Annotated in this window: 46 protein-coding genes and 1 riboswitch (1 of these 47 running past the window's edge); of the genes, 42 read left to right on the top strand and 4 right to left on the bottom strand. The window is 55.3% G+C overall.

All coding sequences use genetic code 11. The features are described 5' to 3' along the window. The 4 genes from BBD41_RS10455 to BBD41_RS10440 form a co-directional block, all read left to right on the top strand. On the top strand, nucleotides 1-1622 hold the 3' portion of the coding sequence (locus BBD41_RS10455) for a cache domain-containing sensor histidine kinase (protein ID WP_099477548.1). The gene continues 100 nt to the left of window position 1, outside the view; the window shows 1622 of its 1722 coding nt (coding positions 101-1722); its start codon lies off the left edge, out of view; it ends in the stop codon at nucleotides 1620-1622. A 14-nt stretch (nucleotides 1623-1636) separates the two neighbouring features. Beyond that, the gene (locus BBD41_RS10450; RefSeq protein WP_077569769.1) at nucleotides 1637-2980 is read left to right on the top strand and encodes an extracellular solute-binding protein; all 1344 of its coding nucleotides are present in this window, start codon (nucleotides 1637-1639) and stop codon (nucleotides 2978-2980) included. A gap of 22 nt (nucleotides 2981-3002) precedes the next feature. Then, nucleotides 3003-4601: a response regulator gene (locus BBD41_RS10445; RefSeq protein ID WP_099477547.1), complete on the top strand. Its 1599-nt coding sequence runs from the start codon at nucleotides 3003-3005 to the stop codon at nucleotides 4599-4601. Between the two features lie 425 nt (nucleotides 4602-5026). Continuing rightward, on the top strand, nucleotides 5027-5998 hold the full coding sequence (locus BBD41_RS10440) for a ring-cleaving dioxygenase (RefSeq protein WP_099477546.1): 972 nt from the start codon (nucleotides 5027-5029) through the stop codon (nucleotides 5996-5998). A 102-nt stretch (nucleotides 5999-6100) separates the two neighbouring features. Here the strand turns inward: BBD41_RS10440 and BBD41_RS10435 are convergent, their stop codons facing one another. Beyond that, complete coding sequence (locus BBD41_RS10435; protein ID WP_099477545.1) at nucleotides 6101-7051, bottom strand: helix-turn-helix transcriptional regulator; 951 nt, start codon at nucleotides 7049-7051, stop codon at nucleotides 6101-6103. A gap of 140 nt (nucleotides 7052-7191) precedes the next feature. Here BBD41_RS10435 and BBD41_RS10430 point away from each other — a divergent pair, with 140 nt between their 5' ends. Further along, complete coding sequence (locus tag BBD41_RS10430; protein WP_099477544.1) at nucleotides 7192-8085, top strand: SDR family oxidoreductase; 894 nt, start codon at nucleotides 7192-7194, stop codon at nucleotides 8083-8085. Between the two features lie 189 nt (nucleotides 8086-8274). Here BBD41_RS10430 and BBD41_RS10425 read toward each other — a convergent pair whose 3' ends face one another. Further along, on the bottom strand, nucleotides 8275-8532 hold the full coding sequence (locus tag BBD41_RS10425; RefSeq protein ID WP_077569764.1) for a GlsB/YeaQ/YmgE family stress response membrane protein: 258 nt from the start codon (nucleotides 8530-8532) through the stop codon (nucleotides 8275-8277). A 214-nt stretch (nucleotides 8533-8746) separates the two neighbouring features. On the opposite strand from BBD41_RS10425, the gene BBD41_RS10420 reads away from it, so the two are divergent. From BBD41_RS10420 to BBD41_RS10305, 25 genes are all read left to right on the top strand, one after another. Beyond that, nucleotides 8747-9484 (top strand): acyl-[acyl-carrier-protein] thioesterase, encoded by a 738-nt coding sequence (locus tag BBD41_RS10420; protein ID WP_099477543.1) that lies wholly within the window; start codon nucleotides 8747-8749, stop codon nucleotides 9482-9484. Nucleotides 9485-9544: 60 nt separating this feature from the next. Continuing rightward, the gene (locus BBD41_RS10415; protein WP_077569762.1) at nucleotides 9545-10243 is read left to right on the top strand and encodes a response regulator transcription factor; all 699 of its coding nucleotides are present in this window, start codon (nucleotides 9545-9547) and stop codon (nucleotides 10241-10243) included. Further along, nucleotides 10240-11226 (top strand): sensor histidine kinase, encoded by a 987-nt coding sequence (locus BBD41_RS10410; RefSeq protein WP_099477542.1) that lies wholly within the window; start codon nucleotides 10240-10242, stop codon nucleotides 11224-11226. The genes BBD41_RS10415 and BBD41_RS10410 overlap by 4 nt, the downstream gene beginning before the upstream one ends. Nucleotides 11227-11495: 269 nt before the next feature. Further along, nucleotides 11496-12266 (top strand): ABC transporter ATP-binding protein, encoded by a 771-nt coding sequence (locus BBD41_RS10405; RefSeq protein WP_077569760.1) that lies wholly within the window; start codon nucleotides 11496-11498, stop codon nucleotides 12264-12266. Beyond that, nucleotides 12241-14172, top strand: coding sequence for an ABC transporter permease (locus BBD41_RS10400; RefSeq protein WP_099477541.1), 1932 nt, complete (start codon nucleotides 12241-12243; stop codon nucleotides 14170-14172). Before BBD41_RS10405 ends, BBD41_RS10400 begins: the two co-directional genes overlap by 26 nt. An 85-nt stretch (nucleotides 14173-14257) precedes the next feature. Further along, a complete protein-coding gene (locus BBD41_RS10395) occupies nucleotides 14258-15082 on the top strand; it encodes an MBL fold metallo-hydrolase (RefSeq protein ID WP_099477540.1) in 825 nt (274 codons plus the stop codon). Nucleotides 15083-15343: 261 nt separating this feature from the next. After that, nucleotides 15344-17482: a DNA topoisomerase III gene (locus BBD41_RS10390; protein ID WP_099477539.1), complete on the top strand. Its 2139-nt coding sequence runs from the start codon at nucleotides 15344-15346 to the stop codon at nucleotides 17480-17482. 104 nt (nucleotides 17483-17586) lie between these two features. Beyond that, on the top strand, nucleotides 17587-17724 hold the full coding sequence (locus tag BBD41_RS29985) for a hypothetical protein (RefSeq protein ID WP_007132738.1): 138 nt from the start codon (nucleotides 17587-17589) through the stop codon (nucleotides 17722-17724). A 342-nt stretch (nucleotides 17725-18066) separates the two neighbouring features. Further along, entirely contained in the window at nucleotides 18067-18330 is a 264-nt protein-coding gene (locus BBD41_RS10385) for a DUF1294 domain-containing protein (protein WP_028406383.1), read from the top strand. A 139-nt stretch (nucleotides 18331-18469) separates the two neighbouring features. Then, nucleotides 18470-18904 carry a universal stress protein gene (locus BBD41_RS10380; RefSeq protein WP_077569755.1) on the top strand — a complete coding sequence of 145 codons (435 nt, stop codon included), beginning with the start codon at nucleotides 18470-18472 and terminating at the stop codon, nucleotides 18902-18904. 403 nt (nucleotides 18905-19307) lie between these two features. After that, nucleotides 19308-19409, top strand: a riboswitch (purine riboswitch). 292 nt (nucleotides 19410-19701) lie between these two features. Further along, a complete protein-coding gene (gene purE / locus BBD41_RS10375) occupies nucleotides 19702-20187 on the top strand; it encodes a 5-(carboxyamino)imidazole ribonucleotide mutase (RefSeq protein ID WP_077570667.1) in 486 nt (161 codons plus the stop codon). Further along, entirely contained in the window at nucleotides 20184-21371 is a 1188-nt protein-coding gene (purK, locus tag BBD41_RS10370; protein ID WP_099477538.1) for a 5-(carboxyamino)imidazole ribonucleotide synthase, read from the top strand. Before purE ends, purK begins: the two co-directional genes overlap by 4 nt. A 3-nt stretch (nucleotides 21372-21374) precedes the next feature. After that, entirely contained in the window at nucleotides 21375-22670 is a 1296-nt protein-coding gene (purB, locus tag BBD41_RS10365; protein WP_077569753.1) for an adenylosuccinate lyase, read from the top strand. Between the two features lie 423 nt (nucleotides 22671-23093). Then, the gene (locus BBD41_RS10360) at nucleotides 23094-23984 is read left to right on the top strand and encodes a phosphoribosylaminoimidazolesuccinocarboxamide synthase (protein ID WP_099477537.1); all 891 of its coding nucleotides are present in this window, start codon (nucleotides 23094-23096) and stop codon (nucleotides 23982-23984) included. Nucleotides 23985-24035: 51 nt separating this feature from the next. Beyond that, nucleotides 24036-24281: a phosphoribosylformylglycinamidine synthase subunit PurS gene (purS, locus tag BBD41_RS10355; RefSeq protein ID WP_007132730.1), complete on the top strand. Its 246-nt coding sequence runs from the start codon at nucleotides 24036-24038 to the stop codon at nucleotides 24279-24281. Between the two features lie 4 nt (nucleotides 24282-24285). Continuing rightward, on the top strand, nucleotides 24286-24975 hold the full coding sequence (gene purQ / locus BBD41_RS10350) for a phosphoribosylformylglycinamidine synthase subunit PurQ (RefSeq protein WP_099477536.1): 690 nt from the start codon (nucleotides 24286-24288) through the stop codon (nucleotides 24973-24975). Next, a complete protein-coding gene (purL, locus tag BBD41_RS10345; RefSeq protein ID WP_099477535.1) occupies nucleotides 24953-27196 on the top strand; it encodes a phosphoribosylformylglycinamidine synthase subunit PurL in 2244 nt (747 codons plus the stop codon). Before purQ ends, purL begins: the two co-directional genes overlap by 23 nt. Further along, the gene (purF, locus tag BBD41_RS10340; RefSeq protein WP_099477534.1) at nucleotides 27181-28659 is read left to right on the top strand and encodes an amidophosphoribosyltransferase; all 1479 of its coding nucleotides are present in this window, start codon (nucleotides 27181-27183) and stop codon (nucleotides 28657-28659) included. Before purL ends, purF begins: the two co-directional genes overlap by 16 nt. Before the next feature lie 220 nt (nucleotides 28660-28879). Next, nucleotides 28880-29920 carry a phosphoribosylformylglycinamidine cyclo-ligase gene (purM, locus tag BBD41_RS10335; RefSeq protein ID WP_099477533.1) on the top strand — a complete coding sequence of 347 codons (1041 nt, stop codon included), beginning with the start codon at nucleotides 28880-28882 and terminating at the stop codon, nucleotides 29918-29920. Beyond that, nucleotides 29920-30552, top strand: coding sequence for a phosphoribosylglycinamide formyltransferase (gene purN / locus BBD41_RS10330; protein ID WP_099477532.1), 633 nt, complete (start codon nucleotides 29920-29922; stop codon nucleotides 30550-30552). The genes purM and purN overlap by 1 nt, the downstream gene beginning before the upstream one ends. 727 nt (nucleotides 30553-31279) lie before the next feature. Beyond that, a complete protein-coding gene (gene purH / locus BBD41_RS10325; protein WP_099477531.1) occupies nucleotides 31280-32827 on the top strand; it encodes a bifunctional phosphoribosylaminoimidazolecarboxamide formyltransferase/IMP cyclohydrolase in 1548 nt (515 codons plus the stop codon). Nucleotides 32828-33026: 199 nt separating this feature from the next. Next, nucleotides 33027-34295: a phosphoribosylamine--glycine ligase gene (purD, locus tag BBD41_RS10320; RefSeq protein ID WP_077569744.1), complete on the top strand. Its 1269-nt coding sequence runs from the start codon at nucleotides 33027-33029 to the stop codon at nucleotides 34293-34295. A gap of 670 nt (nucleotides 34296-34965) precedes the next feature. After that, nucleotides 34966-36276, top strand: a complete 1311-nt coding sequence (locus BBD41_RS10315; RefSeq protein ID WP_099477530.1) for a sugar ABC transporter substrate-binding protein — start codon at nucleotides 34966-34968, stop codon at nucleotides 36274-36276. Nucleotides 36277-36376: 100 nt separating this feature from the next. Next, a complete protein-coding gene (locus BBD41_RS10310) occupies nucleotides 36377-37690 on the top strand; it encodes a sugar ABC transporter permease (RefSeq protein WP_077569742.1) in 1314 nt (437 codons plus the stop codon). Beyond that, nucleotides 37690-38532 (top strand): sugar ABC transporter permease, encoded by an 843-nt coding sequence (locus BBD41_RS10305; RefSeq protein WP_099477529.1) that lies wholly within the window; start codon nucleotides 37690-37692, stop codon nucleotides 38530-38532. The genes BBD41_RS10310 and BBD41_RS10305 overlap by 1 nt, the downstream gene beginning before the upstream one ends. A gap of 527 nt (nucleotides 38533-39059) precedes the next feature. On the opposite strand, the gene BBD41_RS10295 is transcribed toward BBD41_RS10305, so the two are convergent. Continuing rightward, nucleotides 39060-41204, bottom strand: a complete 2145-nt coding sequence (locus BBD41_RS10295) for an alpha-amylase family glycosyl hydrolase (RefSeq protein ID WP_099477528.1) — start codon at nucleotides 41202-41204, stop codon at nucleotides 39060-39062. Nucleotides 41205-41644: 440 nt separating this feature from the next. Here BBD41_RS10295 and BBD41_RS10290 point away from each other — a divergent pair, with 440 nt between their 5' ends. The 3 genes from BBD41_RS10290 to BBD41_RS10280 all read left to right on the top strand — a co-directional run bounded on the left by BBD41_RS10290 (nucleotide 41645) and on the right by BBD41_RS10280 (nucleotide 44809). Further along, a complete protein-coding gene (locus BBD41_RS10290; protein WP_099477527.1) occupies nucleotides 41645-42949 on the top strand; it encodes a serine hydrolase domain-containing protein in 1305 nt (434 codons plus the stop codon). A 159-nt stretch (nucleotides 42950-43108) separates the two neighbouring features. Continuing rightward, nucleotides 43109-44068: a GNAT family N-acetyltransferase gene (locus tag BBD41_RS10285; RefSeq protein WP_099477526.1), complete on the top strand. Its 960-nt coding sequence runs from the start codon at nucleotides 43109-43111 to the stop codon at nucleotides 44066-44068. A gap of 30 nt (nucleotides 44069-44098) precedes the next feature. Continuing rightward, entirely contained in the window at nucleotides 44099-44809 is a 711-nt protein-coding gene (locus BBD41_RS10280) for a PIG-L deacetylase family protein (protein ID WP_223260645.1), read from the top strand. 385 nt (nucleotides 44810-45194) lie between these two features. Here BBD41_RS10280 and BBD41_RS10275 read toward each other — a convergent pair whose 3' ends face one another. Next, on the bottom strand, nucleotides 45195-46109 hold the full coding sequence (locus tag BBD41_RS10275; protein WP_077569737.1) for an arginase family protein: 915 nt from the start codon (nucleotides 46107-46109) through the stop codon (nucleotides 45195-45197). Nucleotides 46110-46214: 105 nt separating this feature from the next. Between BBD41_RS10275 and BBD41_RS10270 the strand changes: the two genes are divergently transcribed. The 9 genes from BBD41_RS10270 to BBD41_RS10230 all read left to right on the top strand — a co-directional run bounded on the left by BBD41_RS10270 (nucleotide 46215) and on the right by BBD41_RS10230 (nucleotide 57472). Beyond that, nucleotides 46215-46556 carry a winged helix-turn-helix transcriptional regulator gene (locus tag BBD41_RS10270; RefSeq protein WP_007132708.1) on the top strand — a complete coding sequence of 114 codons (342 nt, stop codon included), beginning with the start codon at nucleotides 46215-46217 and terminating at the stop codon, nucleotides 46554-46556. A gap of 159 nt (nucleotides 46557-46715) precedes the next feature. Then, the gene (locus BBD41_RS10265) at nucleotides 46716-47330 is read left to right on the top strand and encodes an alpha/beta hydrolase (RefSeq protein WP_099477525.1); all 615 of its coding nucleotides are present in this window, start codon (nucleotides 46716-46718) and stop codon (nucleotides 47328-47330) included. A 106-nt stretch (nucleotides 47331-47436) separates the two neighbouring features. Next, entirely contained in the window at nucleotides 47437-48393 is a 957-nt protein-coding gene (locus BBD41_RS10260) for a carbohydrate ABC transporter permease (RefSeq protein ID WP_099477524.1), read from the top strand. Between the two features lie 16 nt (nucleotides 48394-48409). Continuing rightward, on the top strand, nucleotides 48410-49249 hold the full coding sequence (locus BBD41_RS10255; protein ID WP_099477523.1) for a carbohydrate ABC transporter permease: 840 nt from the start codon (nucleotides 48410-48412) through the stop codon (nucleotides 49247-49249). 85 nt (nucleotides 49250-49334) lie between these two features. Beyond that, nucleotides 49335-50705: an ABC transporter substrate-binding protein gene (locus BBD41_RS10250; RefSeq protein ID WP_099477522.1), complete on the top strand. Its 1371-nt coding sequence runs from the start codon at nucleotides 49335-49337 to the stop codon at nucleotides 50703-50705. A 90-nt stretch (nucleotides 50706-50795) separates the two neighbouring features. Further along, nucleotides 50796-52796, top strand: a complete 2001-nt coding sequence (locus tag BBD41_RS10245) for a cache domain-containing sensor histidine kinase (protein ID WP_237087096.1) — start codon at nucleotides 50796-50798, stop codon at nucleotides 52794-52796. Then, nucleotides 52789-54423, top strand: a complete 1635-nt coding sequence (locus BBD41_RS10240; RefSeq protein WP_099477520.1) for a response regulator transcription factor — start codon at nucleotides 52789-52791, stop codon at nucleotides 54421-54423. The genes BBD41_RS10245 and BBD41_RS10240 overlap by 8 nt, the downstream gene beginning before the upstream one ends. 62 nt (nucleotides 54424-54485) lie before the next feature. Next, a complete protein-coding gene (locus BBD41_RS10235) occupies nucleotides 54486-56309 on the top strand; it encodes a heparinase II/III domain-containing protein (RefSeq protein WP_099477519.1) in 1824 nt (607 codons plus the stop codon). 26 nt (nucleotides 56310-56335) lie between these two features. After that, entirely contained in the window at nucleotides 56336-57472 is a 1137-nt protein-coding gene (locus BBD41_RS10230; protein ID WP_099477518.1) for a glycoside hydrolase family 88 protein, read from the top strand. Nucleotides 57473-57671 lie beyond the last annotated feature (199 nt).

Raw genomic sequence — 57671 nt, 5'->3', positions numbered from 1 at the left:
TGGAGAAGAAGTCGAACGATTTCTATTCGATATCGCTCTTGGAAACGGACAGCAAGCTGAAATTCGCATTAAGCGAGATTACGACGATTTCCAATTCGGCGATAACCCAGCAGACCGTTCAGCAGATGCTGAAGCAGCCGGATTATCCGATCACATACGAGCGGCGGCAGGAGATCAATAACCTCGTCAATCATCCGATGATTGCGTCGTTTGCGCTGTATTCGAACGAACAGCTTGTCTATCATACAAGCGGAGGCATGCCGCTTGCCGAGCTGAGAGGGGAGGATTGGTATAAGGCGGTCGGGGAGGCGGAAGGGCGCCCGCTGTGGGTCGGGCCCGGCGAGAACGGCTCGGCCGAATCGGGTGCCCCGGTCTTGATCCAGGCCAGGATGGTCAAAGACTATTACTCGCTGGAGGATATCGGAGCCTTCGTGATTTACGTGAAGCCGGATCTGCTGGATCAGGTGTTCTGGGAAGCGGCAACGCTGAAGCAGGGGGACATCCTGCTGGTTAACAAGCAGGGCCGGATCGTGTTTAACAAGTCCGGGGAGCATATCGGGGAACGGGCGGAGTTTCCTTTTCTGGCCGAAGAGGGCGTGAACGGCAAAGGGCATTACGTCGACCGCTACTTAGGGGAGAAGTCGCTGATCACGTATATGCCTTCCCACAATAAGGACTGGTTTCTGGTCGCGATTACGCCGAGCAAGCTGATCGCCGCCGAATCGGTGTCCATCCGCAACCTTGCGCTGATCCTGGGACTGATTTCATTGGTATCGGCTTTTTTATTCGACCGTTTTTTTGTCCGGCGCATGGTCCGAAGCATCATCAGCGCGGTGAACGGCATGAAGCGGGTGAAGCAGGGGATTTTCGTCCCGATTCCGCCGCATCATGGTGCGCAAGACGAGACGGGGCTCTTGATTGACGGCTTCAACCGGATGAGCACGCAGATTCAGGAGCTGCTGGCTCAAGTGGAGACCGAGCAGGCACGGAAGAAGGAAGCGGAGCTGCAGGCGCTGGTGGCGCAGATCAATCCGCATTTTATATACAACTCGCTGGAGTCGATTAACTCGATGGCCGTTCTGCAAGGAAACAAGGATATCAGCAAAATGGTGATCTCGCTCGGCAAGCTGCTGCGCATCAGCATCAGCGAGCATCATGAGCTCATTCCGCTCAGCATGGAGCTGGAGCATGTCCGGCATTATATGCGGATCCAGAAGTTCCGGTTTGAGGAGAAATTCGATTACGAGATCGAGCTTCCGGATTCGCTCAGGCACTTTGTCACCCAGAAGCTGATCGTGCAGCCGATTGTCGAGAACGCGCTGTATCACGGCATTGAGCCGATGGAGGAAAGCGGCTATATCAGCATCAAGGTATCCGAGCAGCGGGACGATATCGTCATTGATGTCACGGATAACGGACCGGGCTTCGACCCGGAAACGCTGATCGAGCTGTGGAACAAAGACCAGGGGCAGCTGAAAAAATACCGCGAGAACGGCGTCGGGCTCAAGAATGTCCACGAACGGCTCCGCATTCGGTTCGGAAGCCGATACGGCCTCATGATCTGCTCTTCGGCCGGTTACGGATCGATGATTCGTATTCGGATTCCGAAAATACTCACATGAAGGGGGAGCTCCACTTGAGATGGTTTTGGAATTGGGGCTGGATTGTTGTATACGCCTCTCTTTTGGCGCTCTCCGTCGTGTGGATTACGTTGCGGCAGCATGAGCCGGCACAGGAAGCCGCACCCGAGAAAATAACGCTGACGTTCCGCCACTTCTGGAACAAGGAGCATGACAAGCCGGTTCTGGATATTTTCGAATCCATCGTGCGCACGTATGAGAAAGCGCATCCAAACGTGAAAATAAACTTCGAGAGCATCGATCAGACGATCCACCGCGAGCAGAAGCTGAAGAGCGAGATGGTGACGGGAACGCCGCCGGATATGTTCGTGCTGTTCGGAGGCGCGGAGATCATCCCTTACGCGAGATCGAACCGGCTGATGGATTTGACGGACTTTTTGAAGGAGAACGGCCTCGCGAATCAATTTAAGGATCTTCATCACTGGACGCTGGACGGCAGGGTGTACGGTCTGCCGTTTGAAGGCCATGCGGAGCCGATTTATTACAACAGGACGTTGTTTCGGAAGCTGGAGCTTGAGCCTCCGGAAACGATGAGCGATTTGAGCGAGGCGATCCGGGTGCTGAGGGAGAACGGCCTGATTCCGTTTGCGCTAGGGAACGAGGACCGCTGGCCGGCCGGGATATTCGCGCAATATTTCATGGATCGCCATGCGGGTCCCGGGCTGATCGGCAGGCTGGTCGAGGGACAAGATGGGGTGAGCTTTCATAACGAGCCCTATCTTCAGGCGTTCCATGACCTTGAATCGTGGATCGGGCAAGGCGCTTTCAGCGAAGGAGCCAATGATCTTTCCACGGAAGAGGCGATCGCTTTGTTTACCGAAGGAAAGGCGGCGATGTATTTGAACGGCAGCTGGGACATCACGCTGTTTCAGAATGAGGACCGCCCTGAATTTCAGCAGGAGGTCGGCGTCATTCCGTTTCCGTCCCTCCGCCCGGGCGAAGCCCGCTCCTTGGCCGGCGGATATACGATCGGAATCGGTCTGTCCTCTAATCTGGATGAGCTGAAGAAGCAGGCAGCGCTGGAGCTGCTGCAGATGTTCTATACGCCGGAGGTCCAGACCCGCCTAGTTTATGAGGGACTGCGCGTTCCTTCGATGAAAATTACGTTTGATGCCAACGAGACGGGGCCGGTCTTCGCCCAGGTGATCGAGCTGATGGAGCAGTCGCCCAGCACCTTCATACCTTACGACAATCAGCTGTCGCCGGAGGTTACGCGAACCTTTCTTAAAGTGGTCGAGGAGATGATCGGCGGACGGATGGATGCTGCGGCAGCGCTGGAGGAAATTCAGGCGTCCTCGGTGCGGTATTGGCAGCTGCGAAGAAATGCGGTAATCGAATAATAGAGGGAAAGGGGGGACGGCTGTGGGAGGGTCGGACGGAAAATTCAGAGTGATGCTGGTCGACGATGAACCGATGATACTGCGCAGCCTGAAGGCGGCGATTCCTTGGGATGAGCTCGACCTCGAGGTCGTTGGGGAAGCGAAGAGCGGTGACAGTGCGCTGAAGCTCGCGCGCGACCTTTCGCCGCATTTGGTCATCAGCGATATCCGCATGCCGGGCATGGACGGGATTACGCTGATGAAAGAGCTGAAGGCCGACCAATCCAGGCGCCTCATTATCTTCATCAGCGGTTACGGCGAGTTCGAATATGCAAGGGAAGCGCTCCGTGAGGGCGCCTTCGATTACTTGCTGAAGCCGATCGATCATGAGGAGCTGACCGAGACGATTGCCAGGGCCGCCAAGACGCTGGAGCGGCAAATGGCCGACGACCGGATGCTGCATTCGGTTAAGGTTCTGTCCTTGCTTGCCCGCGAGCGGATGCTGACGGAATTCATCGAGGGCAGCCGAAGCCCGCTCCAGCATATGCAGTGGCTCGAAGACAGCGAGCTCGAGGACGGGTATACGATGGCCGTGATTCAGCTGGATCACTATCCGCGACTGAACCAGCAGTGGTCCATGGACGAGAAGCGGCTGTGGCTGTTCGCCGTACGCAATGTGCTGGAGGATTGGTCGCTGATGAATGGAGGGCTTACGGTATTTCCGTTCCGCAGCGGGGAGTGGGTGCTGCTGCTCCCAAGCTTGACCCGCGACCGGCAGGAAGCAATCGGGCGCGATCTGGTCGGGCTGATCAAGCGATATACGAAGCTGTCCTGCTCCGTCGGCTTCAGCGGCGGCATGACCGGTATCGACCGGCTCGGCGTGGCGTACGAAACGGCGGTGAGGGCTTTGTACCGGCGTTTTTATACGGGAGCGGAGGGCGTGTTCCCGGGAGGAGGGGAATCCGCAGCGGAGCAGTCTGGCGGATTGAAATATCCCAAGCAGCTGGAGTCGCTCATGGTGGAAAGCATCCGTACGCTCAACAAGGAGCGTCTGCTTGAGCTCTTGGACGAAACCAAGGCGTATATCGGCGAGCATGCTATCAGCCGGAAAATGGCGGAGCGTCTGCTGTTTGAGCTGAGTGTCGTGCTGTATCGGCAATTCGAGCATATGAAGGTGACGTTCGAATGGTCTCTGGAGGAACTGCTGCAGCAGTTCCAATCATCCGAGACGCTGCAGGAGCTGATGGATGTCATGAAATCGCGTTTCGGCCAATGGATGACCGACAGCCGAACCGGCCACTCCCGGGACAACATCCAGGCCGTCATCGGCAAAGCCAAGGCGTACATTGCCGAGCATTACCAGAAGGATCTCAGCATCGAGGAAGTATCCGAGCTGTCCGATTTGAGCATCGGCCATTTTTGTACGCTGTTCAAGCAGACGACGGGATATACCTTCCTGGAGTATTTGACGGAGTGCCGGATCGAGAAGGCCAAGAGCATTCTGCGCAATACCCAAGTCAAGGTGTACCAGGTTGCGCCGCTTGTCGGTTATCAGGATCCGCGGTATTTTACGCAGGTGTTCAAGAAAATAACGGGTAAGACGCCTTCCGAATACCGGGAGGAGGCAGCAACGCCCATGTAGGGCGGGGCTTCAAGCAGCAGTAACGAAGTATGATATCAAGAAGTATGAAGAAGTGCGGTATGAAATAGAATGCGAGAGTGCATAACAGGTGTGTTTTTCCTAACGATAAGGGAGGGACACCTGTTTTGATGGTTATGTTGTTACTATGGATGCCTGTCTCCGAATATATCTTTATTCAATAAATCTTAAAATTGAGACTTGACGATCGTTCCGTTTGGGTCTAAACTGATTCCACAAGCACCCCGAATAAGAGCAAGGCGCTGTTTCGACGGAGCCGGGCGTCAATTATACAACGGCATCGTTACGAGTCAAGGAGTCGTTCCGTCCCGCCGAACGGCAAAGCTGAACGAACAGGAGAGCCGCTGCACCTGTCCCGGAGTCACGGCAATCAAGATCAAGCCAGATCACCCAAGGAGGTAATCATCATGGAGTTTAAAGGCATTCACCATGTTTCCGCACTGACCGCATCGGCTTCCAATAATTTTGATTTTTATACTGAAGTTATGGGAATGAGGCTCGTCAAGAAGACGGTCAATCAGGACGACGTGTCGGTATACCATTTATTTTACGGCGATGAGAAGGGGAATCCCGGAACAGAGCTTACCTTCTTCGAAATTCCGATGGCGGGGCGGACGCGTGAGGGAAACAACAGCATATCCGCCACTTCGCTGCGGGTGCCGAGCGATCATGCGCTGACCTACTGGGCGGAGCGTCTGGACCGGCACGGCGTTGAGCGCGAGGACGTGAAGGAACGCGCCGGGAGGCTTACCTTGGCGTTCAGGGACTTTGAGGGACAGCGGATCAACCTCGTGTCCGATGAGAATAACGAAGGCGTAGCCGGGGGCCGTCCGTGGGCAAATGGGCCGGTGCCGCCGGAATACGCGATTATCGGCCTGGGTCCCGTTCAGCTGACCGTGCCGAACGCGCAGCCAACGGTGCAGGTGCTCACGGAGCTGATGGGCTTCCGGCGCAAAGGCCAGTACGCTTCGCCGGTGGAGGGTCAGCCGGACATTGCCGTATTCGAGACCGGAGAAGGGGGGACCGGTGCCGAGGTTCATGTGGAAGAGCGGACCGACCTCCCTCGGGAGCGCCTCGGACGCGGGGGCGTTCACCACGTAGCCTTCCGGGTAGAGAATGAGGAGGAGCTGAAGGCATGGATTCAGCAGATCGGCGCCGTCGGATTCCCGAATTCGGGATTTGTCGACCGGTACTACTTCCGTTCCCTGTATTTCAGGGAGCCGAACGGCATATTGTTTGAGGTGGCCACCGACGGCCCGGGATTCGATACCGATGAGCATATCGACCACCTGGGGGAAACTCTCGCGCTGCCGCCGTTCCTCGAAGGGAAGCGTGAAGCCATCGAAGCGAATTTAAAGCCATTAAACACCAAACGGTAAATTCATATTCTGAAATATATACTCCATTAAAAAATTCCCATAATGCGCCGGCCGCTCTCGTTCTATCCGAGAGTTGGCCGGCGTTGTTGCCGTGCCCGTATGCTACTCATACAGCCGGCAGATCGCTTTTGCGGCCGAGCCTACATGGTCACGGAGCTCCTGAGGGGCAAGCACTTTAATCTCCGCTCCGCAGCTTAACAGGAAAGCCGAAGCGGATTCCAGCGTTTCAAGCTCCAGATCGGCTTCGATCCAGCCTTCCTTGGCGCTGGGCTCCTGGCTGAGAATTTTGACATACCGTTCCCTTTCGAAGCGCTTGATCAGGGACTGCGTCATCTCGACCCGTGCGATGTAGCTGGGTAAATTTCGCTTAAAGCTCGCGATCGACTCTTCCCAGTAACGACCGAGATCGAAGCCCTCCGGACGTATGAAGGTATCCTCGAGCACCAAGGCATCGGCAATTCTTGAGACGCGGTATGTCCGGAGTCCCTCTGGCGTCTCGGCCGCAAGATACCAGGTGTTTCGTTTGGCGACAAGGCCGAGCGGATGCACGATGCGCTCCACTGGTTCGTCTCCCTTCATATAATGAATCCGCAGCTTGCGGTTCTCCCACAGCGCCTCTTGAATGACCGTCAAGTACGGATGCGATTGCTTGAAGGCATGCCAGCCAACGCCATCGATATGGATTTTCTCCCGAATCATCTCGGCGTCCTGCCGAATGGACCGCGGAGAAGATGCGAGCAGCTTCTGATAGGCGGCATCAAATTGCTTGCCGATCTCCAGATCGCCGATCAGCGGGCTGTGGCTTGATATGAGAAGCGAGATCAGCTCCTCCCGCGTCATCCCCGTCAGATTCGTCCGATAGCTTTCCTCGAGCATCCAGCCCCCAGCCTGGCCCCGCTCGGCGTATACCGGAATGCCGGCTGCGCTGAGGCTCTCCATATCGCGGATGATGGTCCGCTCCGAAACCTCCAGCTGCTCGGCCAGATAACGCGTATTCTTTTTACCCCCGTTCTGTAGCATCAGCATGATCGACAGCAGACGGTCTGCTCGCATGAAGGCGTCACCTCGACTTCGATTTCAATTTTTTCATTCATTGTAGCATGGATATAAGACAATGGATGTCATATATGAAGGATAAAATAATGGCCGTAAGAATGCGAATTTCGAAATCTAAGATGTGGGAGGTACTATCCATGGAAACCTTGGAATCGAAGCCATTGAAGGGGAAGGTTGCGGTCGTAGCAGGCTCAACCCGGGGAGCGGGCCGGGCGATTGCGGTTATGCTCGGAGCAGCGGGAGCGACCGTCTATTGCACCGGCCGCAGCGTCCGCGGGCAAAAATCGGATATAAATCGTCCCGAGACCATTGAGGATACGGCGGACATGGTGATTGAGCGAGGTGGCGTCGGCATTCCGGTTAAATGCGACCATACGGTCGAGGCACAGGTGAAGGCCTTGTTTGAGCGCGTGAACGATGAACAAAAGGGGCAATTGGACATCCTTGTAAATGATGTATGGGGCGGCGAGCATTTGACGCATTGGAACGTTCCCTTCTGGGAGCAGTTCCTGTCGGATGGCATGCTTATGCAGGAACGGGCGGTTACCTCCCATCTCATGACCAGTTATTACGGCGTGCCGCTTATGGTCCAGCAAGGGAGCGGACTTGTCATTGAAATCACGGACGGCTCCACCTATCGTTACCGGGGCAATCTATATTACAGCCTTGCGAAAATATCGGGCATCCACCTGGCGGAAGCAATGGCGGCTGAGCTTCGGCCCTATAACGTGACCGCGTTGTCCGTTACGCCGGGGTTCCTCCGATCCGAGCAAATGCTTGCGCATTTCGGTGTCAGCGAGGACAATTGGCAGGATGCCGTGGCGAAAGATCCGCATTTCATTGAGTCGGAGACGCCCTACCTGATCGGACAGGCGGTGGCGGCGCTTGCCGCAGATCCGAAGGTGTCGGAGAAGAGCGGAAGAGCGCTGACCAGCTGGGATTTATCGGACGAATATGGCTTCTCCGATATCGATGGCCGCAAGCCCCACTGGGGGAACTATGCCAAGAAACACGGATTGCCCCTCCCCTAAAGGAGTGGACTTCAATCGCAGCAAAACAGGGTGCCAAGCAAGCTGAAGGCTTGCTTGGCACCCTGTTTTTGCATCTTTTAACGTATACCCAATATTAAAGGGCTGGAGCTATTCATTGGTTCCTTATGTTTGCACGCAAGGGGAACGTCCTCCAGCCCCGCGCCAATGGGGTTCAACCCGAGGCAAAGATTACGAACGGTTACGTCTCATCGAGCCCATGATCAGGCTGACGATAAAGACGAGCACCACGGCACCGATCAATGCAGGTACGATGAAGAAGCCGCCCATTTCAGGCCCCCACTCGCCCAGCAGCAGGCCGCCGAGCCATGCACCGACAAACCCGGCGATGATGTTACCGATAATGCCGCCCGGGATGTCTCTTCCCATAATCAAGCCCGCGATCCATCCGATAATACCGCCTACGATTAATGACCACAGAAAACTCATGTTTATCACCTCGTATAAGTTATAGTTGTTTGTGCCTTACTATTAACCAAAGAAGCGACTTTTAAACCGGGTAACCCCAAAACTCGAATGTATTACTTTATTTCCAGCACCCTCAACCTTTGGGAGAACTGCTTTGAAAAACGGACGGGAATTGATATCCTTGAAATGTTGCGAGGGCGGCTTAGGCTAATAAAAAGGAGATGGAGTTAAGGCTATGGCAGAGAAATGGACCGAGACGTATACGATTCAATCCGTGGATTCGGATTTCAGGGGAGACTGCCGCTGGTCGTCGCTGCTGAGCATTATGCAAAGAGCGGCGGACAAGCATATCGAGGCGCTGGGAATCGACCGCGAGGAAATGATTGAGCGGGGACTCGGCTGGATGCTTATTACGCTTGAAGCTGATATGGCAAGCATTCCGCGCGACATGGAAACCATTCATGTGGAGACATGGAGCCGCGGCTCCAAAGGGGTTCTCTGGCACCGGGATTACCGGATTATGGACGATCGCGGGGAGCAGGTTGGCGGCGCCCGTTCGGTATGGACCCTGGTGGATATTCAGAAACGAAAAATTTTGCGACCGTCCATGTTTCCTTATGACGTTCCCATCGGGCAGGATTCCGTAGGAGAACTGCCAAGCAAGGCGGTAATGCCTGAAGGCATCGAGCTCGAGGAGGCCTATACCACCGTGGTCAGATACAGCGGAATCGACGTGAACGGTCATATGAATAACGCACGCTATGCCGACTTGTGCATGGATGTGCTGGATGAGCCGGAGCTGCAAGGGGATAAGGTGACCGGATTCAAAATTACCTACAACCACGAGGCAAGGCTGAAGGATACGATCATCGTCCGGCGCTCCGACGAAACCGGGGGCCGGATTTATGTGCAGGGCGTTTCCCCGGAGGGAACAAACTTTTTCGAAGCCGCGCTCGTTAAAGGGGAACAGTAAAAGACGAGGCGAAGCGATATTTACCGTTTCCGGCCTTGCATGCCATGAGGGGGAAGAATGATGTACAAAATCATGATCGTGGAGGATGATCCGAAGCTGGCGGGTTTGCTTGAATCGCAGATCGCTAGGTACGGAAACGAAGGCATCATCATCCGGGAGTTCGATCATGTGCTTGAGCGGTTCCGGGAAATCAAGCCGCATCTCGTGTTGCTGGATGTGAATCTGCCCAGCTATGACGGCTATTTCTGGTGCCGCCAGATCCGGTCGATGTCCACGTGCCCGATTATATTTATATCCGCAAGAAACGGAACCCCCGACCAGCTGCGGGCGCTGGAGAACGGAGCCGACGATTACATTACGAAGCCGTTCGCATACGACATCGTCATTGCCAAGATCCACAGCCAGCTGCGGCGGGTATACGGCGACTACGCCCCCGGCTCCGGCGAACGAACGGTGGAGAAGGAAGGGCTGGTTTTGTATCCGGAGCGGATGGAGCTTCAGCTGAACGAACAAACGACGCCGCTTACGAAGAAGGAAACGATCCTGCTGGAGACGCTGCTGGCCCGCAGCCCGCGCCTTGTCACCCGCGAGACGATCCTGGAGAAGCTGTGGGACGATACATTCGTGGATGACAATACGCTCAGCGTAAACATTAACCGGGTACGGAAACGGCTGATGGAGCTGGGCATCGAAGGCGCGCTGGAAACGGTACGGGGCTCCGGTTACAGGCTGCATCCCGTCTGGCAGAGGCCGCAATGAAGCGGCTCTTCTGGCGCGAGCATCTGGCGCTGATCCTGTTTACGGCAGCGGAGCTGCTCGTTGTGCTCCTCGTATTCTGGTACGACGGCTATGATCATCCCGTGACGGCCTCGTACGCGGTGCTGCTGGGGCTTTCCGTGATGGGGGGATATTTGGCATTCCGATTTTATACCCATCGGGATTTTTACGAGCGGCTGTCACAGCCTCTTGCCTCGCTTGAGGAATCCATCAAGCACAATGAATCGGCCCCATTGCCGACCGCTCTCAGCGAGCTGATGGAGGAGCAATACCGCCAATACCGGAACCAGATGGAGGAATGGGAGCGACGGCGGCGGGAGCATCTCATCTTCATGAATCAATGGGTGCATCAGATGAAGACGCCGCTGTCCGTCATCGAGATGATTACTCAGGAGGACGACAACGACGGCTACAGGAGCATCTCCGAGGAATCCGACCGCATTCGTCGCGGCCTGGATATGGTGCTGTACATGTCCAGGCTGGAAACCTTCGAACAGGATTTCAGCGTGGAGCCGGTTAAGCTTCATCAGGCTGCGGTGGACGCAGTGCATGAGAACAAGCGCTATTTCATTCACAGCCATGTCTACCCTGAGGTAGTCATCGATCCAGCTCTCACTGTCCAGACGGATGCAAAATGGCTCCGCTTCATCCTCATGCAGCTGCTGTCCAATGCCATCAAATATTCGTCCGGTTCCGGGCTCAAGGTTACGGTCCGGGCGTACTGCTCCGAGGATCGGCGCCAAGTGGCGCTGGAGGTGATGGACCGTGGGATGGGGATTCCGAAATCCGATACCAAGCGGGTCTTCGATCCGTTCTATACGGGGGAGAACGGCAGGAAGCTGAAGGAGTCGACCGGGATGGGCCTTTACCTGGTCAGCGAGGTCGTTCGGAGAATGAACCATCGGATCGAGCTGGAATCCGAGCCCGGGCATGGGACAACCGTAAGGCTCTTATTCCTGCAGTGATTCGATCTATAACGCGGAAGAAAGATCCGACAACGAACCTTATTCCGAGAATCAAGATGAGCCTCCCGAGGGCAGCTTGAAGCTGGGATAAGGTTCTTTTGCGTCGGCTAGGCATTTTCGATATGTTGTGTCAGGAGTGGGCAGGGTTATAATAGGCGAATCTTACACCGATGTAAGATTCGTGAAAGACGGATCGATAGGAGCTAAGAGGGGCATGCGCTACACTAGCCTTACAAGCAAAAGCCAATTTTGAAAGCGAGGTTTACATCATGGACATTTTATCCGTGCGCAATCTGGGCAAAGTCTATAAGGCGGCCGTGTCCCACGAAGCGCTGTCGAATATTAATCTAAGCATCGAGGAAGGGGAATTCGTCGGCATCATGGGGCCGTCGGGCAGCGGGAAAACGACCCTGCTCAACATGATCTCGACGATCGACCGGCCAACCTCCGGAGAGATCCGGATCGGCGGAGAAGATCCGTTCCGGCTGTCGCAGGATCAGCTGGCGATGTTCCGCCGCCGCGAACTCGGTTTTGTCTTTCAGTCCTTCAATCTGCTCAATACGCTCACGGTGAAGGAGAACATCGTGCTCCCGCTTGCGCTTGACGGTATCGGACTTGAGGAAATGAACCGCCGTGTCGAAGCGCTGGCCGACAAGCTCGGGATTACCTCCATCCTGAACAAACGGACCTACGAGATTTCGGGCGGCCAGGCGCAGCGGACGGCCGTCGCCCGTGCGATGATCCACGTGCCGAAGCTGGTGCTCGCGGATGAGCCGACCGGCAACCTGGATTCCAAGTCGGCGCGGGACGTGATGGAGATTATGGACCGCCGTAACAAGGAGGACAAGGTCACGATGCTCCTGGTCACACATGACCCGGTAGCGGCGAGCTACTGCAATCGGGTCATTTTTATCAAGGACGGCCAGCTGTACAACGAGATTACGAGCGGGGACAACCAGTCCGCCTTTTATCAGAAAATCATAAATGTGCTGTCACTGCTGGGAGGTTCGGGACATGAATTTTCGCCAGTTCGCCATTAATAACGTCCTGCGGAGCAAGCGGACCTATATTGCGCATTTTCTGAGCAGCGCCTTCTCCGTGATGATCTTCTTCACCTATGGCCTCCTAGCGTTCCACCCGGAGCTCAAAGATGGCATCGTCTCCTCCAGCGGAACGATGAGCGAGCTCGGAACGATAGGGATGACGGTGTCGCAATATATCGTATTCATCTTTTCCTTCTTCTTCCTGCTGTATTCCGTCGGGGCATTCATTAAGGTCCGCAAGCGGGAGTTCGGGATTCTGCTGATCCTGGGCATGTCCCGGAAGCAGCTCAACCGGATGCTGTTTATCGAGAACCTCCTGATCGGGTCGGCAGCGATCGTGGCGGGCATCGGAGCAGGCGTGCTGTTCTCCAAGCTCATCCTGTTGATCAGCGCCAAGGTGCTGGCGGTGGATAACGGGCTGCCGTTTTATTTTCCGCTGAAGGCGCTCCTGCTGACGGCGGCGGCTTATGCGGTGCTGTTCCTTCTGATCGCCCTGTTTTCTTCCGTGATGCTTCGAAAGGGCACGCTGCTTGCATTGGTTAAGGCGGAGGAGAGCCCGAAGCCGCAGCCAAAGGCTTCGCCTTGGCTGGCCGTCCTGGCGGTGCTGCTGATCGGTGCAGGCTACGGCGTGGTCATGGCGTTTGCCGTGCTGCAAATCTTCAACTTCCTGCTCCTGTTCGGAGGGGTGGCGCTGGTCATTCTGGGAACGTATTTCCTCTTCACGCAGTTCAGCGTTTATTTTATGCGGTATCTGCAGAGGAAGGAGAGGTTTTTCTTCCGCAAGACCAATCTGCTCACCCTTTCCGAGCTGATGTACCGGATCAAGGATAACGCCGTCATGTTCTTCCTCGTGTCGATCATCTCGGCTTCGGCCTTTACGGGGATCGGAACAACGCTAGCGATCGGGGATCCGGGACTGTCGGCCATGGAAAATCCTTATGCTTATACGTATCCCTACTTCGAGGAGGAAGCGGAACTAGGGAATCAGCATCTGTCGATCATCAGAGAGGAGCTGAAGAAGGGCGGATTCGACTACAAGGAGACGTCGGTACAGCCGATTTTCTCGGCGAACGGGATGAAGCTGGTCAAGCTTAGCGAGTACAATGAGCTGGCCCAGTCTCTTGGGTATCCGGCCGAGACTCTGGGTGAGGATGAGGCGATTCTGACGCCCAGCACGGTTACGGAAAAAAACAGCTACAGAATCCATGGGCCAGCTTATGAGGAGATCGAGCTTGAGACCGGTAAAGAGGCGGTCACGCTTCGGATAGCCAAAGCGGAAACGTTTATCGCCGTGCCTCAGGGCTATGGCGAGCAGTTTGTCGTATCGGACAGCCTGTACGAGAAGGTGAAAAAAACACAGGAGGAGCAGGGGGAGTACGGCTTCGTCATCTTCCATGCGTTTTACGTTAAAAACTGGAAGGATACCGGGGATGCGACAAGAGCAATGGCGGAGCGGTTCAATGAAAGCGGCGAATACAGCTATTACCTGAACTCCTTGTACATTGATTGGAAAAGCGCCCAGCAGAAAAACGGCATTCTGCTGATGGTCAGCGGCCTGGTCGGCATCGTCTTCTTCACCTTTGCGGCAAGCTTCGTATATTTCCGTCTGTACGCCGATCTGGCCCGGGACGAGCAGCAGTATCAAATGATCGCGAAGGTGGGATTGAGCCGGAAGGAGCTTGGCACCATCGTGACCCGGCAGTTATTGATCATGTTTTTCCTGCCGTTGCTCATCGCGCTTATACACAGCGGGGTAGCGTTCGTCGCGCTTCAGCAGCTCGTCGACTTCTCGATTGTGGGCCACAGCATCAAGATCTTCTTGTTCTTCCTGACCGTCCAGATCGTGTATTTCTTCATAACGCGCTGGCGTTATCTGGAACGATTGAACAAAATCATTCAATAGCCGCCCCCTACTCACGTTGAAATGCGCGAAAACGGGTATGTTATAACCAAGAGCGCATTAACGGGAAAAAGGAGGCGTTAGAAGCATGAACGAACACAGCATGCTGAATACAGGAGCGGTGGATACCGAAGAGGTGCTGCCCGATCTTATCAACCTTCGCACGATGATCGTCAATCTTCAGATGGTCGGCTCGCCCGGCACGGGCGATTGGGTACTGGTGGATACCGGCATCGGGAATTTTGAAGGCTCGATTGCCGAGACGGCGGAGAAGCGGTTTGGGCGGCCGCCGGTGGGCATCGTGCTGACGCACGGCCATTTCGATCATGTCGGCAATGTGAAGGAGCTTTCGGACCGCTGGGGGGTGCCCGTCTATGCCCACGAGCTGGAGCTGCCGTATTTGACGGGGCGAGAGGATTATCCTCCCGGCGATCCGAGCGTGGGCGGCGGCATGATGGCACGTTTAGCGCCGGTGTATCCGAACCGGGCGATCGACCTCGGCTCGCGCATTCACCCGCTGCCGATGGACGGAACGGTGCCGGGCTTGCCGGAATGGCGCTGGATTCCGACGCCGGGGCACAGCCGGGGGCATATCTCGCTGTTTCGCGAACGGGACCGGACGCTCATTGCGGGAGACGCGATCATTACGGTCCAGCAGGAATCGGCGCTGGCGGTGATCAGCCAGGAGAAGGAGCTTCACGGTCCGCCGATGTATTTTACGCCGGACTGGGATGCGGCAAGGGAATCGGTGCGCCGGCTGGAAGCGCTGAATCCTGCGCTAGCGGTGACGGGGCACGGGGTGCCGATGTCGGGCGAAGAGCTGGCGGTGTCGCTGAAGCGCCTGGCCCGGGATTTTGACGAGCTGGCCGTGCCGGAGCAAGGGCGTTACGTGGAAGATGACAAGAACCAGTAGCGGAGCAGGCAGGACGAAAGAATCATCCTAACCTAAACGCTTCATGGTTCATCGTTAACGGGCAATATTGGCCGGGTTGGATTGCTGCCAGAGTGTCTCCTTGCGATCCATCGATATGAAGATTTTGGGATTCCCGAAAGTACCGAATGAGTGATCAGAGGCCGTTTTGCTGCCGCCATGGGGTGGAGGAAAGCGTGCCTCTTTTTTTGTGGAAAATACGGGGAGGAGGTTATAATAGGGATACAGAGGAAGGGGAGAGCTATGAAAGTATTGGTATTGGCGGAGAAGCCGTCCGTGGCGAAGGAAATCGCCCGGGTGATGGGCAGCCGCGAGAAGCATAAGAGCTATTTCGAAGGACCGAAATACGTCGTTACCTGGGCGCTCGGGCACTTGATCGGCCTGGCGGAGCCCGAGGACTATGATAAGAAGTACCAGACCTGGGCGCTGGAGGATTTGCCGATCCTGCCGGACTCCATGCGGCTTAAAGTGCTTAGAGAGACGAGCCATCAATTCAAGAACGTGCAGCATCTGATGAAGCGTCAGGATGTCGGCGAGCTGATCATTGCGACCGATGCCGCCCGCGAAGGCGAGCTGCTGGCGCGCTGGATTCTGAAGATGGCGAAGTGGAACAAGCCCTTCAAGCGGCTGTGGATCTCGTCCCAGACGGATAAAGCGATCAAGGAGGGCTTCGCTTCCCTGAAGCCGGGCCAGCAGTTCGACCGCCTGTACGAGTCGGCGCGGTGCCGGGCGGAGGCGGATTGGATGGTCGGGCTGAACGTGACGCGGGCGCTGACCACGAAGTTCAATGCCCAGCTCTCGGCAGGCCGGGTTCAGACGCCGACGCTCGGCATGATTATGGACCGGGAGAAGGAAATCATGAACTTCCGTTCCCAGGAGTATGAGACGCTGCAGGTCGATCTCGGCAGCTTCGAGGCTTCCTGGCGCGCCGCGGGCGGCGACGGCCGTCTGTTCGAGAAGGAGCGCGCGGCGAAGCTCAAGCAGAAGCTGGAGGGAGCCTCGGGCAAGATCGTCAGCGTGAAAAAGAGCGAGAAGAACGAGCCGCATCCGCTGGCGTACGATCTGACCGAGCTGCAGCGGGATGCGAACCGCCGGTTCGGCTTCTCGGCCAAGCAGACGTCGAACGTCCTGCAGCGGCTGTATGAGCAGCATAAGCTCGTGACTTATCCGCGTACGGACAGCCGGTATCTGACCTCCGACATGGTAGGTACGCTGAAGGAGCGGCTGTCGAGCGTCGCGGTAGGGCCGTATGCATCACTGGCCCGTCCGCTGCTCCGCAAGAGCCTGTCACCGGGCAAGCGGGTCGTAGACGACAGCAAGGTAACGGATCACCATGCGATTATCCCGACCGAGCAGACGGTGCTGCTGAACCAGCTGACGGCCGACGAGCGCAAGCTGTATGATCTCATCGTCCGCCGCTTCATCAGCCTGTTCTATCCGCCGGCACGGTATGATCAAGTCGCCGTCACCGTTCAGATCGAAGGCGAGACGTTCCATGCGAAAGGGACGACGGTCAAGGACAGCGGATGGCGCGAGGTGTACGGCGGCGATTATGACGACGACGCCGATGGCGAGGATGACGAGGGACAAGGGTCAGCTCCAGAAGGCAAGCTGCTGCCCGAGCTGAAGGAAGGCCAGCCGGTGAAGGTTGCCCGCTGCATCCTGAAGCCGGGACGCACCCAGCCGCCGAAGCGCTACACGGAAGCGGCTCTCCTGTCGCAGATGGAGAAGCACGGCCTCGGAACGCCGGCGACGCGGGCGGATATCATTGAGAAGCTGGTCAGCTCGGATACGATCGAACGCCAGGGCTCGTCCCTGCATCCGACCGGCAAGGGCAAGCAGCTGATCGAGCTGGTGGCTCCTGAGCTGCGGACGCCGGAGCTGACCGCCCGCTGGGAAGCCGAGCTGGAGCGGATCGCGAAGGGGCAGGGCAAGCCTGAGCCGTTCCTGCGGGGCATCCGGGATATGACGCAGAAGCTGGTGACCGAGGTCAAGGGAAGCGACGTGGAATACAAGCCGCATAACGTCTCGAACAGCCACTGCCCGGACTGCGGCACCCGTCTGCTCGAGAAGAAGACGAAGCGCGGCAAGCTGCTCGTCTGCCCGAGCGAGGACTGCGGCTACAAGCGCTCCGGCGAGAAACGGCTGTCGAACCGGCGCTGCCCGCAGTGCCACAAGAAGATGGAGCTGAAGGAAGGCAAGGCCGGCATGTACGTGCAGTGCCTCGGCTGCGGCATAACCGAGACGCTCAAGAAGGACGCGAAGCATGTGAACAAGCGCGAGGAACGCAAGCTGCTCCAGCAATACAGCAAGCCGGAATCGATCGGTTCGAATCTCGGCGAGCTGCTGAAGGCTGCGCTTGAGCAGAAGGGCAAGGAATAGGCGCAAGAGCGCAAAGCCCGGTATAAATGCATTTCGTTATTCTTTCCTCCTGTCCGCATAACCTCCGTGACAATAGCCCATTCTACGGACAGGAGGTGAAGGGCATGCCGAACCATAAAGCAAGAAAAACGGAGAATCAGCAAAACAAGGCAAGCATTCTCGAAGAGAGCAAAACCTTGAAGCCGAAGAAGGCTGCGGACTATGTTCCGAGCCTGAATGAGATTCCGAAGGGCGAATCGTAAGCTTGGGGACGGGACAGACCCTTTAATCATTCTTTTTGGCCGTCTTGTAAGAAGGGCCCGGCGATTCATTCGGCCGGCGTCGCTCTTATGGGCGGCTTCTTACGCTTTTCGTCAGCATATCCCGCCAAGGAATTATGCGATCGCCGCGACGGCATGGATCTTCAACACATGCGATCATGTCAAAACGTCACACAACCTATCCCTCGCTCACTAAGGAGCGGAGTTTTCCGGTGTACTTCTCGATCATGCAGATTTATAATATGGTGAGAACGTAAGTATACAAGCCGGGGGTCATACGTAAGGCCCGATTCGGCCGGCTGGTCATGGGGGGCGGGAGCATACGTGAGAACCGCGCTGATTGTATGGTTTATATTCATTAATGCGGTTGCCTATCTGGTCATGTCCGAGGACAAGCGGCGTGCCAGGCTGGGACGGGACCGCGTTCCCGAACGGACGCTGTTTCTGCTGGCTGCGGTCGGCGGCGCTTTAGGCGCATGGATTGCGATGTATCGGAAGCGTCATAAAACAAGGCATTTATCGTTCAAGCTCGGCATACCGCTGCTGTTGTTTTTGAACGCGGTGCTGTACGGGTATTTCTGGAGTTAGTCTTAAAGTAGGTTCCTACATACGACGGAATTGCCATTAAAGCAAGTTAGACGGCCCGGTTCAAACGCAGGCATACCGGGTAAAGCATTCATATAACAGTAGGTCTTCAGTCTTATCACATAGGAAAGAGGTGGCCTGTATGCTGTTTACGAACATTCTACTGGCTTACGACGGCTCTAAAGCGGCGAACAAAGCGCTCGGACGCGCGGTCGAGCTGACCAAGGCGAATCCTGACGCTAAGCTGCACGTGGTTCATGCTTATGACTTTCCGCGTTTTTTTGTCGGGGAAGGACTGGCTCCGATTCCCGCTTCGCTTAATAAAGACGTATACGATATTGCGGTGCAGACGACAGAAGAAATCAAGGAGCGCATCGAGCATTCGGGTGTTAACGGGCAGGTCAACATGATTCAGGGAGCGCCTGCCGAAGTGATTTTGGAATATGCCAAACAGAACGACATCGATCTTATCGTGATCGGCAGCCGCGGCCTGGGCGGCATTCGCGAGTTCGTGCTCGGGAGCGTCAGCCATAACGTGGTGCAGCATGCCACCATCCCGGTGCTTGTGGTGAAATAGAGGCTTGGTTCAATCAAAAGTACGACATTAAACGAGGGTATTCTGAAAGATCATGGATCTTGCAGGAGTGCCCTTTTATTTTTTCTCGATATTCTAAGGGTATTCATTTAGAGCTCCTACCGAGGGGGTTCACCAGTATTCGCGAATTCGGCCCGAAACGCAGGGATCCCGGTGCAGACCTAGACAGGGCCACTAACTCAGGGTATCGTGTTGCTTGTTAACGCGGCCATAACGTTATGTTTGGTTAAATACGAACATTAAATTTTCAATATTTGAGAATGTTCGGGTTTAGGTTGACATGAGGTGTCAGAGATTGATAAACTGAGGATGTTGAGGTTCAAAAGAACTTATTGAGCAGATTAATGATTGAGCAGATTAATGAAAAATGTGGATTTGGCAAAAATCCTGGGAATTAAATATTTCTCGTATAAAGCCGGGGATATGGCCCGGAAGTCTCTACCCGGAAACCGTAAATTTTCGGACTACGAGGGAGTACACACGGTGCGGCAGGATGAGCGGGCCAAGGCTTGATGACCGCCGCTTGGGCGGGTTTATCTTGATCGCTTGAGTTCGCTTCCCCACCATGTCTATGTTGACATCGGGCGGCAGCGTTCGTATTCCTTGTATGTCCGAGACCAGCACAGCATTGTGTTTACGGGATCGGACTTTTTTCATCTGTATGGAATGAGGTTACTGGATCTCACGCAAAGCTTTCCGATGAAGCAGCGGTCAGCGCAGGAGGCTTTGCAGGGGATTTCAATATTACTGACATTAATCATGGGAAAGCGGGGGTGCTCATGGCAGCGCAAGTTGGAGTCATTATGGGCAGCAAATCGGATTGGGAGACCATGTCTGAGGCATGCAAGGTGTTAGATGAATTGGAAATTCCGTATGAGAAAAAGGTCGTATCCGCGCATCGCACGCCTGATCTGATGTTTCGGTACGCCGAAGAGGCGGAGGGCCGGGGGATTCGCGTCATTATCGCCGGCGCCGGCGGCGCGGCGCATCTTCCGGGAATGGTAGCCTCGAAGACGGTGCTGCCGGTCATCGGCGTTCCGGTGCAATCCAAATCGCTGAACGGGCTGGATTCGCTCCTGTCGATCGTGCAGATGCCGGGCGGCATTCCCGTCGCTACCGTCGCGATCGGCAAGGCCGGTGCCGTGAATGCGGGACTGCTCGCCGCGCAAATCTTGGGCGCTTCGGATGCGGAGGTCCGTGCCAGAGTGCAGGCACGGCGGGACCGCATACGCGATGAAGTGCTGGAAAGCGGCGATAGCCTATGACGGAGCGTCAGACATTGCAGCAGACGGCTGCCGGGAGACGGCTTCTGCCGGGCTCGGTGATCGGCGTCCTCGGCGGCGGCCAGCTGGGCCGCATGATGGCGCTGGACGGCGTCAAGATGGGGTATTCGTTCGTCACCCTGGACCCGACTCCGAACGCGCCGCTCGGACAGATTGCCGAGCAGATTACGGCAGGCTATGACGATGTGGAAGCCGCACGCAAATTAGCGGAGAAGGCGGATGTCATTACGTACGAATTCGAGAATGTGGATGCGGGCGTGGCCAAGCTGCTGGAGGAGCAGTCTTACGTGCCCCAGGGCAGCAAGCTTCTGTATACGACGCAGCATCGGCTGCGCGAGAAAGCGGCGATTGAAGCGGCTGGCGTGCCGGTCGCCCCGTATCGTGAAATCAATAGCTTGGAAGATTTGTTATCTGCAGCTGACGAGCTTGGACTTCCATGCATGCTAAAGACGGCTACCGGAGGTTATGATGGTAAGGGGCAAGCCGTTCTTCGCAGCGAGGAGCAATTGCGGCCGGCGTATGAGGCGCTGGCTGCCGGCGGGGCCGAGCTCGTGCTGGAGAAGTTCGTGAAGTTCGTCTGCGAGATTTCCGTCATCGCGGCGCGCACGCCAAGCGGCAGCGTCAAGAGCTTCCCGCCGGCGGAGAACGTGCATGTCAACAATATATTGCATCTATCCATCGTCCCAGCGCGAGTGCCAAGCGATATACAGCTCAGAGCCCGTCAGCTTGCCGAGCGCGTGGCAGAGGGCTTGAACGCGGCAGGGCTTCTGGCCGTGGAGATGTTCGTGACGGAGGAAGGGGAGCTGTACGTGAACGAGCTTGCGCCCCGTCCGCACAACTCCGGCCACTATACGATGGAGGCTTGCGCCACATCGCAATTCGAGCAGCATGTCAGAGCGATCTGCGATCTGCCGCTCGGCGATACGACGCTGCTGAGCCCCGTGGTCATGGTTAACGTGCTGGGGCAGCATTTGGAAGCAGCGGTGCAGCGCTTTGGCGAACATGATGAGCTCGCCGAGTCGCTTGGCGTCGTGCCGAAGCTTCATCTGTACGGCAAGAGCGAGGCGAAGGCGAACCGCAAGATGGGTCACATCAACCTGCTGTGCGGGGATGTCAGGGACGCCTTGGAGTGGGTAGAGAAAACTAATATTTGGAGGCAGGATTAAACGATGATTGAACGTTACAGCAGACCGGAAATGCGGGCGATCTGGACCGAGGAGAACAAATTCAGAGCATGGCTGGAGGTTGAACTGTGCGCATGCGAGGCTTGGGCCGAGCTTGGGGTGATCCCGAAGGAAGATACGGTGAAGCTTCGCCAGAACGCATCCTTTGATATCGAACGGATCTATGAAATCGAGCAGGAGACGCGGCATGACGTGATCGCGTTTACCCGCGCCGTATCGGAGAGCCTTGGCGACGAGCGGAAATGGGTGCATTACGGGCTGACCTCCACGGACGTGGTGGATACCGCGATGGGTTACCTCCTTAAGCAGGCGAATGAAATTTTGGAGCAGGACATTCTTCGGTTTATCGGTATTTTGAAGGAGAAAGCCATTGCCTACAAATACACGCCGATGATGGGCAGAACGCATGGCGTTCATGCAGAGCCGACTACATTCGGTCTGAAAATGGCGCTGTGGCACGAGGAAATGATCCGCAACCTGGAACGCTTCCGCCATGCCGCCGACAACGTCCAGTACGGCAAAATTTCCGGCGCGGTCGGCACCTATGCCAATATCGACCCGTACGTTGAGGAATTCGTATGCCGCAAGCTGGGCACGAAGCCGGCGCCGATCTCGACGCAGACGCTGCAGCGTGACCGCCATGCCGAATATATGGCGACGCTCGCGCTGATCGCGACATCGCTGGAGAAGTTTGCAACCGAGATCCGCGCGCTGCAGAAGAGCGAAGTGCGTGAGGTCGAGGAAGCTTTTGCAAAAGGTCAAAAAGGCTCTTCGGCTATGCCGCATAAGCGCAATCCGATCGGCTCGGAGAACATCTCCGGTCTGGCCCGCGTGATTCGGGGCCACATGATCTCCGCTTATGAGAACGTGTCGCTGTGGCATGAGCGGGATATTTCCCACTCCTCCGTGGAACGCATCATTCTGCCGGACGCCACGATGCTGCTGAACTATATGCTGAACCGTTTCGGCAACATCGTGAAGAACCTGACGGTCTTCCCTGAGAACATGAAGCGCAACATGGCCCGCACGTACGGCGTGCCATTCTCCGGCCGCCTTCTGACGAAGCTGATCGACAAGGGCTTCAGCCGCGAGCAGGCGTACGATACCGTGCAGCCTCGTGCCATGCAGGCATGGGAGGAGCAGCGTCAATTCCGTGAAATCGTAGAGGCGACTCCCGCTATTACGGAAGTGCTCAGTCCCGAGGAAATCGAGGATGCCTTTAATCCAAGCTGGCATCTGAAGCATGTCGATACGATTTTTGCCAAGCTCGGACTGGAATAGCATATGTCGCGAATTTATCCGTTTTTAGAATAAGGATAGAAAGATCGATTTCGACGAAATCGAATAATTAGAATTTAGCAGTCTCCTGAATAAAAGCCTTCCAAACGGAAAGCTGCATTGCAAGCATAGGTTGTCCCCGGATTTTATCATCGATCACGGAAATCCGGGGAACCAAAGATCGGAAAATAACCTGCACTCGCAGATAAGGATGTTGCAAACATCCTTGTAGGGGCGCAAAGCGCTCCACAGGAGCAAACAAGTCCCGAAAAGGGACTTGGAGCGAAGAGCGGCTTTCAATCCGCAAGGTATGGAGCGACATGGTTTAGTTCGCCGATCCATTGTGCACGGAAGCGGCAGGGATGGAATTTAGCAGGAATCTTTAAATAAACAGGCAGACAAGCTGCAGTCTAAGGGGAGGAACCTATGACATTACCGGCATTATCGACCGCCGCCCACCTGATCCATGCACCGCTGCTCTACAAGGGCAAGGTCCGTGAGCTTTATGATCTGGGTGAGCATGTACTCATCGTAGTAACCGACCGCATTTCCGCTTTTGACTATGTCCTAGAGCCGCCCGTACCGGCTAAGGGAACGGTGCTGAATAAGCTGAGCGCCTTCTGGTTTGAGCAGACGAAGGGCCTGATCGACAACCATATGGTGCATACCGACGTGAACCGGCTGGGGGATGCCGTGAAGGATAAGACGCTGCTGGACGGGCGGATCATGGTATGCCGCAAGGCCGAGCGCATTGATATCGAATGCGTTGTCCGGGGATATATTACCGGCGGCGGCTGGCGGCAGTATCAGTCCACGGGCGAGGTAAACGGCATTAAGCTGCCGGAGGGCCTGCGCAAGAACGAGGCGTTTCCGGAGCCGATCTTCACGCCGGCCGCGAAGAACGATGTCGGTCACGACGAAGACATCTCGCTCGCCCGGATGAAGGAGCTTGTGGGCGAAGAGCTGGCACTGCAGCTGCAGGACAAAAGCTTGATGCTGTATACATTCGCCCGCGACTACTGCCGGAAGCACGGCATCATTCTAGCCGATTGCAAGTTCGAGTTCGGTTTGATCGACGGCGAGATCGTCCTGATCGACGAAATTTTCACGCCGGATTCCTCCCGTTTCTGGGATGAAACCAACTATGCGCTGGACATTGAGATCGACAGCATGGACAAGGAGCCTGTACGCACGTACCTCGCTTCTTCCGATTGGGACAAGAACAGCGAGCCGGATCCGCTTCCGCTGCATGTGGTGGAGGAGACGACGCACCGCTATACCGATATTTACCGCCGGCTGACGGCAGCAAGCTTGTAATACGAGCAGTCCTTTATACTATTTATTCATACCGAGGAGGAGCAGGAGAACATGTTGAAAGCTAAGGTTTACGTCACGATTAAACAGAGCGTTTTGGATCCGCAAGGGGTCGCGGTGCAGGGGGCGCTTCATTCGATCGGCTACAAGGAAGTGGAGAGCCTGCGGATCGGTAAGTATATGGAGCTTGAGCTGAATACGGATAACCGTGAAGAGGCTGAGCAGCGCGTCAAGGAAATGTGCGAGAAGCTTCTGGCGAATACGGTGGTCGAGAACTACCGTTACGAATTGGAGGGCTAAAACCATGAGATTTGCAGTGCTGGTCTTTCCTGGCTCCAATTGTGATATTGACTGTTACAAAGCGGTGGAAGAGACAATCGGGCAGCCGGTGGATTATGTGTGGCATACGGCAACGGATTTATCCCCGTACGATTGCATCTTGGTGCCCGGCGGGTTCTCCTATGGGGATTACCTGCGGTGTGGTGCGATTTCCCGGTTCGCCCCGGTAATGAACGAGGTGGCGAAGGCGGCAGAAGAGGGCAAATATATTCTTGGCATCTGCAACGGATTTCAGATTTTAACGGAGGCGGGACTCCTTCCGGGGGCGCTGCGCCGCAACGCTTCGATGAAATTCCGCTGCCATGACAGTGTGCTGAAAGTGGTCAACAGCTCAACGCCGTTCACGCGCGAATATGCGGAAGGACAGGAGATCGTCATTCCGATCGCTCACGGCGAGGGCAACTATTACTGTGATGAAGAAACGCTGAAGAGGCTCCGGGACAACCGGCAAATCGTATTTACGTATCAAGATAATCCGAACGGCTCCGTCGCGGACATCGCAGGCATCTGCAACGAACGCGGCAACGTGATCGGCATGATGCCGCATCCGGAGCGGGCGGTAAGCAGCCTGCTCGGTTCGGAAGACGGCAAGGCAATGTTCACATCCATATTACAGGCATGGAGGGATACTCATGGCGCAGCAAACGTCCGTTAAGGAACCGACGGCAGAACAGATTGCAGAGCATCAGATTTACAAGCAGATGGGAGTTTCGGACAGCGAGTACGAGCTGATCTGTTCCTTCATGGGACGCAAGCCGAACTATACGGAGATCGGCGTATTCAGCGTCATGTGGTCCGAGCACTGCGCGTATAAGAACTCCAAGCCGCTGCTGCGCCGCTTCCCGACCAGCGGGCCGCGCGTCCTGATGGGACCCGGCGAAGGCGCGGGCATCGTCGATATCGGCGACAACCAGGCGGTCGTATTCAAAATCGAAAGCCATAACCACCCGTCGGCCGTTGAGCCTTACCAAGGCGCGGCCACTGGCGTGGGCGGCATTATCCGCGACATTTTCTCCATGGGCGCAAGACCTGTTGCGATCCTGAACTCCCTTCGCTTCGGCAAGCTGGAGAGCGACCGCGTGAAGTACTTGTTCGAGCATGTTGTATCCGGGATCGCCGGCTACGGCAACTGCATCGGAATTCCGACGGTCGGAGGCGAGGTTGTCTTCGACGAGAGCTATGAAGGCAATCCGCTGGTCAACGCGATGTGCGTCGGCATTATCGATCATGACAAAATCCAGCGCGGTGTAGCTAAAGGGGTCGGCAATCCGGTGTTCTACGTCGGACCGCCGACAGGGCGCGACGGCATTCACGGGGCAACGTTCGCTTCCGTCGAATTGACCGAGGAGTCCGAAGCGAACCGCACGGCCGTTCAGGTTGGCGACCCGTTCATGGAGAAGCTCGTCATGGAAGCCTGCCTTGAGCTGATCGACTCCGGCATCGTGCTCGGCATTCAAGACATGGGCGCGGCAGGCCTGACCTGCTCCAGCGCGGAAATGGCAAGCAAAGCGGGTAACGGGCTTGAGCTGTATCTGGATCAAGTTCCGCAGCGCGAGGAAGGCATGACGCCTTACGAAATGATGCTGTCGGAATCGCAGGAACGGATGCTGTTCGTTGTCGAGCCGCAGCATGAGGCGCAGGCGCGTGAAATTTTTGATCGCTGGGGCGTGATTTGCGCCAAGGTCGGAAAGGTGACCGATGACGGTCGTCTGAAGCTGTTCCACCACGGCGAAGTCGTCGGCGACATGCCGGTTACGGCTCTTGTTGACGAGTGCCCTGTATATAATAAACCGTCCGAGGTACCTGCTTATTACAAAGAGCAAGCCTCGGTCGACACGCTCCGCTACGATGAAGTGAAGGATCTCGGGGGAGCGCTGAAGCAAGTGCTCGGCTCGCCAAGCCTTGCAAGCAAAGCATGGGTGTATAACCAATATGATTATATGGTCCGCACCAGCACTGCCGTACGTCCGGGCTCGGATGCGGCCGTCGTGACCGTTCAAGGCACGCGCAAGGCGCTGGCAATGACAACGGACTGCAACGGGCGTTATGTATATCTCGACCCCGAGCTCGGCGGCAAGATCGCCGTCAGCGAAGCGGCGCGCAATATCGTATGCTCCGGGGCCGAGCCGCTGGCGATCACGGACAACCTGAACTTCGGCAGTCCGGAGAAGCCGGATATTTTCTGGCAGATGGAAAAAGCCGTGGACGGCATGGCGGAAGCCTGCCGCGAGCTGGGAACGCCGGTGATCGGCGGCAACGTCAGTCTGTATAACGAGAACGCCAAAGGCGCGATTTACCCGACGCCGGTTGTCGGCATGGTCGGCCTGATCCACGACACGGATCATATTACGACGCAAGGCTTCAAGAACGAGGGCGATCTGATTTATGTACTCGGCGAAACCTATGCCGAGCTTGGCGGCAGCGAGTTCCAGGCCGTGGTGCATGGCGTATCCGAAGGACGGCCGCCGCAGCTCGATCTGGAGAAGGAGAAGAAGCTGCTTAGCGGTGTGCTGAAAGCGATCCAGGCCGGTTTCGTTCAATCCGCGCATGATGTGTCGGAAGGCGGACTTGCCGCAGCGCTTGCGGAGAGCTGCATCAGCGGCAATGTCGGTGCAACGATCGAATGGTCGACCGACCTTCGCAGCGACATCGCCCTCTTCAGCGAAAGCCAATCCCGGATCGTATTATCCGTATCCCCGGATCATAAAAATGCGCTGGAGAAGCTCCTTCAAGAAGCCGGCGTTCCATTCAACGCGCTTGGCGTTGTAGGCGGAAGCAAGCTCAGCATGAACATTAACGGTGCTTCTGCGCTGAATGAATCCGTGGAGGCTTTGAAATCCGTCTGGGAGGATGCCATTCCATGTCTCATGAACTGATACCCGAAGGATTATGGACAGGGGATTATTACAATGAGGGAACAGGTAAGAGCGATATATTCGATACATTAAAAGAAGAGTGCGGCGTATTCGGGGTGTTCGGTCATCCCGATGCCGCCTCCCTATCCTATTACGGACTGCATGCCCTGCAGCACCGGGGAGAGGAAAGCGCGGGCATCTGCGTGGCCGATGGGGACAGCTTCAATTATCACCGCGACATGGGCCTGGTGAAGGAAGTATTCGACAAGAATAAGCTGGAATCGCTCAAGGGAAACATGTCGATCGGGCATGTGCGCTATTCCACCAGCGGAGACAGCCGGATTACCAACGCACAGCCCCTTGTCTTCAAATACCGGGAGGGCAATCTGGCGATTGCCACGAACGGCAATATCGTAAATGAGCCGATGCTCCGGCGCGAGCTGGAGAAAGCGGGCTCGATCTTCCAGACGACGAGCGATACCGAAGTCATTGCGCACTTGATCGCGCGCTCGCCGAAGGACTTCGTCGAAGCGGCGAAGGACGCGCTGCAGCGTCTAGTCGGCGGGTTTGCATTCCTGCTGATGACCAATGACAAGCTGCTGGTTGCGTCCGATCCGAACGGGCTGCGTCCGCTGACGATGGGCCGCCTGGGCGACGCTTATATTTTCACTTCCGAGACGTGTGCGCTCGAAGTGATCGGCGCGGAGACGATCCGCGATGTCGCTCCCGGGGAGCTGCTCATTCTCGATCGCGACGGCTTGCGCGAGGAGCGCTATACGGCGCCGGGCCGCAAAGCGCTGTGCGCGATGGAGTACATTTATTTCTCCCGCCCGGACAGCGACCTGAACGGCTCGAATTTGCATTCGGCCCGCAAGCGGATGGGAAGCCGGATGGCGCTGGAATCTTTTATCGATGCGGATGTCGTTACAGGCGTTCCCGATTCCAGCATCTCGGCAGCTATCGGTTATGCCGAGCAGACCGGTATCCCTTATGAGCTGGGGCTGATCAAGAATAAATATACGGGCCGGACGTTCATCCAGCCGAGCCAGGAGCTGCGCGAGCAGGGCGTGAAGATGAAGCTTAGCGCCGTGCGTCGCGTGGTCGAAGGCAAACGGGTCGTCATGATTGACGATTCGATCGTGCGGGGAACCACCTCCCGCCGGATCGTCAACCTCCTTCGCGAAGCGGGGGCGACCGAAGTGCACGTTCGGATTACCTCGCCGCCGTTCAAGAATCCCTGCTTCTACGGCATCGACACGCCGGACCGCCGGGAGCTGATCGCCTCTTCCAAGAGCATCGAGGAAATCTGCCGGGAGATCAATGCCGACTCCTTGTCCTTCCTTAGTGTGGAGGGGCTGATCTCGGCCATCGGCGGCTATGACGAGCAGAGCTATAAAGGCGGTTTATGCCTTGCTTGCTTCGATAATGATTACCCGACACCGATTGATTTTGACGGGGAAGAGAAGATGGGCTGCAGCTGTTAAGATTAACTCTTGAAGGTACCTGGAATGAGTCCTGAGACCCTCGCGCCGCTCCTATTGAACCTCGATGTAGGGGGGCGGGAGGGCACCAGGGATCATGGTGAACAGGGTCCTATCTCCGTAACTTGCAGATGTTTTTTCACCGTTTAGCGGATGATTGATTAAGGCCATAAATGATTAGTGCACTGATTCTTTCTTTTAAATGAAAAGGAGTGTTAGACGCGTGTCGGATACTTACAAACAAGCAGGCGTGGATATCGCAGCAGGCAACGAAGCGGTAGAGCGGATGAAAAAGCATGTCAAAACGACATTCAGACCGGAAGTCATGACGGATCTCGGCGGTTTCGGCGCCCTGTTCAAGCTGAATAAAGACCAATATGAAGAGCCGGTACTCGTCTCGGGCACCGATGGCGTCGGCACGAAGCTGAAGCTTGCATTTGCGATGGACCAGCATGACACCATCGGAATCGATGCGGTAGCCATGTGCGTGAACGACATTGTGGTGCAAGGCGCGGAACCGCTCTTTTTTCTCGACTATTTGGCCTGCGATAAGGTGATTCCTGCCAAAATTGAGTCCATCGTCAAAGGCATTGCCGATGGCTGCAACCAGGCCGGCTGCTCCCTGATCGGCGGGGAGACGGCGGAAATGCCGGGCATGTACAGCGAGGGGGAGTACGACATTGCCGGCTTCACGGTGGGCATTGTCGACAAGTCCAAAATGATCAACGGATCGAATATCGCGGCAGGCGATACCGTGATCGGCCTGGCTTCCAGCGGGGTGCACAGCAACGGGTTCTCGCTTGTGCGGAAGCTGCTTCTGGAGGATTCCGGGTACTCGCTGCAGCAGGAGGTTCCGGAGCTGGGGGGACGCCTTGGCGACGTGCTGCTGGCACCGACCAAAATCTACGTCAAACCGCTGCTGGGCTTGCTGAAAGAGATCGAAGTGAAGGGCATGGCGCATATTACGGGCGGCGGATTCATCGAGAACATTCCGCGTATGCTGCCGGATGGCGTCAATGTCGACATTGAGTACGGAACCTGGCCGATTCTGCCGATCTTCAAGCTGATGCAGGAGAAGGGCGGCATTTCCAATAAAGACATGTTTACGACATTTAATATGGGGATCGGCATGGTTCTTGTCGTGAACGAGAGCGATGCGGATCAAGCGCTGGCGTATCTCCGCTCGGCGGGTGAAGAGCCTTATGTCATCGGCCGCGTAACGGAAGGCGAGCGTGTCGTCACCTTTACGGGGGCTGAAGTGTAATGAAGGCCAATCGGATTGCGGTATTCGCTTCCGGGAGGGGCAGTAATTTTCAAGCTTTGGTGGAGGCTCAGCGACAGGGCTTGTTGGGAGCCGAAATCCGGCTGTTAGTCTGCGACAAGCCGGAGGCTCCTGTCGTAGAGCTGGCGAAGGCCGCGGATGTCGACGTTTTCGTTTTTCAACCGAAAGCTTATGCCTCGAAGGAAGCGTATGAGCGTGAAATTGCGGCGGAGCTGGACCGCCGGGACGTGGATTTGCTCGTGCTTGCCGGATACATGCGGCTGCTCAGCCCATCGTTTGTCGAAACGTACAGCGGGCGAATCATCAATATTCATCCGTCCCTGCTGCCGGCTTTCCCTGGCAAGGATGCCATCGGCCAGGCGGTCGAGTACGGCGTGAAGATGACGGGGGTAACCGTGCATTTTGTAGACGGAGGCATGGATACAGGTCCCGTCATCGCCCAGCGGGCTGTCGGAGTACGGGAAGGCGATGGCGCGGCTGCGCTGGCGGAACGGATCCATGAGGTCGAACAGAAGCTGTATTATGAAGTCGTATCGTGGTTCGCCGAGGGGCGGGTTTCGCTGAACGGGCGCCATGTGACTATAGCTGATAACGTGCAGGACGTTGAACATTAGGTATGCGTGAAAAACCTGAATTGGGCTAGTGAATCTAGTATGTTGGTATGCAGGCAGGTTCGCTGCTGGTTGCTGTAGGCTCGTTGCAGGCTCCTGCAGGATCGATGCTGGTTCTTTGCAGGTTGCTGTAGGCTCTTGCAGGTTCTATGCTGGTTCTTTCAGGTTGCTGTAGGCTCGCTACAGGTTCGTGCAGGTTCGATGCCGGTGAGTTGTTCCTTTTCGCAAGTACTAACGCATAGGGATCAATGATTTCCGGACGTTTTTCTTCTAAAAGCGGACAAGCTTGCACAGATAATCGACATGTTCGATATTTCTCGGGAAATAATTTGGAATTATCGTGTATCGACAGCATCTACGGATTCAAGACAGGGTGTTTTTGCAGAACGAGGCGACAGAAAACGTTGGCAAGGGATTCTTAGGGGGGGCAGCAGCTCTAAAGAGCAACTCCCTTTTAGGTACTTGTTGGGCTGAAAAGGAGCCGCAGAGTGGTGTACAAGTCCCTTTTAGGTACTTGTAGGGTCGAAACGGAGCCGCAGAGCGTAGACAAGTCCCTTTTAGGTACTTGTCGGGTCGAAATGGATTCGCAGAGCGGCCGCCCAAGTAGACGCCTACCGGTTGCGGCTGGCAATCCCTAGCGCAAAGGGAAGACATTACTGTGCAGGTTCTCGCAAAAATGGCGGAAGTCGTAAGGTAAAAAGTTTTTTCATTCAAATGAGGGGGTATGGACGTGGGTATCAAAAGAGCATTGGTCAGCGTTTCGGATAAAACCGGCATCGTGGAATTTTGCCGTGAGTTGTCTTCATTGGGTGTAGAGATTATTTCGACAGGAGGAACCAAGAGTCTGCTCGCCAAAGAAGGCGTCCCTGTCATCGGCATCTCCGATGTGACGGGCTTCCCTGAAATTTTGGACGGCCGCGTGAAGACGCTCCATCCTGCGGTGCACAGCGGGTTGCTGGCGATTCGCGACAGCGAAGACCATCAGCGTCAGATGAAGGAGCTGGGCCTGGATTACATTGACCTCGTGGTCGTGAATCTGTACCCGTTCCAGGAGACGATTGCCAAGCCGGATGTCGAGTATGAGGATGCCATCGAGAACATCGACATTGGCGGACCGACGATGCTGCGCTCGGCTGCGAAAAACCATGCATTCGTAAGCGTTGTTGTCGACGCTGCGGACTATGGCAAGGTGATCGAGGAGATCCGTGCAGGCGGAGATACGACATTGGAAACACGCAAACGGCTTGCAGCCAAGGTATTCCGCCACACGGCCGCTTACGACACATTAATCTCCGAATATTTGTCGAACGTAACCGGCGATCCGCTCCCAGAACGCTTCAGCGTCACTTATGAAAAAATCCAGGATCTTCGTTATGGCGAAAACCCTCATCAAAAGGCTGCATTTTACCGCAAGCCGCTGGCACCTGTCGGTACGCTTACGACAGCCGAGCAGCTGCACGGCAAGGAGCTGTCCTACAACAACATCAATGACGCGAACGCCGCGCTGCAGATCGTGAAGGAATTCGACGAGCCTGCGGTCGTTGCCGTGAAGCACATGAATCCGTGCGGCGTCGGAATTGGCGCAAACGTATTGGAAGCTTACAAAAAAGCGTACGACGCGGACCCAACCTCCATCTTCGGCGGGATCGTAGCCGCGAACCGGACGATCGATGCGCCTACGGCCGAGCTGCTCAAGGAAATTTTCCTTGAAATTATCCTGGCCCCGGATTTTACGCCGGAAGCCCTTGAAATTCTGACGAAGAAGAAAAACATCCGCCTGCTGAAAATGGGCGAGTTCGGTTCGGCGAAGGAGCGTCAAAGCACGCTCGCCGTTACGACGATTGAAGGCGGCATGATCGTTCAGGAGAGCGACGTGCATTCCCTGGATCCGGCGGACCTGAAGGTCGTTACCGACCGCGAGCCGACCGAAGCGGAGCTGAAGCAGCTGCTCTTCGGATGGAAGGTCGTAAAGCACGTGAAGTCCAACGCCATCGTATTGGCGGCAGACGATATGACCGTGGGTGTCGGCGCAGGACAAATGAACCGCGTCGGCTCTGCGCGCATTGCAGTTGAGCAGGCAGGCGAGAAAGCAAAGGGCGCTGTTCTGGCATCGGATGCGTTCTTCCCGATGGGAGATACGGTTGAACTGGCCGCGAAAGCAGGAATTACCGCCATCATTCAGCCGGGCGGCTCCATCAAGGATGAGGAGTCCATCAAGGCTGCGAACGAGCATGGCATCGCGATGGTATTTACCGGCGTTAGACACTTCAAACATTAATAACACCAAGAGCCCGGGCCCATATCTGCTCGGGTTCTCACATCATTAGCGGGATAAACGATTTACGGAGTGAAATGATACGAACTTGTGTGGGATAACGATGGCGTAGTAAATGATACGGACTAGTGTGTGATAAACGATTTACCTAATGAAACAAAATGGACTTGTCCAAATGGATAGGAATATGAGGAGGGGTAGCATGGATATTCTGGTCATCGGCGGCGGCGGCAGGGAGCACGCCATCGTATGGGCACTGGCAAAGAGCCCGAAGGCAGGCAAGATTTATTGCGCGCCCGGCAATGCAGGTATCGGCCAGTTGGCCGAATGCGTGCCGATCGCCGTTTCGGAGTTTGACAAGCTGACCGCTTTTGCGGTGGAGAAGCAGGTTGGCCTCGTCGTGGTAGGACCGGACGACCCGCTGGCGGACGGCATCGTGGATGCGTTTGACGGCACGGGCATCCCGGTATTCGGTCCTCGCAAAAATGCCGCTGAAATCGAGGGCAGCAAGACGTTCATGAAGGATCTGCTTCATAAGTACGGCATTCCAACGGCAGCTTATGCGAAATTCGACGACTACGAGGAGGCGCTGGCCTACCTGCGCCGCCAAGGGGCGCCGATCGTGGTGAAAGCCGACGGACTTGCGGCAGGCAAAGGCGTTACCGTAGCGCGAACGCTCGAAGAAGCGGAGAAGGCGCTTAGCGATATTATGCAATCCAAGGTATTCGGCGAAGCCGGCAGCCGGGTCGTGATCGAGGAGTTTCTTGAGGGTCAGGAGATGTCGATTTTGGCTTTTGTCGACGGGGAAACCGTCAAACCGATGTCTGCCGCCCAAGATCATAAGCCGGTAAATGACGGCGACCAAGGACCGAATACGGGGGGAATGGGGACCTATTCCCCGCTGCCGCATATCGATCCTTCCATCATCAAGGAAGCGGTCGAAACGATCATCAAGCCGACGGCGAAAGCGATGGTAGCCGAAGGACGTCCGTTCCGCGGCGTATTGTTTGCCGGCTTGATGATTACGCCGGACGGCAAGCCGAAAACGATCGAATTCAATGCAAGATTCGGCGATCCGGAAACCCAGGTTGTGCTGCCTCGCCTCCAAACGGATTTGCTCGAGGTGTTCCTTGCGACCGTGAACGGAAAGCTTGCGGATCTGGAGCTCGAATGGAGCGAAGACGCTGCGGTATGCGTCATCTTGGCTTCCGGCGGTTATCCGGCATCGTATCCGAAAGGGATTGCAATCTCCGGTCTGGACGATGAGCAGGAAGGGACGATTGTATTTCACGCAGGAACCTCCCGCGATGCCGATGGAACCTGGAGGACGAATGGCGGGCGTGTGCTCGGCGTGGTCGGTCTTGGAGCGGATATCGCTGCAGCTCGGGCGAAGGCTTATGCTCGGGCGGAGTCGATTGCGTTCGAGGGAAAGCATAACCGGACGGATATCGCGCTGAAGGCGCTGGTCTAAGATTCTAAGAGCTTTTTCCAAAGCTTATAAACCAAATACGGGTACATCAAGGGAGTCTTCGTTGCGAAGGCTCCTTTTGCATATAGTCGGAACTGGGTTTATGCGTATAGATTCTGTCTGGAGCTTTTAACTAACCCGAGTGCACCCGCACCCGGGTCAGCTGTTTTCAGGACCTCGCAATTGCATCAACAATTCGCTGTCCAATCGACAGCATCCTCGGCTGGAGGCAGGCAGTGAGTGAGCGAAACGCCAGTATTTATGGTGTGTAAGGTTCATTCTGTCAGTGAAAGAGAAGGCTGAGCTTTGTGTGCAAACGTTTGTGCAACAATGGAGCATTTTTCGGCCGATCATGTCCGATTTGGAGAGAAAAATCACTGAATTGCACAGGATCTTGCGCATATATTTTTACGATAACCTACGATATAGGGTGATTGAGCGAGATAACATAGGATTTTAGCCGAAAATTGGGGATAAATGATCTGTGCAAACGTTTTTGCAATCAATCCGAAATGTTGTATGATGTCTACAGTGGATGAAGCGCTTTCTCACCGGAATTTTTCCTTGGTTTCTCGCCAAACGTTACATAGAAAAAGAGAGGCTGAAAATTTTCTGAAATCGTTTGCGCAGATTTCCAACATTTCTGATCATTATTGAGAGGGGTAATCATGGAATGAAGATGAAGAAAATTCTGACGCTGGCTGCAACCTTCACGCTGGCATTCTCCATTACGGCATGCGGAGGAAACTCGGGTACTCCGGCTGCGGAAGCGCCTGCAGAGAACCCGCCTGCGACAGAGACGCCGGCTGAAAATACAGAAACTGTAGAACTGAAGCCTGAAGAAGGCGCGAAGCTGATCGTATGGGAGAGCCGTGACGAAAGAGCCTATACCGATGAGATTGCCAAGGAATTTACCGAGAAGTACGGCGTAGAAGTGACGATCGAAGAATTGTCCCCAACCGACCAAGTAACCAAGCTTGCACAGGACGGTCCGTCCGGACTGGGTGCGGACATCGTATTGTTCCCGCACGACAACCTGGGTAAAGCGGTTACGACGAACCTGGTTCTGCCGAACGACGTATTCGAAGAAAAAACAAAGAGCAGCAACACGGAAGCAGCGATCCAAGGTGTCAGCTACGACGGCGTGCTGTACGGATACCCGCGTGCGGCTGAAACTTACCTGATGTACTATAACAAGGATCTGGTGAAGGAAGTTCCGACAACGATGGAAGAAGTCATCGAGTTCAGCAAAACCTTCACGGACAAGAACAAGAATAAATACGGCTTCATGTTTGAAACCGGTAACTTGTACTTTGCTTATCCATTCCTGGCTTCCAACGGCGGTTACATCTTTGGAAGCGGTGGCACGGACGTCAATGACATCGGTTTGAACAACGAGGGTGCCATTAAGAGTATGGAAGTATATGCAAGCCTGAAAGAAATTCTTCCGGTTAAGTCCGGCGACATCACGCCTGACATCAAGCGCGGATTGTTCACTTCCGGCGATCTGGCAATGGATATCAACGGACCATGGGAGCTTGGCGGATATAAAGAAGCGCTCGGCGACAAGCTCGGCGTAGCTCCAATCCCGGCCATCGGCGGACAGCCTGCCGTATCGTTCTCCGGTATCAAAGCTTGGTATGTAAGCTCGTTCACGAAATATCCGCAAGCTGCAAGATTGTTCGCTGATTTTGCAACGACGAAAGAAGCTCAGCTGAAACTGAGCGCCCTGGTAGGCTCGGTTCCAACGAATATCGAAGCGCAAGAAGACGACCAAATCAAGAACGACGAATACGTATCGGCATTCACGGAGCAGTTCAAGTCCTCCCAGCCAATGCCTTCCGTACCGGAAATGGCTAACGTATGGTCCCCTGTAGGCGCTGCCCTGTCCGAAATTTGGGATAACGATAAAGACATTAAAGAAACGCTGGATAAAGCCGTAACCCAAGTGAAAGACCTGAACAGCGGCGGAGGCGGCGAGTAAGAGGCATACAGCTTCATAACACGAAAAAGATGAAGAAATTCACCCGCCGATGGTCGGCGGGTGATTCCTCGATTATACGGTAGAGGAGATTGGAGGGAGCATGCGTCAACATCGTACGATAGCGGCTGTACTGTCAGCCATATGCATGGGTCTGGGTCAGCTTTACAATCGTCAATGGATTAAAGGCATTCTTTTGCTTATCGTAGGCGTATTCAGCTTGTATTACTTTATCAATAACCTCGGAGACGCAATCTGGGGCATGGCGACACTGGGGGACCAGGGAAGCCATTTAGCGAAGGTTAACGGATTAACCCAAATGGTGGCAGGTGACCACTCCATCAATCTGTTGATTGAAGGTCTTATTACAATCATGATGCTGGCTGTATTCCTTGTCGGATACTATGCCAATATCAAGAACGCATATAACGCTGGAAAACAAAGGGATATGGGGATCGCTCCCAACAACTTCAAACAAACCCTTAACTATATTTTCGAAATCAAATTTGCGCAGTCGTTTCTGACCTTGCCGGCTATCGGTATCATGTTCTTTACGATCATGCCGATCATTTTCATGATTTTGCTGGCCTTCACGAATTATTCCGCACCGAATAATCTGCCGCCTGCCAACCTGGTAGACTGGGTAGGTTTTAAAACCTTTACGAACCTCGTTGCATTAAAAACGTGGAGTCATACCTTCTTCGGCGTACTGACCTGGACGATCATTTGGGCAGTGCTTGCCACGGTGACTACGTATTTCGGCGGGGTGCTGGTAGCGCTGCTTATCCAGCAAAAAGGCATCCGCTTCAAAGGCGTATGGCGCGTCATCCTGATCATCCCGTATGCGATTCCGCAGCTGATCTCCTTGCTCGTGATGCGCAACATGTTCAACGGCCAATTCGGACCGATTAACCAATATTTAAGATATTTCGGTATGGACGGCCTTCCATGGCTGACCGATCCGTTCTGGGCGAAGGTAACCGTCATCATCGTTAACATGTGGGTCGGCATTCCGGTATCCATGCTGCTGGTCATGAGCGTGCTGACAACGATTCCGAAGGACCTGTACGAGGCGGCCGACGTCGATGGGGCATCCGGCTTCCAGAAATTCAAAATTATCACGCTGCCGATGATCCTGTTCTCGACGGCACCGGTGCTCATTACGCAGTTCGCCGGCAATATCAACAACTTCAACCTGATTTTCCTCCTCACCAACGGGAACCCGGTGGTGGGCGACTATCAATACGCGGGAGCAACGGACCTCTTGGTAACCTGGCTCTACAAGCTGACACTGGATCAGCAGCGATACAATATGGCGTCGGCGATCGGGATTATTATCTTCCTGATTATCGCGACCTTCTCGATTTACAACTATCGCCGAACCAGATCATTTAAAGAGGAGGATATGATCCAATAATGGGAATTAAAACGAGAAACGCGATCCGGTTAACGGCTAGCTACATTTTGCTGGTTATTATCGCGATCTGCTGTATTTACCCGGCGCTCTGGATTGTTCTGTCCTCTTTCCGTCCCGGAAAGTCGCTCTATAGCAAGTCCCTGATTCCTGAAAGATTTACGCTGGATCACTACAAAGAGCTGTTCACGTCCCAGAGCTTCCTGTTCGAAACCTGGTATATGAATACGCTCAAAATCGCACTTTTCTCGATGGTCATCGGTACGATCCTCGTGCTGCTTACGAGTTATGCGGTTTCCCGTTTCCGGTTCAAAGGCCGTAAGAACGCGCTGTCCACGATTCTCGTGCTGGGCATGTTCCCGGGCTTCATGAGTATGATTGCGATCTACATCCTGCTCAACTCCTTGAACCTGCTGAATACGCATGCGGCGATGATTATCGTTTATGCGGCCGGGGCGCCGCTGGGAGGAACGCTTATTATGAAGGGCTTCCTCGACACGATTCCGCGCAGCTTGGATGAGGCGGCCAAAATCGACGGTGCGACCAACTTCCAAATTTTCCGCAAAATCATTCTGCCGCTGTCGAAGCCGATGATTACGTACATGAGCTTGACGCTCTTCGTCGGACCATGGGTAGACTTCATCTTTGCCCGTCTCGTACTGCGGACGAAAGAGAACTGGACGCTGGCTGTCGGTCTATGGGACCTGGTCAACTCCACGCAGGACAGTAACTTTACGCTGTTCGCGGCGGCTTCGGTTCTGATTGCATTGCCGATTACGATCCTGTTTATCTTCCTGCAGCGTTTGCTGGTTGACGGCATGACGGCAGGCGCGAGCAAAGGTTAAATTGGGGAGCTTTACGGTTAGGCAGCACTCTGCATGCGGATCCTGCTTCCGATCCCTGTTATCCCCGGATTTCTTTATGAATTGATTATTTAATGTAGAAATCCGGGGATAAAGGGGACCACTTTGTTTCTCCAGCATGATTCCGCCGGCTCCGTTGAAGCCTCCTTCCGTCAGCTCAGGAGGGAAAGTGTAATGACCAAAACAAGCTCCGCGATTATCCTGCGGAGCTTGTTTTGGTATGAGCGTAAAATTACCGATGTTTGTCTCTTTGATGATCGAAGAAGATGATTACCTTTTGATTCCTCTTAAAGATGCCGCTTCTTGTGTGCATTCCATGCGGCAATTCGGCCAGTTCTCAACATGCTCAGGCCGAAATGATGTATTGAATGCTTATGGTAGTCGGTTGATTTGATCAGGGGAAGCTGAGGCCGGTTGATCAAGCGCAAGAAAACATAAAAAGCAAAGCGGCTCTGGAGAATCTCCAGAGCCGCTTGCTGTTGCTTTATTTTGTATAAATTCAATCTCCCTTACGGCTGCCAATTCACATTGATGGTTGCCGTGCCGCTGGTTGGTGCGGTAAAGGTATGGTTGCTTCCGCCTTCCCAGGTGACGGTGGAGCCTGATTTTTTCAGGAACTTGAATTCAATGGTCTTTCCTGCCGGTACGCTGACATCATAGTACCAGGTCGGGTACTGGTAAACGACCTGATTGTACATCGGGCCGATTGCTTTGGCCGGATCCCAGTTGCCCAGCTCGCTGACATTGCCTGTCAGGAACACATTTTGTCCCAACGATGTTGTCGCATTGTTCACCACGAAGCGGACGCTGACCTGATCGCCGGACAGCACTTCAAAATTGTCGTAGACATTGCTCGACACTCCGGCAGCGTTCGCGATTTTAATATTGTAGATGCCGCCTGCAACCGCAGGGATTTTTACTTGAATCTGCGTATCCTCCCAGGACGTGATGTTCGCGCCGGTTACCGGCGTCGTCCCGAAGTAGACGGTGCCTTTGCTGGTACCGAAGCCGCGTCCGTCGATGGTGATCAATGCGCCCGGCTTGGCCATCATCGGACCGACATGCCCGATGGTTGGTGTCGTCGTGGCCGTTGTATATTGCCATACGGCTGTACTGCCGGCGGCGAGCGTGAAGTTCGAAGCAGCTCCGCCGGAGCCCACGGTCAAGGTGTTGCCGTTGAGAAGGCCGCCAAGCACATCGGTGTAGCTGCCCTGCGGCAGGGAAGTGATCAGGCCGGAAATGGAAGCCGGCGTGCTCAGATTACGGTTGATGGCAATGACGGCAACATTATTGCCGAATTTGCGCTCATAAATCAGCACGTCATTGTTAATCCAGCGCTCCTGCGTCGATCCGTAGGCGATAGCCGGATTGGATTTGCGCAGCGGAGCAAGCTTTTGGATCACCTGATAGGCGGTCGTTGTCGTAGAGAAGGAAGGAATCCGTGCCCGGTTGTTCGGATCATTCCCGCCCGACATATACTGCTCGGTGCCGTAATAGATGGCAGGGACGCCGCGGGAGGTCAACGTAAATGCCAGCGCCTGCTCCAGCTTCCGGCGGTTTGCATTGCTGCTGTGGAACCGCTCCATATCATGGTTATCGATGAACGTCACTTGATCGTCCACCTGGGCATAATCGGCTGCGGAGCCCTCCAGCATCGATTTCAGGCCGTACATGCTGTCGGTGTTATCCCGGAACACCTGGCGAACCTTTTGGGCAAACCGGAAGTCCAGTAAGCTCATGCCGGATTCGTTGGCGAACTTGTGATTTTCCGGGCTGACCTCGTTGACGCCGAGGAACCACTCGCCGAAGGTGAAGACCGGCTTGTAATTGTTGACGGTGGCCATAAAGCTCTTCTGCCAGCCGAACGGCATATGCTTGACCGCATCCATGCGGATGCCGTCGATGCCGAGATCCAGCCACATTTTGATGGCATCCTTCAAATAAACATCTACGGTGCTGTTGTTATGGTTCAGGTCGGCGAGATCATAAAGATTTTTGTAAATCCCGTTCTCGGTCGTGGAAAAATCGGTGCCGCCGTTGTGGTGGAACAGATTTTGGGTATCGTTCGTGTATCCCCCGAGCAGGGTGCCGTTATTGTACAGCTTCCCGTTCTCCGCGAAGGATGGCTGGTCGGAAGAAGCCGGAGACGTATGGTTCGGGGCGAAGTCGATAATCACTTTAATGTTCTTGGCATGCGCCGCGGCAATCAGATTTTTGAAATCGGAGATCGTGCCGTAGGCCGGATTCGTCTTCTTGAAGTCCCGCGCCCAATAGCCATGGTAGGCCGTGTTATTGACGCCGGAATAATTGATGACGCTGTAAATGTTCTCAACCGGCTGGGAAATCCAGATGGCTGTTACGCCCATTCCGGTCAGGTAGCCGTCATTGATTTTGTTGATGATCCCCTGCCAGTCGCCTCCGCAGTACAATCGGAGATTCGTGCAGGTCCCGTCAAACGCCGCCCCGGTTGGATTGTTCGCAGGATTGCCGTCCGAGAACCGGTCGGTAAAAATTTGATAGATGACGTCGGTGCTAAAGTTCTGCTTATTGGATACCGAGGTATCCGGCGCCGCGTTAGCAGCGGGGGTAAACAGCCCCAGCGTCAGGGATAACCCGAGGGACAGCGCGGCTGTCATTTTCATCCATTTCTTCATACTCTACCTCCTATGTAATCGTTCGTAGTGGTAAGGCTTGTCCGCTGTTGCTTCCATCACCTCCTTATAAAAATCCGGCGACAAAAAACCCCGGCTTCTCGAATCGAGATACCGGGGTTGTTCCATACCGGGTGTACGGTTAAGGAATGCATGGCCCTTAATTTGTGCGAGTGTTAGATTCACCCATATTGTAAATGGAAGCGGATTCAACTGTCAATATATAACAAACCTATCTGATGAAAAAAATATCATTTTTATGAAAATCGAATTATTGCTGCGAAATAAAATTTTATAAATCGTATAATATGTTGATACAAAATTTCACAAGTCATATAATGGATTTATAAAGCGTTTACAACGGCTGGAGTAGGGGCTCGAATTACAAAGGTCGGGAGCATGGTTCAAAAAAAGAGCATATGGACGGAAAGGAGCGGTTGCGTGTGAATCGAAATGAGGGCGCGGAGCGTCTAGGGCTGGACATGAACGGTCTTCAGGCCGCTTGCGCGGCCGTAAACCGGGCCATTGATGCAGGAATTATGCCTGGCGCTGTACTGGGCGTGCTGCATCGGGGAGAGACGTGGTTTTATGCGGCTGGGTTTGCCGATCCGCAGCCGAAGCAAGGCGAGCCGGCAGCCGTCCGGAAGGACACGTTATATGACTGCGCCTCCATCACGAAGGTTGCGGTCACGCTTCCGCTGATTCTCCAGCTGGTGGATGAGGGACGGATTACGCTTAGCACGAAAGCGGCTGATATTGTTCCGGCATTCGGAGCCTCCGGTAAGATGGCGATTACGGTAGGCGAGCTGCTGACGCATACCTCGGGCCTTGCGGCGGATATGGATCTTCATTCCCGCGGCTGGAGCCGGGATCAGATGTGGGACGCGGTGCTGACTTCCCCGCTCTCAAGCGAACCGGGCAAGAACGTTGTATACAGTGATTTGGGATACCTGACTCTCGGGCGCATCGCCGAGGAGCTGCTGCAGATGCCGCTGGACCAGGCGATAAGGCAAAGGGTGTTTGAACCGCTCGGCATGCTTGATTCCACCTTAACGCCATCCCTGGAGCAGCTTGGCCGGTATGCGGCAACCGAGTACGACGAGGAATCCCAGGGCCATTTATGCGGTGTGGTGCATGACGAGAAGGCGCGGGCACTCGGCGGCATATGCGGTCATGCCGGACTGTTCGCGACGGCGGGGGATTTGCTGCGATATGCCCATATGTGGCTGCTTGAGGGAGCTGTTCCTGGACCACGGGGCCAAGCTGATGAAGGTTCAGCTGTTCCCTTGCATACCGAAGCCGGTTCGGCGGCAGCACCCAGTACCGAGACCGGAACAGCGGTAGCTGCAGAAGCATCGCCATCGCCGATCCCGCCGACTTCCGGTGTGCCAACGTCATCACCACAGAGCCTGTCATCTGCCTCGGGAGCATCGCCACCAGCGCGCATACTGTCTCCTGCTGCGGCGCGAACGGCAATCAAGCCGCATACGGCAGCAATACCGGGTGCAAACCGCGGACTTGGCTGGGTGCTCAAGGGCGACCGCATGGATGCCTCCGGCGATTGGATGAGCGACCGCGCCTACGGCCATACCGGTTTCACCGGTACAAGCCTGTGGATTGACCCCGTGTATGATCTTGCCGTCGTGCTGCTGACCAACCGGGTGTACGGCGGACGGAGCAGCAGCGTCAAAGAGCTGCGGGTCCAAGTGCATAACGCCATCACAGGCGCAGTTCGCGATCCGAATTAGCCTCGTATGCTGGCTCAACGAATACACCAAGCGGCATTGTGCTTCGGTCGGCATTCGTCAGGGGCAATCAGTTACTGAATCATTACGCTGTGCTGCAATTACTTACTTATTGGGCAATGAAGTGTTCATAAGTTGATACCTATGGGATGGAGGCGGTGCATGGTGAGCGGCATCATTTATCGGTCATACCGGCCTGGAGACGAGGAAGGGATTATAGCGCTGTGGAATGTCTGCTTAACGGGAGATCCGGTTACCCGGCTGCGGTTCCGCAATCTGGTTCTGCTCGATCCGAATTTTGATCCGGAGGGGCTGCGGGTCGCTGAGGAGGAGGGAGCCATTACCGGTGCGCTGTATGCCGTGCGGAGAAAGCTGCCGATGATCGGCACGGAGCTCGAACCCGAACACGGATGGATCACGTTCTTCGGAACCGCGCCTTCGTCGCGCAGGCAGGGCATTGCGAAGCGGCTGCTGGAGGAGGCGGAGGCTTTCCTTCGCCGTCATGGGCGCAGCAAGGTGTTCTTCTCCTCGTACGCGCCGAATTATATCGTTCCGGGGATCGACGGTGAAAGCTATCCCGAGGGACTCGCCTTCCTGCAGGCGGCGGGGTTCACAAGAAACTACACGGCGGCTGCAATGAACCGCTCGCTCGTCGACTTCCGCGTTCCGCCGGACGTGGAGGAGCTGAAGCGGCAGCGCGAGCGCGAAGGCTTTACGTTTGGAGCGGCTTCCGACAGCGATCTGGTGGAGCTGATTTCTTTTGCCACGGACGTATTTAATCCCGATTGGGGCCGGGCGATCCGCGAAGGACTGCTTCAGCGCTTGCAGACGGATCAGATCCTCATTGCAAGAGACCGGGGGAAGCTGGTCGGTTTCTGCCTCCACGGCGGGTATGAGGGAGTTGCGGAGCGGTTCGGTCCGTTCGGCGTCGATCCTTCCATGCAGGGCAAGGGGCTGGGAAAAATTCTGCTGTACGACTGCCTCGCCCTGATGCGAGCGCAGGGACTCCACGGCGCCTGGTTTTTATGGACCGGCGAGCAAAGCCCCGCAGGGCATTTATACCGGAGAGCCGGCTTTCAGATCACACGCCGGTTTGACATTATGAGCAAGTCATTGTATTAGCCTGTACGACTCACAATAAGAGGAGGACTTATGATGACGGAAGCGAAGCAGCACCATATTCTGGCGATCGGCGGTCATGCGGGAGATATGGATCTGACAGCCGGCGCGGTTATTGCTAAATACACACAGGCGGGACATAAAGCGACATTTTTGCATCTGACACCGGGAGAAAAGGGGCATCCCCGTATGACCCCCGAAGATTATGCAAAGCAGAAGATAGAGGAGGCGCACCAATTCGCTGATATCGTCGGGGCCGATGTCCGGTTTCTTGCCTATAAGGACGCAGAGCTTCCGCTCAACGAGGAGGTCAAGTACCAGGTTGCCGACGTCATCCGGGAAGTGAAGCCGGATATCATCATTACTCATTGGAAAGGGAGCATTCATAAAGACCATTCCAATACGCATTACATTGTCGAGGACGCCCGCTTTTATGCCGGTCTGAAGACGATCGAGCGCGAGCTGCCGTCGCATTATGCGCAGCATCTGTACTACGCGGACAACTGGGAGGATCCGTACGATTTTCATCCCGAGGTGTTTATCGATATTCCGGATGAAGCCTACGAGACATGGGTCAAGGCCATGAATGTATATGCCTATGCGCGCGGAGAAACCTACGGTTTTCCGTTTATTGAATATTACAAGGCGCTGACCATCGTCCGCGGAGCCCCGATGAACTTCAAGCGGGCGCAGGCATTTGCTGTTCCGCAAGGAGCTTTAACAAAACGATTACAATTTTTCTAAATGAGGATTATGCAAAAATCCAAAGAGCGACTTTCAATCAGCGATATGCTTAGCGAAACGGTTTAATTCGTCTATATATCGTACCGGGGAGCGGCTGGAATCAAATTTTGCATAATCCTGAAAAAATATGCTATTCCATCCATCGATCTGGAAGATTAACTAATAAAATCGCAAAAAAATTGTGAGAAATGACAAATCACTCGCTGACATAGTTCTTATCTTCTGGTATAATGGTCTCTGTTACGGGGGAACACGTACGGAATCATATAGAGAATACAATAAGGGAGGCCTTCCATTTCGGAAGGCCTCTTTTCCTTTTTAAGTCGGCAGGGCGCCGTTCAGGGACTGGAAGCCCGTATGGATCCGTAATGGAGCATGCGCTTGTTCACTTGTTTAAAATAGGTATTTCTCCAAGCAAATTTTTCAAATATATGGCGTCCCACGGCATATGCTCCGTTATACCTAGCCCTACGACATCCGTTTCCTCAGAAAGCTCTTTCAATAGTTTAAGCAGTTGAGGCAGTTGCATGGTTCCGGCAGGAGACAGTTTAAAGGGATCTTCAGGATTTGCGAATAATAAAGAACGAAATGCTTTTGGATCAAGCACGTCTAGGTCAAGATGAATCGCCAGGTGCTTAATGCCGTTTTCTTTGATCCATTTTTTGACGGGTTCGGTACTGCTCGCTAGCTCTTCAGAACTGGCCGTTCGAATACCTAATCGTTGGATGACCTCTGTGTCTGCTTCTGCAGTAGTTATTCCCAGTCTTTGAAATGCCTCTGAAATCACTTCCGCTTCTTGCTCTGTAGGCGCCGCTAATCCGGCGATAAAGACATGATCGGGCTTTAGCGGGACTTTTACATGCTGTGCGAAATCCTTATCTCCTTCTCCCAAAAGATTTCCGAGCGGCAGCGCATGTCCGTTATCGTACCCGACGTAATTAACCAAATCAGAGTGAGCATCGATCCAAATTAAACCTAATTCGCCGCCATATCGTTCGTTTAAATAGGCAAACGGGGCTTGCTCCACTAAACAGTCGCCGCCAAACATGACAATGCGATCCGGTTTATGAGCATCAATGAGATGCTGTGCGGACTTTAATTGTTCGAGCAGCTGGGTTCTTCCATGCATGCCGTTCTCGTTCTCAAGCGGAGTTCCATCATATGCTTGAACAGGCACATGAATAAGAGGCTGGTCATTGTCCGGAGCCAGCCAGGCAAGCAGCTCTGCTCCAAAAGAGTAGTTAGGGTTATTGCCTCCTTGCCATTGCGGCATTAACAGACGAATGGTTTTTTGAGTCATGTTTTTATCTCCTTTACTTCAAAGTAAAGCAAGTATAAAATGAGCACAAATAAAAATGTAGTACGCACAAATTTGATAGGTACTACCCGAAAGGATAGTGTGAAGATGAGCATGGCTGAATATAAAGGCAAGGTGAAGCATATCCAAGACACACCATTTGGTTACACCTTGTCGGTGATTGGCGGCAAATGGAAAATGGTTATTATTTACCTTCTGGCAGAAAACCAACCGGTCCGGTTCAATGATCTAAAAAGGCAAATAGGAGCGATTACTTATAAAACCTTGAGCTCCCAGCTAAAGGAACTGGAGGCGGACGGTTTGGTGAACCGGAAGGAGTATCCTCAGGTTCCGCCTAAAGTCGAGTATAGTCTTACTGCTAAGGCGGAAACGCTATTACCGGTATTGGAAGGATTATGCGAGTGGGGAGAGAAGAATCGCAGCCATTGAATCAAGTTAGCCTGACCTTCCTCAAGTCCATTTCGCACTTGAAATTCATGAAATCCATGGTATGATGTAATTAAAGAATCTTAAATTAAAGATAATTAGCAAATGCTTTATGGGTATTCTATGAAAATAAGCTGAATGGACCGAAAGGAGATTTGTCATATGGAGCATCAACATATTTATCGGAAGGGCACGTCCGCCGAGGCGCCGACCCTGCTGCTGCTGCACGGCACCGGGGGAAACGAGGAGGATTTGCTGCCGCTGGCCGAGATGGTGTCGCCGGCGTCGAACGTGCTGGGCGTCCGCGGGAATGTGCTGGAGAACGGGATGCCGAGATTTTTCCGGCGTCTGGCCGAAGGCGTCTTTGACGTGGAGGATCTCGTACAACGGACGCAGGAGCTCCATGCGTTCCTGGACTGGGCGGCGGAGAAGTATGAATTCGACCGCAGCCGAATCGTGGCCATCGGTTACTCCAATGGCGCCAATATCGCGGCCAGCCTGCTCTTCCACCGGGGGGATGCACTGCAAGGGGCAATCCTCCATCACCCGATGGTTCCGCTCCGCGGCAAAACGCTGCCCGATTTGAGCGGCGTGCCGGTGTTCATTGCGGCAGGACGGCGCGATCCGATCTGTCTTCCGCAGGAGACGGAGGATCTGAATGAGCTCCTGAGCGGAGCGGGCGCCGACGTGAAGCTGTACTGGGAGAACGGCGGCCATCAGCTGAGCCGGTCCGAGGTCGGCATGGCGTCCTCGTGGTTTAAGGAGAAATTCCTGTAAGGGAAGCAAAGGTAAAAATTAAAGGGAATCTGATCAAAATACCGTCAATGCGTTGACGGTATTTTTTTTATACTGAAACCATCCGAAACAATCGAGGTGGTCAGACATGGCACGCACAATGAAAAGCATGCCTCCTCCGGGCCTGCGCGAGGCCGGCACCAGCAGGCGCAGGGGCTTCGGAAGAAGTCTCCGGCGGGGAGAGCAGCTATGGGGAATGGTTTTTATCAGTCCGATGCTGATCGGCGTCATGATTCTGGTTCTGTTCCCGATTATCGCAACGCTGGTGCTCGGCTTCGCCGATTGGAATTTCGTGCAGGGCTGGGACGGTATCCGGTGGGTCGGACTGCAAAACTTCCGCAGTCTCCTTGAGGATGATATCTTCTTAAAATCCATCCGAAACAACATGATCTTTCTGCTGACGGTTCCGATCTACATGATCATCTCCATGGCGCTTGCGATCCTGATCGACCGGCATGTGTACATGAAGGGATACTTCAAGGTCGCTTACTTCATGCCTTACATTTCGAACATCGTCGCGGTTGCGGTCGTATGGCAGGTGCTGTTCCAGCCTTCCTACGGCCCGATTAACGAGGTGCTGCGAAGTATCGGCATCGCGAATCCGCCGAAATGGATCGCCGATCCGAACTATGCGCTCGTATCGATCATGATGATCTCGGTGTGGATCTCGATCGGGTTCAATCTGATTATCTACATCGCCGGCCTGCAATCCATACCGAAGGACCTGTACGAGGCTGCCGAGATTGACGGGGCGAATGGATGGACGAAATTCAGGCGGATTACGCTGCCGCTGCTGTCGCCGACATCCTTTTTCCTGCTCGTGACGGGAATCATCTCGACCTTCAAGGTGTTCGACATTATCGCCGTCATGACCCAGGGCGGGCCGATCGGATCGACAACGATGATGGTCTGGTATTTGTACGACACGGCGTTTGTGAATCTGAAGGTTGGGTATGCATCGTCCATAGCAGCCGTGCTGTTCGGCTTCGTCATGCTGATCACGCTCGGGCAGTGGGCGGCCCAGAAGAAATGGGTCAACTACTAGAGAGGAGGAGGAAACCATGCACACGCTGCTTCGGGCCGACTGGCGCAAGGCGTTCGTGACGGCGGTCATGTTCGCGGTCAGCATCCTGTTCCTGCTCCCTTTTGTCTGGATGCTCATCACTTCCTTCAAGGTGGAAAAGGATGTCTTCGTTTTCCCGATCCAATGGATCCCGAGGGAATGGAACGCCATTGAGAATTACAAGGAAGTGTGGTTCGGCGATTACCCGTTCTACCTCTACTACTGGAACTCGATCAAGGTCAGCCTGCTGACCACCGCGATTTCGGCGCTGGTGTCGGCGCTGGCGGCCTACGGCTTCTCGAAAATCCAGTTCGCCGCAGGAAAATGGCTGTTTCTGATCGTACTTTTCACCTATATGATTCCGGGTCAGGCGATCCTCATTCCGCAGTTTATTCTGTATCGCAATATCGGTCTGTTCGATAACCATTTCGGCTTGATCGTGCTCGGCAGCTTCAGCGTGCTGGGAACGTTTATGCTGCGGCAATTTTTCATGGGCGTGCACCAGGAGTTTATCGAATCCGCAAAAATCGACGGAGGCAGCCATCCGCGCATTTTCTGGTCGATCGCGCTGCCGCTGGTCAAGCCCGCCGTTGCAACCTACGCCATTCTCCGGTTTATCTGGACATGGAACGACTACCAGAATCCGCTGATTTTCCTGCGCACCGACGGGCTGTTCACCATTCCGCTGGCGATGCAGAAATTCACGTCATTAAGCGGCGAATTCTATTCCCTGATCATGGCTGCTGCGGTCTCGGCGATTTTCCCGCTGCTCATCGTGTTCATCATCGGGCAGAAAAGCGTCATTGAAGGCATTGCTTTAGGAGGCGTCAAGGGCTAAGGCCGAATCGGCCGGCCTGCAATACATCAACAGCTCGACCCATCATCACGGGATTCAATTGAAAACATGGGGAGGTTGCAATCGAATGTTGAATAAGAAATGGCAAGCCGGCTTGCTGGCCGGCACCCTGCTGATCGGGCTGCTGTCCGGGTGCGGCGGCGCGAAGGAGCAAACGGCGCAGGGAGAGAGCGGGCAAGAGGGCGGCAAGATGAATCTCAGATTGTATACGTACGGCACAGAGGAAGCTTACAATTGGAAGGAGACGCTGGCGGCATATGAGGCGAAGACGCCCGGCGTGACGATCGAGCTCGTCCAGCTCAGCGAGAAGGGGGATACCCAGGAGGCGTTCAAGAAGCTGGATCTCGAAGCGGCATCGTCGGCGCAGATGGACATCCTCATGTTCAGCGACCCGGCCGGTTATGCCCAGCGGGTGGCGCTTGGGATGGCGGAGCCGCTGGATGAATATATTGCCAAGGACGGCTTCAGCGTGGAGGAGGACTACAAGGTCGACACCCGGCTGGACGGAAAAGTGTATGCGCTTCCCGGCAAATTCAATCCGTGGTACGTCCTGTTGAACAAGGACCATCTTAAGGAGGCGGGGCTTGCCGTTCCGACCGACTGGACTTGGGACGACTATGCGGATTACGCGAAAAAGCTGACCCAAGGCGAGGGATCGGCCAAGCGTTACGGAACGTATTTTCACGGGCCGCAAGGCGGCGGTTGGCTGGAGTTTCTGAAGCTCAAAATGGCGAACCAGCCGCAGGACACCGACTTTTTGAAAGCCGACGGCACCTCCAATCTGGATAACCCGACCTTCCGCGAGACGCTGGAGCTTCGGGTGCGCATGGAGAAGGAGGATCAATCCTCCGTGCCGTACACGGACATGATTTCGCAGAAGCTGAATTACCGGACCCAATTCTTCAATCAATCGGCGAGCATGATCACGATCGGCAGCTGGATGAACACGGAGATCGGAGGAACCGATAAAGTGCCCCTGGAGTTCGAGGTCGCCGTCGCCCCGTTCCCGAAAAACAAGGAGGGCGATCCGACCGGACTTACGCCGGTAACGACCGACTACGTGGCTGTTGCCGCCAAGTCCAAGCATAAGGAGGAGGCTTACAAGTTCGTCCGCTGGTACACGACCGAAGGTCAGGTTGTCCAAGGCAAGAACATTCCGGCATGGCAGGGCGTCAAGAGCGAGCAGGTCGAGGAAATCATCGACACCATTCTCGCCGGAACGAAAAGTCCGGAGAAGGTCGACAAGAAATCGCTCGTCGATACCCTGGTTGCTTCCAAGGCTTCCGCCATCGTTCCGCCGGCTCCGTATCAAGCCGAGGTCTATGAGGCGATTAACGAGGAGTACGAGAAGCTCATTCTCGGAAATCAAGATATCGATCAGACGATCCGTAATTCCCAGGAACGCGTGAACAAAATTATCGAATCCAACCAAAAATGATCTGATATAATGACAGAAAAAACCAAAGGGGCGAAATCTTCGTCCCTTCTTGGCATCAACAGAAAGTTTGAGGATCTCGGGGTGAAGGACATGTTGACCCGGCTGAAGAGGTGGGTGCCGAGCTCCATCCGCCATAAGCTGATCTGGGCGTCGGTTGCCTGCATCGCGGTGCCGGCACTCGTCAGCTTAATACTCTACAATGCGATGACGAAGGAGGCTTTGAAGGAGCAGGCCGTACAGAATGCGAATGACGCGCTCCAGCTGATCCGCGGCTCGGTGACGAATCTGCTCTCAAGCAAGCTGAATATCGCCAATTATATTCAGGTGAATTCCACGTTGAACTCGTATTTCAAACAGGTCGCCTCCGGCAATGAGGAATCCGATCCATACGATCGGTTCGTGGAATCCCGCCGTGTGCTGGAGCATATCGAAAGCTTGACGGTCGTAGGCGAGCCCAGCTATGTCACGGTGCTGCTGACCAATGGCGCCTATTACATGAACTATTCCGTAAGCGATTACAATCCGCCTGATTATATGGACCAGCCCTGGTTCGACCGGATCCACCGGCTTCAGGGGCTGGAGTCGCTCTGGGTTGGACCCGAGGAGACGGTATTTCGCTCCGACCGGATGGATCATCCGTATCAGCTGTCCGTGGTTCGAACGCTCCGGCTTCCGGATTCGGATATCTACGGGTATGTCATCGTAAGCTTTACGGAGGATCAAATCAGCCGGATCTTCGACTCGCTGTCCGAAGGGAGCGACGTGCTGATGCTGGATGGCAGCGGCACGGTGGTATCCTCCCATCATCCTGAACGTATCGGTACGAAGTTTCCGTACGTGGAGGAATGGAGCGGATCGGCTCCTTACGCGATCATGCCGATGGACGGCGAAAAGCATTTAATGGTGGAGCAGGATATCCCTTTTGCCGGCTGGCGGCTGGTGCTGATGCAGCCTTATAAGGATGCGATCGTTAATATCAATGCGATTTTTAGCCGCGCGTTTCTGTTTCAAATGGGCTCCTTTCTGGTCTTTCTCATGCTGCTGATCGGACTTGTACGTACGTTTACGAAACCCTTGGTCCGGCTCGGCAAGGCGGCTGCTGCTGTTCAGCGGGGAAACCTGGAGGTGCGCTCGCATGTTCGGGGCAACGACGAAATCGGGCGCCTGGGCCATCTGTTCGACGATATGCTGAGCCGCATCCAGACCATGATTTTCGAAATTTCCGACAATCAATCGAGAAAACGAAAGGCTGAGCTGAAAATGCTGCAGGCGCAGATTCATCCGCATTTTCTGTTCAATGTGCTGAATTCGATCCGGATGAAGGTCATGAAGCGGGGGGATCCGGAAAGCGCCAGGATGATCGGCTCGCTGTCGATGCTGCTCCGGATGACGATCAGCCGGCAGGAGGATGAGATCGCCCTCCATGAAGAGCTTGAGCTGATCTCTCATTATCTGGCGCTCATGAATCTTCGTCAGAAGGAGGAGGTCAGGCTGGAGCTTGATATCGCTTCGGAGGCTCTGCTGCTGAAGGTGCCCCGCTTCTTCCTGCAGCCGATCGTCGAGAATGCGCTCATCCACGGGCTGAACCGGCGGGCAGGGGTCATCTCGATCACGGCTGTGGTGGAGCCGGGGGGCATCATCCTGCGCGTGAAGGATGACGGTGCCGGCATGGACCCTTCCGTGCGGGAACGGGTCGCCCGTTGCTTGCGCCTAAGCGCGGACGATGCTACTGCTGCAGCGGAGGATGCCTTACGGGGTACGCCGAGGTCGGCCGCCCATGAAAGCTTCCAGGCGCAAGGGCAAACAGCGCCGGGAGATCGTACGGTAACTGCAGGTTCTTCCGGGGCTGCCGGCGGGAATATGGCCGGTTCGGGTCCCGGTTCGGATGCGGGTTCGGATTCTCAAGCGCTTTGCTCTTCGTCTCCCAAGGATGCGCCGGGGAGCGGCTTTTCCGGCATCGGCCTGTCCAACGTGATGGAACGGATGCGGATGGTGTTTGGTTCCGAGTTTCAATGCGCCGTCTACAGCGAAGAGGGTCAAGGGACGGTGATCGAAATGTATATACCGGAAAGAGGGAATGCCGATGTATAACGTGATGCTGGTCGATGACGATTATCCGGTAATCGAGCTGCTGTCGGAGACGATACCGTGGGAGGAGATGGGCCTTCGGCTGATGGGAAGCTACGACAACGGGTTAAGCGCCTGGGAGTTTGCCAAGACGCAGCCTCCGGACATTCTGATCACGGATATCGGCATGCCGAAAATGAACGGATTGGAGCTGTCGGGAAGGATTCGCGAGGTGAAGCCGGATGTGCGTATCGCCATACTGTCCTGCCACAGCGAATTCCATTATGCGCAGCAGGCGATGCGGCTAAGCATCCAGGATTATCTGTTGAAGGAAACGCTGGACCCGAGCGAGCTCGCCCGGCTGCTTCTGCGGTTCAAGCAGGCGATGGATGTGGAGGCTGAGCAGGGCTGGGAGAAGAGCCGGATGCGGCATCTGGCTTCCGAAGCCCAAGAGCTGCGGTGGGAGCAGCGCATGAGGAATTTCGTGCAGCAGCCGCTCCTCTCCCCGGACAAATGGCGGCACGAGCTGGCGGACATCGGCGTGCTCCGGGGGAATGATCACTGCCTTCCCGTGATCGGCTATCTGGAGGAGCTTAGGCAGATCAAGCAGCGCTTCGCTTCGGAGCAGACGCTCCATTTCGCCCTCGGGAATGTGCTGCGGGAAGTGCTGGGGAGCCTGAAGCCGGAGGCCGTGCATATCCGTTATGATGCCAGATGCTTGCTGCTGCTGTTCTCCTACCGCCCCGGCCTCAGACATAACGTTTACGATGAGGTTGCAGCCTGCTTAAGGCAAGTGCAGGCCACGCTATGCCGGATCCTGAAGATCCGCATGTCCTTCATCATCGGCACCGGCTGCGACAGCCCTCAGTCGCTGAAGCTGGGCCTCGGGGAGCTGCTGGGCAGCGAGCGACAGCGGTTCTACATGGAGCCCGGGGCGGTTGAGAAGATCAAGCCGAAGCAGCACGGCGCTGAAATAGGCAGCGCCTCCGGCCTGTACGATTACTACGAGCAGGCCAGCCGGGAACTGCTGGAGATGCTGCTAGGCAAAGCCGGGCCCGGCGATGAGGACCCGGCGGACCGGTGGATCTCCCGCATCCGCGAAGCCGAGTATGCGCCCGAAGCCGTCAAGGATTGGCTCCTTAAGCTCATGCTTGATCTCAAGCTGAAGCTGAGGCTCCATCTGCTGCCATCCATTCCGCAGGCCTATGCGGCCGATGCGCTGCATAAAGAGATGATGGGCATGGATGCCTTGAGCGAGCTGCATGTCTGGCTGAAGGCGTATCTCGTATCGACGGCGCGCGAGGCCGGCAGCGGATGGGGAGGAAGCCGAAGAACCGAGGTCGCCGAGGCATGCAGGTATGTGTCCCTTCGATTGGATCAGCGGATCTCGCTTGATGAGGTTGCGGGCTTCTTGCATCTGAATCCAAGCTATTTCAGCCGGATGTTCCGGAAGGAGACGGGGATCACCTTCATTGAGTATGTCACCCGAATGAAGATGGAGCGCGCGAAGGAACAACTGCTGCGCACCGACCATACCGTCGGGGAAATATGCGAGAGCCTCGGCTATGATAATGTAAGCCATTTCACGAAGACGTTTAAGTCCCATGCCGGGGTAACCCCGGTGGAGTATCGGAGCCGCTTGAGCGTTTGAGCGTTTTGAGCGTTTTGAGCGTTTGAAGAAAGCTGGATGAAAATTGGAGGTGGAACGTAACCATGGAGCAGAATCGGGAGCTTGGTTCAATCGTTCGCAGGATGGCCCCGGCGGACCTGGGGCTCTATTATCCGGGCGGTGATCAGCGATGCTTCTGGCAAGGCGTCCTGAGCCATCCGGCATACCGGAGCGCGCTCCGGGAGATCGAAGAGGAAGGCATGCGCTTGTCCCAGGAGTCGATCCCCCAGGTGACCTACGGATTGTTCGCGTTGTTCGAACGGCAAGGGACGAGGCTCGAATATGAGCGGGTCTACTTCGAGCGCAGACGGAGAATGAACACATTCGCGCTTCTGTCGCTTCTTTACCCGGAGCGGGAGGATTATCAGATTGCTCTGCACGATATTCTGTGGGCAATATGCGACGAATTTACATGGTGCCTGCCCGCCCATGTGGATGCCTCTTCATCCGAGAAAATCCGAGAAACCATCGATTTGTTCAGCGCCGAGACCGGATTCTCCTTGAGTGAAATCCGCCTGCTGCTTGGCGACATGCTGCCGCCGCTTCTGCGTTCAAGGATTGCTGACGAAGTGAACGAGCGGCTGTTCGAGCCTTTTCTGGATCACATGCACGGCCGGGAGACGGCGACTCACAATTGGGCCGCCGTATGTGCGGGCTCTGTCGGTTCTGCCGCGCTGCTGCTCATGCAGGATTCGGAGCGGCTTACCCAAATCCTGAAGCGTACGGAATCGAGCATGGCTTGCTATCTTGAGGGCTTCGGAGCAGATGGTGCCTGCCTGGAGGGGCTCGGCTACTGGAATTACGGCTTCGGCTATTTCGTTTATTATGCCGATCTGCTGCGCAAACGCAGCCGGGGAGCGATTGACTGGCTCCGGGAGGAGAAGGTCTCGCAAATCGCTTTGTTTCAGCAGAAATGCTTCCTTGGCGGCGGGGCGGTCGCAAACTTCTCCGATTCCCAGCCGCAGGCTGCCGTCCAGACCGGCTTGTCCCATTACTTAGCGGGAATCTATGAGGCGTTCGAATCTCCGCCCCTCTCCCTTTCGGCGGGGTATCGGGAGGATCATTGCAGCCGCTGGGCACCGGCCCTGCGGAACCTCATCTGGCTGGATCCCGGGAGAACGGGAAAAGAGTGGGGGGCGGCCGACTATTATTTGGAGGACGCCCAGTGGCTCATTTCCCGGGTCGCTTCCGGTCATGATCGATACGGGTTCGCCGCTAAGGGAGGACGAAATGACGAGCCTCACAATCATAACGATCTCGGGCATTTCATCCTGTACGGTGCGGGGGAGGTATGGTGCTCAGATCTCGGAAGCGGGGAATATACGGCCGACTACTTCGGCGAAGGGCGGTACGGCTACGATTGCAACGGTTCCCAGGGGCATTCCGTGCCGGTGATCAACGGCCGGGGGCAGAGTGAGGGGCCGGACAGCGAGGCGATCGTGCTGGAGGTGTCGATAGAAACGGAAGAGGATCGGCTGCGGCTCGATTTGACGAAGGCATATCGCGAACCCGAGCTGCTTGGACTCATACGGACGATGGTATGGAACAAACGGGGGCCGCAGCCCGAGCTGACCGTCATCGACGAGTATCGCTTCAACCGGCCGCCGGACAGTCTGCTTGAGCGGATCGTTACCCGGATAAAGCCGGATATCCGGGTTCTGGACGGGGAGCATGCTGTCGTTCTGAGAAGCGGCAACGGGAAAAGCGGACTGGTCATCCGGTATGACGAAGGTCGGCTGACGGCCAGTGTTCAGGCACGTTCGTACCGCGACCATTACGGCAAGGAGGCGTTGTGGTATGCGATCGATTTTGAGCCGAAGCAGCCCGAAGCGTTCATGACGCTGGCGTTCGAGTTTCGATTCATTTAAATCAAATACGCGAAGGAGTAGTGAAGATGAAGACGGAAGCGGCATTGGATTGGAAGACGGAAGCATGGATGAAGGCACTGGCGAAGACGCAGCGGAACGTCAAGCGCATCGGAGACGGCTTCCCGCATGCAAGCCAGAACGGAACGTACGGGCTGGAGGCGCCGCACTGGTGGACGGCCGGCTTCTGGCCGGGCATGCTGTGGCTGCTGTACAACGGCAGCAGGGATGAGGAGCTGCGCGCTGCTGCCGAAGCCTGCGAACAGCGGCTGGATGACGTGCTGAACGATTACGTGCGGCTGGATCATGATCTCGGTTTTATGTGGACGCTGACCAGCATGGCGTCCTATAAGCTGACCGGAAACGAGACCTCGAAGATTCGGGCGCTGAAGGCGGCGAATTATTTGGCCGCGCGTTTTAATATTAAGGGCCGGTACATCCGGGCGTGGAACCCGTGGAGAGAAGGGGAGGACAACGCCGGGCTGGCGATTATCGACTGCTCGATGAACACCCCGCTGTTGTTCCTGGCTTCCGAGATCAGCGGAGATCCGCGGTACCGGCATGTGGCGGAGGCGCATATGGATACGGTCGTCCGGGACTTCGTCCGTCCAGATGGGTCGGTCTATCATATTATCCGGTATGATCCGGCAACCGGCGAACGCCTCGAAGGCCTCGGAGGGCAAGGCTACGCGCCGGAATCGGCCTGGTCCCGGGGGACAGCCTGGGCGCTGTACGGCCTGACGCTGGCCTATCACCATAGCGGAAAGCAAATTTATCTGGATACGGCGAAGACGGTTGCGCATTTCTTCCTCGCGAATCTGCCGGAGGATCATGTGCCGTACTGGGATTTCCGGGCACCGGATGAAGCGAGGATTTACCGCGACTCTTCCGCCGGCGCGTGCGCGGCCAGCGGTCTGCTGCTGCTCGCGGAGAAGGCGGGGGGCGTGGAGGCTTCCGCCTACCGTGCACCGGCTCAGCAAATTCTTGAATCGCTGTACCGAAACTATGGCGCTTGGGACGACGAGAACGAGGAGGGCTTGATCCTCCACGGCACGAGTCATGTGCCGGAGGGGCGCAACATCGACGTGCCGCTGATCTATGGGGACTACTTCTTTGTGGAAGGCCTGGCACGGCTCCAGGGACAGGGTCCGTTTTATTGGGAGTAGTCATATGGCTTGTCGTCCGAGCGTCGACGCTGATCATTGTGCAGCAGTCATCATTACACCGCGCGCCGGGCGTGCGTACGGCTTCCTGTTGGCATGGTGTGATCGTCGGGGTGCGAGGCTCGCATGTTGCGTGTCCGTTAAGATGCATGGTCCTGTATGGAGTGACCCGGCATGTCACGGGTTCGGGCACGATGCGTGT

The organism is Paenibacillus ihbetae (genome assembly GCF_002741055.1).
GTDB classification, from domain to species: domain Bacteria; phylum Bacillota; class Bacilli; order Paenibacillales; family Paenibacillaceae; genus Paenibacillus_AQ; species Paenibacillus_AQ ihbetae.
The sequence above is the reverse complement of the archived record's forward strand: the minus strand, read 5'-3'. Positions and strand labels throughout refer to the sequence as shown.

Excerpts from the sequence above, each read along its gene's own strand:
- BBD41_RS10440 (WP_099477546.1), top strand. The coding sequence starts at position 5,027 with ATGGAGTTTAAAGGCATTCACCATGTTTCCGCACTGACCGCATCGGCT.
- BBD41_RS10435 (WP_099477545.1), bottom strand. The coding sequence starts at position 7,051 with ATGCGAGCAGACCGTCTGCTGTCGATCATGCTGATGCTACAGAACGGG.
- BBD41_RS10430 (WP_099477544.1), top strand. The coding sequence starts at position 7,192 with ATGGAAACCTTGGAATCGAAGCCATTGAAGGGGAAGGTTGCGGTCGTA.
- BBD41_RS10425 (WP_077569764.1), bottom strand. The coding sequence starts at position 8,532 with ATGAGTTTTCTGTGGTCATTAATCGTAGGCGGTATTATCGGATGGATC.
- BBD41_RS10420 (WP_099477543.1), top strand. The coding sequence starts at position 8,747 with ATGGCAGAGAAATGGACCGAGACGTATACGATTCAATCCGTGGATTCG.
- BBD41_RS10415 (WP_077569762.1), top strand. The coding sequence starts at position 9,545 with ATGTACAAAATCATGATCGTGGAGGATGATCCGAAGCTGGCGGGTTTG.
- BBD41_RS10410 (WP_099477542.1), top strand. The coding sequence starts at position 10,240 with ATGAAGCGGCTCTTCTGGCGCGAGCATCTGGCGCTGATCCTGTTTACG.
- BBD41_RS10405 (WP_077569760.1), top strand. The coding sequence starts at position 11,496 with ATGGACATTTTATCCGTGCGCAATCTGGGCAAAGTCTATAAGGCGGCC.
- BBD41_RS10400 (WP_099477541.1), top strand. The coding sequence starts at position 12,241 with ATGAATTTTCGCCAGTTCGCCATTAATAACGTCCTGCGGAGCAAGCGG.
- BBD41_RS10395 (WP_099477540.1), top strand. The coding sequence starts at position 14,258 with ATGAACGAACACAGCATGCTGAATACAGGAGCGGTGGATACCGAAGAG.
- BBD41_RS10390 (WP_099477539.1), top strand. The coding sequence starts at position 15,344 with ATGAAAGTATTGGTATTGGCGGAGAAGCCGTCCGTGGCGAAGGAAATC.
- BBD41_RS29985 (WP_007132738.1), top strand. The coding sequence starts at position 17,587 with ATGCCGAACCATAAAGCAAGAAAAACGGAGAATCAGCAAAACAAGGCA.
- BBD41_RS10380 (WP_077569755.1), top strand. The coding sequence starts at position 18,470 with ATGCTGTTTACGAACATTCTACTGGCTTACGACGGCTCTAAAGCGGCG.
- purE (WP_077570667.1), top strand. The coding sequence starts at position 19,702 with ATGGCAGCGCAAGTTGGAGTCATTATGGGCAGCAAATCGGATTGGGAG.
- purK (WP_099477538.1), top strand. The coding sequence starts at position 20,184 with ATGACGGAGCGTCAGACATTGCAGCAGACGGCTGCCGGGAGACGGCTT.
- purB (WP_077569753.1), top strand. The coding sequence starts at position 21,375 with ATGATTGAACGTTACAGCAGACCGGAAATGCGGGCGATCTGGACCGAG.
- BBD41_RS10360 (WP_099477537.1), top strand. The coding sequence starts at position 23,094 with ATGACATTACCGGCATTATCGACCGCCGCCCACCTGATCCATGCACCG.
- purS (WP_007132730.1), top strand. The coding sequence starts at position 24,036 with ATGTTGAAAGCTAAGGTTTACGTCACGATTAAACAGAGCGTTTTGGAT.
- purQ (WP_099477536.1), top strand. The coding sequence starts at position 24,286 with ATGAGATTTGCAGTGCTGGTCTTTCCTGGCTCCAATTGTGATATTGAC.
- purL (WP_099477535.1), top strand. The coding sequence starts at position 24,953 with ATGGCGCAGCAAACGTCCGTTAAGGAACCGACGGCAGAACAGATTGCA.
- purF (WP_099477534.1), top strand. The coding sequence starts at position 27,181 with ATGTCTCATGAACTGATACCCGAAGGATTATGGACAGGGGATTATTAC.
- purN (WP_099477532.1), top strand. The coding sequence starts at position 29,920 with ATGAAGGCCAATCGGATTGCGGTATTCGCTTCCGGGAGGGGCAGTAAT.
- purD (WP_077569744.1), top strand. The coding sequence starts at position 33,027 with ATGGATATTCTGGTCATCGGCGGCGGCGGCAGGGAGCACGCCATCGTA.
- BBD41_RS10315 (WP_099477530.1), top strand. The coding sequence starts at position 34,966 with ATGAAGATGAAGAAAATTCTGACGCTGGCTGCAACCTTCACGCTGGCA.
- BBD41_RS10310 (WP_077569742.1), top strand. The coding sequence starts at position 36,377 with ATGCGTCAACATCGTACGATAGCGGCTGTACTGTCAGCCATATGCATG.
- BBD41_RS10305 (WP_099477529.1), top strand. The coding sequence starts at position 37,690 with ATGGGAATTAAAACGAGAAACGCGATCCGGTTAACGGCTAGCTACATT.
- BBD41_RS10295 (WP_099477528.1), bottom strand. The coding sequence starts at position 41,204 with ATGAAGAAATGGATGAAAATGACAGCCGCGCTGTCCCTCGGGTTATCC.
- BBD41_RS10285 (WP_099477526.1), top strand. The coding sequence starts at position 43,109 with ATGGTGAGCGGCATCATTTATCGGTCATACCGGCCTGGAGACGAGGAA.
- BBD41_RS10280 (WP_223260645.1), top strand. The coding sequence starts at position 44,099 with ATGATGACGGAAGCGAAGCAGCACCATATTCTGGCGATCGGCGGTCAT.
- BBD41_RS10275 (WP_077569737.1), bottom strand. The coding sequence starts at position 46,109 with ATGACTCAAAAAACCATTCGTCTGTTAATGCCGCAATGGCAAGGAGGC.
- BBD41_RS10270 (WP_007132708.1), top strand. The coding sequence starts at position 46,215 with ATGAGCATGGCTGAATATAAAGGCAAGGTGAAGCATATCCAAGACACA.
- BBD41_RS10265 (WP_099477525.1), top strand. The coding sequence starts at position 46,716 with ATGGAGCATCAACATATTTATCGGAAGGGCACGTCCGCCGAGGCGCCG.
- BBD41_RS10260 (WP_099477524.1), top strand. The coding sequence starts at position 47,437 with ATGGCACGCACAATGAAAAGCATGCCTCCTCCGGGCCTGCGCGAGGCC.
- BBD41_RS10255 (WP_099477523.1), top strand. The coding sequence starts at position 48,410 with ATGCACACGCTGCTTCGGGCCGACTGGCGCAAGGCGTTCGTGACGGCG.
- BBD41_RS10250 (WP_099477522.1), top strand. The coding sequence starts at position 49,335 with ATGTTGAATAAGAAATGGCAAGCCGGCTTGCTGGCCGGCACCCTGCTG.
- BBD41_RS10245 (WP_237087096.1), top strand. The coding sequence starts at position 50,796 with ATGTTGACCCGGCTGAAGAGGTGGGTGCCGAGCTCCATCCGCCATAAG.
- BBD41_RS10240 (WP_099477520.1), top strand. The coding sequence starts at position 52,789 with ATGTATAACGTGATGCTGGTCGATGACGATTATCCGGTAATCGAGCTG.
- BBD41_RS10235 (WP_099477519.1), top strand. The coding sequence starts at position 54,486 with ATGGAGCAGAATCGGGAGCTTGGTTCAATCGTTCGCAGGATGGCCCCG.
- BBD41_RS10230 (WP_099477518.1), top strand. The coding sequence starts at position 56,336 with ATGAAGACGGAAGCGGCATTGGATTGGAAGACGGAAGCATGGATGAAG.